Source organism: Halobaculum sp. XH14, from assembly GCF_032116555.1.
In the GTDB taxonomy this organism is placed as follows: domain Archaea; phylum Halobacteriota; class Halobacteria; order Halobacteriales; family Haloferacaceae; genus Halorarum; species Halorarum halobium.
Window position 1 is genome coordinate 1113882 of the sequence record NZ_CP134949.1, and the last position, 54245, is coordinate 1168126.

A 54245-nucleotide genomic window follows, 5' to 3' on the forward strand; every position below is an offset into this window, starting at 1 on the left:
AGCAAGCGCGGCGCGTACGCCACGATGGCGACGCTGCTCGACGAGACGACGCGCCTGCTCGCGCCGTTCGCGCCGTATCTCACCGAGCGGATGTATCAGCACCTCGATGGGGGGAAGACGACGGTCCACCAGCTGGACTCCCCCGAGGCGGACGAGACGCTGCGGGACCCCGACCTGGAACGCGACATGGCGGTCCTCCGCGACGTGGAGGAGGCGGCCGCGAACGCCCGCCAGCGCGCCGAGCGCAAACTGCGCTGGCCGGTCACCCGCGTCGTCGTCGAGAGCGCCGACGGCGACGTCCGCGGGTCGGTCGAGACGCTCCGCGACCTGCTCGCCGAGCGCGTGAACGCCCGGACGGTCGACGTGACCGACTCCTACGGCGAACTCGTCGAGGTCGCCGAGCCCGAGATGTCGAAACTCGGCCCCGCGTTCGGCGGCGACGCCCAGGGGATCATGGACGCCATCAGTGGCAGCGTCCGCGCGGACCTCGAGGCGGGCGACGGCCTCTCGGTCGCGGTCGAGGGCGAGACGTACGAGCTCGACCCCGAGATGGTCAGCTTCCACTCGCAGGCACCCGAGGGCGTGGTGAGCGCCGAGTTCGACGGAGGGACCGTCTACGTCGACACGGAGCTCACGGAGGCCATCGAGTCGGAGGGGTACGCCCGCGACGTCGTGCGACGGATCCAGGAGATGCGCAAGGACCTCGACCTCGACGTCGACGAGCCGATCCGCGTCTCGCTCGACGTCGCCGACGACCGCGTCGCCGGCTTCGTGGACGAGCACCGCGAGTACGTCGCCGAGGAGACGCGGACCGCGGAGTTCGTGGACGGCGTCGCGGAGCGACGCGAAACGGCCGTCGCCGGGGAGTTCGACCTCGTCGAGGAGTGGACCGTCGAGGGCGTCGCCGTCACCATCGGCGTCGCCCGCGTCGCCGCCGAGCAGCAGGCGGACTGACCGCCGGCTCTCCCCGGCGACCGTCCCACCCCCCGTCAGTACCGGACTCTGGGTCGTCCCCTCCCTTGCAACGGTCGACCGCCGAGTCAGGAGCGCAGCGAGACGACGAGGAACGAGAGCGACGTCAGGACCGCGGTCGTGACCCACACGGCATCGATCTCGGAACGGAGGAGGTGGGAGACGAACAGTCCGCCGAGCAGGGAGCCGAACGGGGCGACGACGATCGGCAGACACACCGCGACGACGGGGTCGACCTCGGAGAGGCTCAGTCGCTCGGAACCGGGAACGGTGGTCATGGCCGCCGATGTGCTCGCCGCCATGAAATCGGTTCCGGACCGTCCCTGCCGTCTCACTCCGCGGACGCGGACGGCGACCCGACGAGGTAGCAGTACCACGAACCGCCGCGGCTCACCTCGCCGCTGGCGATCACCTCGAACCCCTCGTCCGCCAGCACCGCCTCCCAGTAGCCGATCACGTCGTCCGTCCGCTCGTGGGTCACGTGAGGCTCCAGCAGGCCGATCTGGCCGCCGTCGGCTAGCACTCGCCGGGCCTCCCGGAGCGACGCCACGGCGTCCGGGCGCGGGAGGTCGTGCAGGAGCAGACACGCGGTCACGACGTCCTGAGAGCCGCTCCGGACCGGGAGCCGCGTCGCGTCGCCCGCGACGGCCGCCGCGTTCAACCCCACAGTCGCCGCGTTCCGCCGGGCGTACCGCGCCCCGTTGCCGAGGATGATCCGCGCGTCGAACGTGTCGAGCGCCGTGACCCGGGTGTCGTTCACGGGCTCGGCGTCCGACCCGACGTCGTCCCCGGCGAGCGCCACGAGCGAGCGCCCCGTCCCGCAGCCGACGTCGAGCCATCGGTCGGCCCCGTCGAGGTCGAGCGCGTGTCGGAGCGGCACGTACGGCCAGCGCTCGGACTGCCACGGTGCCGGGACGAGCAGCCGCTTCAGCGCCGACTGGCCGTACCAGAGCCCCGCGAACACCAGCGCGAGTCCGGCCACGTAGGCCGGGCCGGTGGCGACGACGGTGCCCAGCGCCAGGCCGGCAACCGCGACGGTCACACCGATGCCGATGCGGCGGAAGCGACGCCGCCAGTGGTACACGCCGAACTAGTAGCGGAACACGGCTGACCGTCCCGTGCGTCCACCTTCGTTCCGTCGGTCACGGCCGGGTACCGGCGAGTTCCCGCTCACTCGTCCGCGTCCCGTGCCCAGTCGAGCGAGCGCTCGACCGCCTCGCCCCACCGCTCGTACCGGCTCCCCGTCGTCGCGCCGTCCTCGGGGTCGAACGTCCGGTCAACCCGCCGGTTCGCCCGGAGCGCGTCGAGGTCGTCCCAGTAGCCGACGGCGAGGCCGGCCGCGTAGGCCGCGCCGAGCGCGGTCGTCTCCCGCACGGCCGCGCGGACGACGTCCGCGCCGAGCACGTCCGCCTGCACCTCACAGAGGAAGTCGTTGTCCACCGCGCCGCCGTCGACCCGGAGCGCGTCGAGGTCGACGCCGGCGTCGGCCGCCATCGCGTCGGTCACGTCGCGGGTCAGGAACGCGATGGATTCGAGCGTCGCCCTGACGACGTGCTCCCGGCGGGTGCCGCGCGTGAGCCCCATAATCGTGCCGCGGGCGCGCTGGTCCCAGTGGGGCGCGCCGAGCCCCGCGAACGCCGGCACGACGTAGACGCCGTCGGGCGAGTCGACCGACCGCGCGAGCCGTTCCGTCTCGGCGGCGTCACCGACGAGCGAGACGTCCTCGAGCCACTCGACGGCCGCGCCGGTGACGAACATCGACCCCTCCAGCGCGTACTGGACCGGCTCGCCGGAACGCTGGAACGCGACCGTCGTGAGCAGGCCGTGCTCGCTCTCGATCGCCTCCGAACCGGTGTTCAACAGGACGAAGCTCCCGGTGCCGTAGGTGTTCTTCGCGTCGCCCGGGTCGAAGCAGGCCTGGCCGAACAGCGCCGCCTGCTGGTCGCCGAGCGCGCCGGCGACCGGGACCGACGCGCCGAGGAACCCGTCCGGGTCCGTGTGCCCGTAGCGGTCGGCGTCGCTGGAGGGTCGTACTTCGGGGAGACAGCCGCCGGGCACGTCGAACCGCGCGAGCAGGTCGTCGTCCCAGTCGCACTCGTGGACGTCGTACAGCATCGTCCGCGAGGCGTTAGTCACGTCGGTCACGTGCGCGCCGCCGCCGGTGAGGTTGTAGACGAGCCACGAGTCCACGGTCCCGAACAGTACCTCGCCCGCGGCGGCGCGGGCGCGGAGGGTCCCCTCGTCGTTCGTGTCGTCGCCGCCTCCGCCTGCATCGCCACCGTCACCCTCCGCCCCATCGCCGCTTGCGTTGTCGAGGAGCCACTCCAGTTTCGTCGCCGAGAAGTAGGCGTCGGGGTTCAGCCCCGTCTTCGCCCGGATCTCCGCCCCCGTCCCGTCGGCGTCCAGTTCCTCGACGCGCTCGGTGGTGCGGCGGTCCTGCCAGACGATCGCCCGGTGGACCGGCTCCCCCGTCGCCGCGTCCCACAGCACCGTCGTCTCGCGCTGGTTCGTCACCCCGATTGCGGCGAGGTCGGCGGCGTCGATGCCGGCCTCCTCGAGCGCTCCGGCGACGACGAGCTTCGTGTTCGCCCAGAGCTCCGTCGCGTCGTGTTCGACCCAGCCGGGTTCGGGGTAGTGCTGCTCGTGGGTCTCGTAGGCGGTCGCGCGGGCCCGACCGGCGTGGTCGAACACGACGAACCGGGTCCCGGTCGTCCCCTGGTCGATCGCGCCGACGTATTCCTCGGACATTGGTTCCCGGCCGCGTCCGCCGAGCGGCGGCGTCCTCGCGCGTCGGCTCCGGCGGCTCGCGGTTTCCAGTACTGGCGACGGCCGGCGAGTTAAGTGTTGGTCGGGGGCGACCGGGACGCCGACACCGACAAGTCGCCGGCCCCGAACGAACCGGTATGGAGACGGACGTGCTCGTCGTGGGCGGCGGGGCGACCGGCGTCGGCGTCGCGCGGGACCTGGCGATGCGCGGCGTCGACGTGACGCTCGCCGAGCGCGGCGGCCTCTCGGCCGGAACGACCGGGCGCTCACACGGGGTGCTCCACTCGGGCGCGCGCTACGCCGAGTCGGACCCCGACGGCGCGGCCGAGTGCATCGAGGAGAACCGGGTTCTGCGGCGGATCGCGGCCGACTGCGTCGCCGAAACGGGCGGGCTGTTCGTCTCGCTCGCCGGCGACGACGACGGCTACTTCGACCGGAAGCTTGACGCCTGCCGGGAGGTCGGAATCGACGCCGGCGAGATCGACGCGCTCCGGGCGCGGCTGAGCGTGGGCGGGCTCGCGGGGGACCTGGAGCGGGCGATGCAGGTCCCAGACGGCGTCGTCTACCCCTCCCGGCTCGTCGCCGCGACGGCCGACGACGCCAGAGGACACGGCGCGGACGTTCGGACGAACGCGCCCATCGAAGCCGTCCACGTGGCGGACGGGACCGCCACGGGCGCGACGGTCGGGGGGACGCGCATCGACGCCGAGGCGGTGGTGAACGCGACCGGCGCGTGGGCGGGCGAGTGTGCCGCGCTCGCCGGGGTCGATCTGCGAATGCGGCCGACCCGTGGTGTGATGGTCGCGGTCGAGTACCCGACGCTCGGCCCCGTGCTGAACCGCTGTCGGGATCCCGCCGACGGCGACATCGTCGTTCCCCACCGGGATCGTGCGGTACTCGGCACGACGAGCGTCGCCGTCGAGGACCCGGACGAGTTCCCCCAGGGAGCGTGGGAAGTCGACCGCGTGATCGAGGAGTGTGCGGCGATGCTCCCGGGGCTCGCGGACGCACCCGTCCTCGACACCTACTGGGGGGTCAGACCGCTGTACGAACCCGCGGCGGCGGGCGAGGACGAGCGCGGCATCTCGCGGGACTTCGCGCTCCTCGACCACGCGGACGAGGGCGTCGACCGCTTCTACTCCATCGTGGGCGGGAAGCTCACCACCCACCGCGCGATGGCGGAGGCGACGGCCGACCGCGTCTGTGCGGACCTCGACGTGGCGGAACCGTGCCGCACGGCCGAGGAACCACTCGCCGCGGCCGGCGACCCCGACCGCCTCGACGACCTCGTGGCCGAGTTCGACGCTCGCTCGCCCGCCGACGCCGACGTGGTCGGCTCCGACTGACCGCGACTCGGACGACCTGACTGGCCAGGAGGACGGCCGACACCCCATGGCTGCACGAGCGGGTGTCCGGGGAGCGAGGACTAACCGACTTCCCACAGGGTGGGAATGGAAGGGGCCGCGGCTCTCGTGGTGCCCCGACGACGCAAGCACCGCAGGAACGAGGCGAAGCCGAGTGACGAGGAGCGCAGCGAGGCGCGGCCCACGAAGCCGCGGGGGCTTCCAAGCCGTTGTTCGTGGGCAGGACTATCCTCGTGGCGCCGAACACCGATCAGCACCGACGACGCTTTCCCCCGCGCACCCGACGCACCACCAACCGAATGCCCGCCACAGCCGACGACCTCGACGAGTTCGAGGACCGCATCGACCCGGAGGACCCCACGGGGCCGGCCGTCCCGCCGCTGGCGCTCGACATCGACGGCACGCTCACCACGTCGGCCCACACCGTCGACCCGCGCGTGTTCGAGGTGCTCCCCGAGTGGCCCGCGCCGGTCGTCGTCGCGACCGGGAAGGCGTTTCCCTACCCCGTCGCGCTCTGTCACTTCGTGGGCATTCCCGAGCGCGTGATCGCCGAGAACGGCGGCGTCGTCTGCGTGGACGGGCAGGTCAGCTACGAGGGCGACCCGGAGCCGGTCCGCCGCGCGACGGCGGCGTTCCGGGAGCGCGGCGGCGACCTCGGCTGGGACGGGGCCGACACGGTGAACCGCTGGCGGGAGACGGAGGTCGCCGCGCGACGGAGCGCCGACGAGACGATGCTGCGAGAGCTCGCCGAGGAGTTCGACCTGAACTTCATCGACTCCCAGTACGCCTACCACCTCACCTCCCGCGGCGTGAGCAAGGGGCGGGCGCTGGAGGCCGCCTGCGAGACCCTCGAACTCGACCCCGAATCGTTCGTCGCGGTCGGCGACAGCGAGAACGACGTCGAACTGTTCGGCGCGGTCGGCGAGAGCTACGCGGTTGCGAACGCGGACGAGGCCGCGAAGGGGGCCGCGGACCGCGTCCTGGAGGACGGGTTCATGGACGGGACGATGAGCGTGCTGAACGGGCTGCTCGACCGGGTCTGATTCGCCGGGCGGTTCCCTTTTCGGCCGGGCCTGACGGGCGAGGCGGCCTCGCCGCTCACTCGGCCGCGGTCGCGTCGTCGATCCAGGCCGCAAACGAGTCCGCAACGGCGTCCGGCTCGAACCGTTCGATGCAGGGCGTCTCGTGGGGGTGGAGGTCGGCGACGCGCGCCGCCGCCTCGGCGACCCGCTCGTCGCTCGTCTTCACCAGCAGCACCGCCTCCCGTTCGTCGACGGTGACCTCGCCGTCCCACCGGTAGGTCGACTCGCAGGGGACGCGGTTGACGCAGGCCGCGAGGCGCTCCTCGACAAGCGTTCGCGCGATGTCGGGTGCCGCCTCCGGCGGCGCGGTGACGTACAGCGTCGGCATCGCACTCGCCCGCGGTCAGGCGCCGCCCTTCTCGAACGGGACGAACGAGCCGTTGATGTCCCACTCGTGGATGCAGTAGACGTCGCCCTCGCCGTCGTCGACGCGCCAGGCGTCCGCGTCGTCGCTCCAGCGCTCGACCCGGCCGCAGCGCTCGCACTCCCGTCGGTCCGGCCGCCGAATCCGCGTGGACATGTCGGTGGGAGGGACGTCGCGGGACATAAGCCCACCGTCGGTGGCAGGGGTCGCGGCCGCGCGCCGGCAGAGCCAAGTGCTGGTTGGGCCACCGTGGCGACGTGATCAAAGTCGTCGAGTTCGTCGTCCGCGCCGAGGGTGACAGCCACGGGGAGTTCGCCGAGTACTGGCTCGAGGAGCACAGCCCCGTCGCGTCGGAACTGCCGGGGCTCGAACGCTACGTCACGTCGCTCCCGATAGACCCCGAGCGGGCCGACTACGACGGCGTGCTGGAACTGTACTTCGAGGACCTGGCGGCCTACAAGGAGGCGTTCGATTCGGCGGCCGGCGAGCGGACGATGGCCGACGCCGCGGAGTTCCTCGAGGTCGGCGCCGGCCCGCGAATGATCGTCGAGGAGACGGTGCAGGTCGACGAACGCTGAGGGGCTACCCGCTTCCGACGTCGGCACCGCCGGACGCGTCGTCGAGACCGGCGAGGTCGTCGAGATCGGCGCGGACGATCAGTTCGTCCCGCTCGACGCCGGAGAACGAGGTCTCCCGTTCGCCGACGACCGAGAAGCCGCGCGCGTCGTAGAACGCCCTGCCGACCTCGTTGTCGGCGAGCACGACGGCCGAGATCCGGTCGCGGTCGCCGACGAACCGCCGGGCGAGTTCGCCGAGCATCGCCGACCCGACGCCGGTGCCCCAGCGGTCGGGGGCGCGTAGATCCGGTCGAGCACGACGTTCCCGACGGAGCCGCTGTACCGGGCCTGCCCGAACCCGACCACCGCCGGTTCACGGTCGCCCCGGCCGCGGTCCTCCCCGGCGTCCCCGGCCGATTCGACGGCGACGACCACCTCCGTCTCGTCGTCGCCGATCCGATCGCCGACGCCCGCCGGGTCGTACCACTCGTCCACCGTCGCCTCGATGGCGTCGTCGGGAAGGAACTCGCCGTAGGCGGCGTGCCAGGCCGCCCGAGCGACCTCGGCGATCCGTCCGGCCTCCCCGCCACGAGCGTCCCTGACGCGCATACCGGCTACTGTGCCGGGACGAACAAAACCCCGCCGAACCGAGCGCTTTTCGCCCGCGGGACCCGTCTTTCTCCATGGGTTTTCACACGTACGACGTGGACCGGGCGGACGCGCTGGAGGACCCGGACCGCTTTCGGTACTGTTCGGCCGAGGAACTGCGCGCGGCGCTGGCGGTCGACACGGACGCGACGGTCGCGGATCTGGGTAGCGGTACGGGCTTTTATACCGACGTCGTCGCGCCCCACGTCGCCCGCTGTTACGCGGTGGACGTACAGGCGGCGATGCACGACCTGCACCGCGAGAAGCCGGTTCCAGCCAGCGTCGAGTTCGTCACCGCCGGGGTGGCGGACCTCCCGTTCGCGGACGACGCGCTCGACGCCGCGTTCTCCACGATGACGTACCATGAGTACGCGAGCGACGCGGCGCTGGCGGAGCTCTCCCGGGTCGTTCGTCCCGGCGGGCGCGTCGTCACCGTCGACTGGACCGCGACCGGGACCGGCGAGTCGGGGCCGCCGACCGACGAGCGGTTCGCGCTCGGTGCTGCCGTCTCGGCGTTCGAGTCGGCCGGGTTCACCGTGGAGCGCGCGCAGACGCGGGTCGAGACGTTCCTGCTAGTCGCGCGGCGCTGAGTTCGATTTGAGTGAGTTCTCCAGGTTGTTCTCTTCCCTGTTACCGGTGTTTCGGTTCGACTGGCCGGTATCTGGGCCCCTCGAATGCGCTCGTGGCTATCGGTGTGTGTCTCTTCGTCCGTCGCTTCGACTGCCTCGAAAGCCCTCGTGGCCCCTTTCAGTCCCACCCGACGGCTCCGCACCGCACGGCAGCCACACGCCTCCCCAGCCGATTCGCTCGTTTCACTCGCTCATCCCTCGCGCGATTCGGCCGCCCACAGGGGGCGACCGCCGCGCGCCACACCTGCTGCAGTCGCACGGTCACCAACTCACTCCTGTCCGTCCCAGAACCGCTCCAGGCCGAAGCGGAGCATGTCCGGACTGACAGGCTGGAACTCCTCGCGGGCGGGTTCGGGGAAGTACTCCCGCACCGAGTTCCACGAGTCGCGGGCGTAGCGGGCGTCGACCAGCACGCGGACGCCGACCTCCTCGGGGCCGCGGATGACGCGCCCGATTGCCTGCCGGGCCTTCCGAACTGCCGGTACCGTGAGCGCGGTTTCGAACCCGTCGCCGAACTCGCGGTCGTACGCCGTCTTGACGGCCTTCGTCCGCGGCGACGCGGTGTTGATGATGGGGACGCCACAGACGACGGCCGCCGAGAGCCGGTCGCCGCGGTAGTCGACGCCCTCGGTGAGCGTCCCGCGGATGCTCGTGACGAGCGTCTTCGCCTCGCCGCCGAAGAACTCCGCCTTCAGGTCCTCGGTCGCGCTGTCGGCGCTCGACTCGTCCACGAGCACCGGCGCGTCGGTCCGCTCGTCCAGCACGCCCGCCATCCACTCGGCCTCGCCGTAGCTCGGCATCCCGACGAGCACGTTGCCGGGCGTCGTCCGGACCACCTCCGCGACGGCGTCGGCGTGGGCCTCTCGCGTCTCGTTCTCCTCGTCGGTGGTCCCGCGGTTGCCGTAGGTGAACTTCGGCGCGTCGACGGCGAGCGACTCGCGGTTCGAGGCGGGGAACGAGAGCCCGTACGTCCGCTCCTCGACCGGCCGTCCCTCCGACTCGAGGTAGTTCAACCCGGTCACCTCCCGGAACACGGACAGCGGCGCGAGCGTCGCCGACATGAGCACGCCGCCGCCGAAGTCGGCGAGGCGGTCGCCGATGGCGTCCGCCGGCACGCAGTTGTGGAGCGCGAGCCGGGCGTTGTACGCCCGCCGCCAGGAGTCGGGCGGCTCCGTCTCGTCCCAGGTCCGCTCCAGTTCGAGTTCCCGAAAGTACGACTCGTGATCGAGCCGGTACCAGGCGTTCAGCAGCCGTCCGACCGCGGGCGCGGCGCGCTGAGTCTCCTCCTCCTCGGCCTCGTCGAGCACGCGCTTGACCACGGCGCCGACGTGCTCCGCGCGGGCCCAGACCTTCTCGCCGTACCCCGCGTCGCTCGCCCACTCGGACAGTTCGTCCTCGGCGGGCACCTCGGGGTCCCGGAGCGGGAGTTCCGCGTCACGGAGCTCCGTGAGATCCGCGCGCCAGCCCGGGTGGTCACGTTCGAGGTGGGCGGTCACCCGGCGGTCCACCTCCTCGCGGAGGTCACGGACGAAGTCCCGGACGAGCTCGAGTTCGCTCAGGCTCACCTCCGCGTCCGAGAGTTCCCCGCGCACGAGGTCCGCGTCGGTCGTCCCCTGCGTTCGCTTCCCCTCGTTCTCGAAGGCGACCGGCTGGATGACGCGGGTGAGTTCGTTCTCGGCGTCCCGGAGCGTCGCGTCGCCGACGCCGTCTGAGACGAGGTCACGGACCCGCGGTTCGAGCATGTGCGCCTCGTCGCAGACGACGAACGTCGAGTCGTCGAGCAGCGACCCGGTGAACGTGGCGGCCGTCACCGGGTCGAACGCGTGGTAGTAGTTGCCGACGACGACTTCGACCTCCGGGATGAGCGCCCCCATCATCGAGTGCGGGCAGGTGCCGTGGCCCGCGGACAGCCGCACGAGTTCGTCGGCGTCGATGAGCCCCGCGTCAGCGAAGTCGAACGGCACCGCCTCGGCCGGGTCGCCGTCCTCGGGGAGGTCCTCCAGGAACTGCGCGTAGAACGGGCAGAACTCGGTTCCCTCGCCCGTCGCGCCGCCGCCGTGTTCGGGCAACTGGGGGAGGTACGGCGTCGGCTCGCCGGCTGTTTCGAGGTAGGAGACGCCCGCCTCCCCCGAGTCTGCGATGCCGGTCTGGGCGCGTCTCGCCTGCTGGACGAGCGCGCCGGCCGTGGCGTCGCCGCCGTCGCCGGCCAGCGCGCGGGTGCGCTCGCGCAGCCCCTCACAGCGGTCGTACACGTTCGAGTCGTCGATGCCCGCGCGGTTCTCCCGCGAGTACGGGCAGACGTCCGCCTTCCCGACGAGCGTCATCGCCGAGACGGGTCGCCAGTCCTCGGGGAGCCCGGCGTTGATCGTTTCGAGGTCCTGTTCGAACTGCCGGAGCTGCTGCTTGACGCTGGTGAGCACGAGCACGCGCTCGAAGTCGGAGTCCGGGTCGCGGACGAGGTGGATGCCGGCGGTGAGCGCGAGCATCGTCTTCCCGGTTCCGCAGGCGCCCTCCAGCGCCAGGTATCCTGAATCGCGCGCTGACCGGACGGCAGCCTCCACGCCGTCCTCCTGTTCGGGGTACGGGTCGGCGTGCCCGAACACCGCCCGCCAGTCCTCGGCCTCGGTCACAGTGTGGGTCGCGTTCGACACGGCTTCAGTCCGTCGATGGCCCCGTCTTCGGTGATAAACCTGGGCCGGACGACGGAACTGATCGCGACCCCGGCCGGACGTCTCCCATCGCTTGCCGCGGTGCTGCTCTCCTCGTGGATGGGACTCTGCTCCGGCCTACGGGCCGGGGTACGGTTCCGGTGCGGACGTGTTCGCCCCGCTCCGGGGCGGGCGCGAGGCGTCGGCCGCGGCCGTTCCGTTCGGAGCCGACGCGTTCGCCGCGGCTTCCAGCGCCGCCCGGATGTCGACGGTCCGCTCGTCGCCCTCGGCCGTCCGTCGGAGGATCGCCTCGACCTGTGCCGGCGTCAGGGAGCCGTCGTCCCGCATGCTGGCGACCGCGCCCGCGACCATCGGTGCGGCGGCCGAGGTGCCGGAGAACCGGCCGGCGACGTGGGTGTCCGCGCTCCCCGGTGCGCTCACGTCCGCGCCCCCGGAGCTGTACGAGGCGACCGTTCCGCTGTCGTCGACTGCCCCGACCGTGATGACGCCCTCCGTGTTGGCGGGCGCGACCGTGCTGCCGGCCGCGCCGGCGACCGCGAGCGACCGTTCGGTGGCGAACAGGTCGACCGGCTCGTCGCCGGGCTCGCGGGCGTAGATCGCGACGTAGTAGTTGCCGGTCGGGAGGGTCTCGTCGATGGCCTCGGCGTTCCCGCTCTCCCGCGTGGACTTGGCGACGACCGGGTCGTCACGCCCCGGGAGGTCCCGGTAGAGGTAGAGATCGTAGTCGGCAGAGCCGTCCCAGTAGAGCCGCAGGGTCACCTCGCCCGAGACCGACCCCTCGCCGAGCCGGTTGCCCTGAACGTCCCCGTCGAACTCGATCCAGCCCTCGGCCTCGGGCGTCCCGCGCCAGTGTCGCTTCGCGTAGTTGCCCGCCGAGGTGACGAAGACGGTGCCGTCGTCGGCCGCCCGCTCGGCCGCGCCGGCGATCCGCTCCTTGCCGCCCGCGGTCGCGGGGAAGTAGCTCCCCGAGTCGACGATGACGTCCACGTCGTTGGCGAGGAGCCAGTCGACCGCACGCGCGTACTCCCCCGGGGTCGGCTGGCTCCCGACGCCGACGAGGTACAGCCCCGCCCCCTCGGTCCGGTCCGCGACGATCTCCGCGACGGCGGTGTCGTGGGACGTCGACGCCGGCCCGTCGAACGCCAGGGACGGGCCCGCGATCCGGCCGTGTGCGGAGACGCGTCCGGACAGCGCCGGATGGCCGCTGTCGAATCCGCTCCCGATGACGCCGACGCGGACCGCCGCCGGCTCGGGATCGGCCGCCGAGTCGATCGGCGCGTCGCCGACCGACGCGCCGCCGAGCGTCGCGTCCCCGCCGGTCGTGGGCGAGACGCTGCCCTCGTAGCCGCCGAACTCCGCGATGTCCGTCGCGCCGACCATCCCGGTCGTGAGGCTCGCAAGCACCACCAGCACGACGACGACGGCGATCGAACGGCTCACGGACGCACCGTCCCGTTCGTGTCCCCGCCGCCGATACCCATCACTGGCTCCGGAGGTGTCCGACCGCGAGCACCGCTGCCAGCACGAGCAGTCCGCCCGCGAGGAACGCGACGCCGGGCGGGAGGACGCCGAGCGCGACCTCGGCCGAGCCGCCGACGGCGTCGCCGATTCGGGGGGCGGTCTCGGGGCCGCCGAGGTCGGCCACGCCGCCGCCGAACGCCCACTGGACGAGCAGGCTCGCGCCGCCGAGCAGGGCCAGCACGCCCAGCAGCCCCCGAAGCGAGTCGAGGAACGAGGTCCGGTCCTCGTCGCCGCCGACCGCGACGACGAGCCGTTCGTTCGTGGGGCGATAGATGGTCATCTCTCGGCCCTTCACCGAGTAGCGCGTCCCGGCAGTCGTGACCAGTCCGGCCTCCTGCAGGTTCTCGAGGTGGTGGCGGACGTTCTGGACGGAGGTGTCGGCCGTCTCCGCGAGCTTCGATGCGGTTCTGGGCTCGTCGTGGAGGGCGGTGAGCAACGAGCGGGCCGTCTCGGAGGAGAGCGAACCGATGAGGGCGTCGGCGTCGTCGTCGTCGAGCCAGCAGACGCGGACGTCCCCGTCCTCGTCCGTGACCTCCTCGGGGGACTCCTGGCGGCCTGCGTCGCTCCCCGGCACCGTCTCGGTGGCGGTCGAGTCGCCACTCGGCGTGTCCACGTCGGACGGGAGCAGTCCTGACATGCGTCGACCTTTCACACACGTAGACTAAATGGTTCTGGCAGTTTTCACGAGGATTCGTTCGGAAAAAATTGGCCTCCCGACGGTCGGTCAGTTTCGGGTGCCTGCGTCGGCACCCGGCGGCCACGGTCGGCCGGCGACGCACCCGCTCGATTTACGGCGCGGGCCGACGAAGCGTCGGCCGAGATGATCACGTCCGCCCGAATGGCGATGGTGGACCGCAACGCCGCGGCGCTCGGCGTCCCCCGCAAGCAACTGATGGAGTCGAGCGGGAACGCCGTCGCCAGGGCCGTCCGCGAGCGGGTCGACCCCGGCGCGAGCGTCACGATCGTCTGTGGCCGCGGGAACAACGGCGGCGACGGCCTCGCCGCGGCGCGGTTCCTCGAGGAGTACGACCTCCGGGTGGCACTGCTCGGCAGGCCGGAGACGATCTCGACGGAGATCGCCCGCGAAAACTGGGACGCCCTCGCGGCGGCGGAGATTCCGGCGGAACCGTGCACGGACTCGCGGGAGTTCTCCCTCGCCGGCGCCGCCGCCGGGGACGGCACTGACTCCCGGGACGGCGACGCACCCGACCTGGTCGTCGACGCGATGCTCGGCACGGGCGTCTCGGGTGCGCCCCGCGAACCCGAGGCGACGGCGATCCGCGCGATCGACGACGCCGACGCGACCGTGGTCTCGGTCGACGTTCCCTCGGGGGTCGACGCCGACACCGGTGAGGCCGCCGGCGTCGCGGTCGACCCCGACGCGGTCGTCACGTTCCACGACGAGAAGCCCGGACTCGCCGACCTCGCCGCCGACCTGGTCGTCGCCGACATCGGCATTCCCGCGGGGGCCGAGCTGTTCGTCGGTCCCGGCGACCTCGCGTCGGTCGACCGCGACCCGCAGTCGCACAAGGGCGACCACGGCGAGGTGCTCGTCGTCGGCGGCGGCCCGTACGCCGGCGCGCCGGCCCTCTCTGCGCGGGCGGCGCTCCGGGCCGGCGCGGACCTCGTCCGGGTGGCCTGTCCGGAGTCGGTCGCCCGGGAGGTGCAGGGGTTCGACGAGAACCTCATCGTCCGCCCGTTCCGGGGCGAGCACCTCGGGCCCGAGCACGTCGATCGGATTTCGGGACTCGCTGCCGACCACGACGCGGTCGTCCTCGGCCCGGGACTCGGCGACGCGGACGAGACGCTCGACGCGACCGCGGAGTTCCTCGCCGACTTCGACGGCACCGCCGTCGTCGACGCCGACGCGCTCCAAATCGTCCCCGAAATCGACACCGACGCCTCGCTCGTCTGTACGCCCCACCAGGGCGAACTCCGGGCGATGGGCGGCGAGACGGCCGACGATTGGCGCGAGCGTGCCGACCTGGTGACCGAGTTCGCCGCGGACCTCGGCCACGTGCTGCTCGTGAAGGGCGCCTACGACGTGATCTCGGACGGTCGGACGACCAGGGTCGGCCGGACGGGGAACCCGGGGATGACCGTCGGCGGCACCGGCGACGTGCTGGCGGGCGTGACCGGCGCGCTCGTCCCCGCCCAGGAGCCGGTTCACGCCGCCGCGGCCGCGGCGTACGCGAACGGCCGCGCGGGCGACGCGGCCGTCGAGGAGCACGGCTACGGGCTGGTGGCGACGGACCTCGTCGATCGGATTCCGGACGCGCTGCGGGACGAGGGGGACGAGTGAATGACGGACGACGATCTCACACACACGACCGAGGAGGGAGACGTGCAGATGGTCGACGTGGGCGACAAGCCCGACACGGCCCGACGGGCCGTCGCGCGTGGCGTCATCCGACTCCGCCCGTCGACGGTGGACGCCGTCCGGGACGACGAGGTGGCGAAGGGCGACGTGCTCGCCACCGCGCGCGTCGGCGCGATCCAGGCGGTGAAACACACCTGGGAGACGATCCCGATGTGTCACGGCATCCCGATCACGAACGTCGAGACTGCGTTCGACCTCCACGGAGACCGCGTCGAACTGGAGGTCGCCGTCGAGACGACGGGCAAGACCGGCTGCGAGATGGAGGCGCTGGAGGGGGTCACGACCGGGCTGAACGTCGTCTGGGACATGGTGAAGGCGGCCGAGAAGGACGAGTCGGGGAACTACCCGGGAACCCGGATCTCGGACGTCGAAGTCGTCTCGAAGGAGAAGCGGCCGCCGGAGTGAGCCGGTCCGGGTCGCCGCCGCGGAGTCGGGGGATACCTTTTACCCTCGGCCGCGATACTCCCGGATATGATTTCACTCGACGAGGCCGTGACCGCACGGCTCGAATCCCACGGCGCGCGCTTCGAGGTGCTCATCGACCCCGACGCGGCACTCGCGATCAAGCGCGGGGAGTTCGACGGCGATCTGGAGGACGTCATCGCCGCCGAGGACGTGTTCGACAACGCCTCGCGTGGCGACCGACCCGCCGAGGAGGACGTCGAGGAGGTGTTCGGCACGACCGACGCGCTCGAAATCATCCCGGAGGTCGTCAGGCGGGGGGACATCCAGATCACCGCCGAGCAGCGGCGCGAGATGACCGAGCAGAAGCGCAAGGCGCTCATCAACACCATCGTCCGGAACGCCGTGAACCCGCAGATGGACGACGCGCCCCACCCGCCCGAGCGCGTCGAGCGGGCGCTGGAGGAGGCCGGGTTCAAGATCGACCCGATGGAGCCCGTCGAGAGCCAGGTCGACGAGGCGCTCGACATGCTGCGCCCGGTCATCCCAATCCGGTTCGACGAGGTGACCGTCGCGGCACAGCTTCCCCCCGAGTACGCCGGGAGCGGCCAGGCGAAGGTCCGCGAGTTCGGCGACCTCGAACGCGAGGAGTGGCAGTCGGACGGCTCCTGGGTCGGCGTCGTGACGTTCCCCGCGGGGCTCCAGAACGAGTTCTACGACCTCGTGAACGAGGTGTCGAGCGGCGAGGCCGAGACGCGCATCATCAGGGACGAGGACGACCTGAACACGAGGTGACCGGCACGAGGCGGGTCGAGGCGCACGTGTCCGTGCCGCGGGTCCAGCGGAGCGGCCCGTCCCGCACCCCGCGGCAGGCGCGTCACGCCGGCATCGCTTCGCGGACGTAGCCGACGCCGTTCTTCAGCGCGTACTTCGCCACGGGAAGCCCTCGCGGGAGGGTGTAGAGGTCGCCGAGCGTCTCGGGCTCGCGCACCTCGCCCGCCCGGAGGGATTCGACGGCGGCGACGAGCACGTCGTCGGACTCCTCGAACAGCCGGCAGCGGACGGCACCCCACGTGTGGAGGTCGCCGATGGGAACGGTCTTCATCGCGGCGACGCCGCCGGCGTCGAGCCTCTCGCTGAGCTGCTGGACGGTGATCCCGGCCGTTCGCTCGCCGTGGAGAAACTCCCAGAACCCCATCGGCTGCCCGCGGTACTCGCGGAGGTCGCCGTGGTGGTAGCTCAGGACGCCGTGTTGCAGTTCCGAGAGGATCGGGCCGACGAGGAATCCGAACCCGAACCTGACCGCGACGTCCGCGCGGGGAGCGAGACGCTCGACCGTCTCCGCCGGAATCTCCCGTTTCCAGCCGTCGACGACGGTCGGCTCGACCCTGAACGTCCGGGCATCGTCGATGTCCACGACGGCGTCGACCCGAACCGGATCGGTCTGGGGAACCGGCCGGCCGAACAGCCACGTCAGGACGGCGATCGCCGTCCACTCGCGGAGCTCGATGGCCCGTTCGAGCGTCTCACGCGCGCTCCGGCCGTCGTCGCCCTCGTCGTACACCACCGCCGTGAGTTCGACGTCGGCCTCGGCGAGCAGCCGGGCGAGCGCGCGGGCCTCCCAGCGCGAGACCGTCTCACCGGGGAGCAGCAGGCAGACCCGCATCGGCCGGCTCATGCCGGCTCCAGCCGGGTTTCCGCGAGCGACTCCATCGTCTCGACGGACAACGCGTCGTCGGGAACGTCCGCGAGGAACTCCAGATAGCCCTCGAGCACCTCCCACTGGTGTTCGTTGCTCAGGTCGTACAGGTGACACCAGAGGTGGAGCGGCGTGCCCGACTCGATCGACCGCCCTGTCGCGCGTCGGAGATACCGCCCGTGGGCGAGCTTTCTGGCGGCCAGCGGGAACGCCCGATAGCCCGGGAACACGTCGGCCCCGCCCGCGGGGAGGGTTCTCGCCGTCAGGGACGGATACGTCGTGCAGTACGTCTCCAGCACCCCGTCCTCGACCCGCGGCTCCCACTCGGGGTGCGGCCCGAGGGTGAGCTGTTTGAACCGGTGGGCGACCGTCGGCGACTCCTTCACCTTCGCGTACCGCGCGACCCGGACGCCGTTCCGCCGAAGCACCTCGTTGTCGGGCCGATAGTGGCGTGGCGGCACGAACGAGGAGAACGACTCGCCGAGTTCGGCGTGCAGCTCGGCCGACCGGCGGAGTTCCGTCTCGACCAGGTCGTCGCTGACCCGGTCACAGAGGACGTGTGAGAACGTGTGGGTCGACAGTTCGTGACCGCCGTCCGCGTCCAGCACCGCCTCGGCCATGTCGGGCCCGTAGAACAGGCCGTCAGCCTCGCCGTCCGTCCCGGGATCCGCGTCGAACCAGCCCGTCGGGTACGCTCCCGCGTGGCTCCCGTCACACGACTCGAGCAGCAGGTGGCCGACGATGTCGAACGTGATGGGGACGCCGCACTCGTCGGCCTTGCTCAGGAGTTTCCGGAGGTACTGTCGCTCGCGCCGCCCGTCGTCCGACAGGTGCGACCGCTTGGGCAGGTCGTGGACGCCCCAGCCGAGTTCGATTTCGATGCTGATCGTCACCGTGCCAGCCATTTGACTCCAGAAGCACGCCGCCAGTGAATGTTAGTCGTACCGTACCGCCCCGACGCGCTCCGCTCCCGGTGCCCGTGAACCCGAACTGACACCGCCGAACGACACCCGGACTACGGCGGATTCGCCGGGTTCTGCACGCTCCCGCCGACTCGTTCCCGCGTCTCCCCGCCGGGGTCGAACGCCGGGGCTCGCCGGCCGGCACCATGATTAAACCGCCAGGTCCCGTAGCACCGATCAATGATCGATCGAACCGAACGCGAGGTGGCGGGCCCCCGCCCCTGAGACGGTGGTAGCGGTGTCTCCGTGGCCGTCGATCGTCGAACCGAAGAGCGGCCGGTGGCGTCGGCACCAGCCGTCGCTGACCGCCCACACCGGCGCGGAGGGTCCGACGACCCGATGAGGGCGCTCGTTACGAAACGCGTCGAGCGGGGGCGAGCCGACCTCTCGGAGATCAGCGACCTGACGAGGGCCGCCGGCCACGAGGTCGTCGGGCGCCTCACACAGACGCGCGAGGAGGACGCCGCGTTCCACTTCGGCGAGGGGAAGGCGGACGAACTCGCCGCGCTGGTGCGTGAAACCGACGCGGAGTGTGTGGTCATCGACAACGAGGTCGGCCCGTATCAGACGTTCAACCTCGGCGGGAAACTGCCCGAGGGGGTCGAGATCATCGACCGGTTCACGCTCATCCTCGAGATCTTCGGCCAGCGCGCCCAGACCCGAAAGGCGCAACTGCAGGTCGAACTGGCCGAACTCCGCTACGAACTCCCGCGCGCCGAGGTGAAAGCGAGCCTCGCACAGCGCGACGAGCGGCCGGGGTTCATGGGACTCGGCGAGTACGACCAGTCGCGCGAGCGGGACATCAAGTCACAGATCGCCCGCATCAAGGACGAACTCGACGACATCGCCCACAAGGAGGAGGAGCGCCGCGAGCGCCGCCGCGAGTCCGGCTTCGACCTGGTCGCGCTCGCCGGCTACACGAACGCCGGCAAGTCGACGCTGCTCCGCCAGCTCGCCGCGGATCTGGACGTCGACGAGAACGTCGAGACGCACCCGGACCTCCACGAGACGGCCGAGTCCGAGGACGACCTGTTCACGACGCTCGGGACGACGACCCGGCGCGCGGAGACCGAGAAGCGGGACGTGCTGCTCACCGACACGGTCGGGTTCATCTCGGACCTGCCCCACTGGCTCGTCGAGTCGTTCCAGTCGACGCTCGATTCGGTGTACTACGCGGACCTCGTCCTGCTTGTCGTCGACGCGAGCGAGCCGATCCGGGAGATGCGCGAGAAGCTCGTCACGTGTCACGACACGCTGTACGAGCGCAACGAGGCGCCGCTCGTCACCGTGTTCAACAAGGTCGACGAGCTCGACCCCGGCGAACTGGCCGAGAAGCGCGAGGCGCTCTCCGCGCTCGCGCCGAACCCGGTCGCCGTCTCCGGGCTGACCGGCGAGAACGTCGAGGCGCTCTGTGCCCGGATCGAGGCCGACCTTCCCGACTGGCGCCAGGAGCGGCTGCTGCTCCCGATGTCCGACGAGACGATGAGCCTCGTCTCGTGGGTCCACGACAACGGTCACGTCGAGCGCGAGGAGTACGACGAGGAGGGCGAGACGGTCACGCTGGCGTTCGAAGCGCCGCCGTCGGTGGTCGAACGCGCACGGGCACGGGCCGCCGACATCGAGGCCGGCCTCGAAGCCGGCTCCGCCTGATTGCCCGGAACGGGGCGATCGCTCGAAACGGGCCCACGGTCCGACCGGGTCCTCCGTCCGACTGACCAGACGGAGGTCCGACCGTCGAAACAGAGCCGACCGTCCGGTCCCGCCGAACCGGCCGGTTTCCCGGGGTTAATCGCCCGCTTACTAACTATCGGGTTGTCCTGGGTCCGCCCGCATGACGGGTGGAACGGTGTATCACGTGGTGTGCAGGGAGTGCCGGACGGAATCGCTTCGACGGTCGGAGACGGACGCCGAGGACGTGGCGACCGCTCACGCGGCCGATACCGATCACAGCGTCGCGGTCCAGCAGGTTCGCTGAGAACGGCGACTGGATCAAGTCAGCGCAGGGACTCGACGACGCGCAGGAGGTCCGCCTTCTCCTGGACGCCGACGAGCCGCTCGGCCTCCTCGCCGTCGGCGTAGAACTGGAGCGCGGGGATGCCCCGCACCCCTGCCTCCTGTGAGAGCTGCTGGTGCTGGTCGACGTCGACCTTGAGGACGAGGAGGTCCTCGACCTCGGCGGCGAGTTCCTCGACGGTCGGCTCCAGCATCTTGCACGGGCCACACCAGTCGGCCCAGTAGTCGACGAGGACGATGCCCTCGCTCGTGAGTTCCTCGAACTGTTCGCGGCTCTCGACGTGAACGGGCTCCCCGGCGGGAGTCTGACTGCTCATGACTACGAGTAGGGGGTGGCACCGTAAAACGGTTCCACCCGCGTGTCCGGGATGTGCACTAGCGACTACCGGTAGTGGCTGAACCACATGTTAGTCATCCGCTGGGTGGGAGACGGCACGGCTCCAGGGTCGATTCTGGTAGTGCCTGAAACCCCTAAGGCCGGTTGCTTCGATCGCCTCGAACGCCCCCGCGGCTCTCGTGCTCGCGCGCCTCGCTGTGCTCCTCGTCGGTCGGCCTACGGCCTCCCTCCTGTGGTGCTTGCGTCGTCGTGCGTCCCCGGGAGCCGGGGCTTTCGAGGTGGTCGTCACGATAGCCGTGATAGAACCGAAGGCGACACATCGGGATATAGCCAGCCGGGGGCTTTCGAGGCGGTCGAAACGCCGACCGAGACGACGAACGAACCGACGAGCGAACTGACGCGGAATCCGAACGACACGGCGAAGTACCGATCACGTCCGAAAATCCGCCCGAATCGCGAGCGTATCTACGCCTCGTACGAGAGCAGCACGCCGTCGTCGACCCGCTCGACCGCCACCAGTTCGAGTTCCGGGAACCCGTCCACGAACCCCTCGCCGTCCGCCAGCGTCGGCGCGTCCCGCCCGCCGACGACCATCGACCCCACGTACACCGTGAGTTCGTCGACCAGCCCCTCGTCGAACAGCGAGAAGATGAGTTCGCCGCCGCCCTCGACCATGAGCCGGTCGACGCCCGCCGACTCGAGTTCCGCGAACGCCCCGGCGAGCGCGACGCGCTCCACGCCCGCCGCGACGACCGTCGCGCCGGCCGATTCGAGCGCCTCGACGTCCTCGTCTGCCGCGGCGTCGCTCACCAGCACGTACGTCGTCGCCTCGTCGTCGAGGATGCGCGCGTCGGTCGGGGTCCGTGCCCGGGAGTCGGCGACGACGCGGGCCGGGTTGCCATCGCGTCCGTTCCGGATGCGCTGGACCCGGCGGTCGTCCTCGTCGAGCGTGAGGTGCGGGTCGTCCGCGAGCACCGTGCCGACGCCGACCAGCACCGCGTCGGCGGCCGCGCGGACCCGGTCGACGCGGTCGAAGTCCGCAGGGCCGCTGATCTCGACCTGCTCGCGCCGCCGGGACGAGAGCTTGCCGTCGACCGAGACGGCGGCGTTGACGTGAACGAACACGGCCTCAGCCGCGGGTGCCGACCTGCTCGCGCTGTTCCAGTTCGATCTCGACGTGGACCGAGTCGGGAAAGTCCATGTGGCCGACCTCGCGGGCGATGTGGTCGTTCCCGTGGATCTCGATGCGGCGCGAGAACAGCTCGTAGCTCCACTCGCCCAGCACCGATCCGGGGGCGAGCGTGTCGTACAGGGGGACGCGGACGTGTTCGGACGGCTCGGTGTGGGGGCCTTTGCACTCGGCGCCCTTCCGTTCGAGCATGTCGCGGAGCCCGTCGACGGTGTCGTCGAGGGCCGCCCGGTCCCCGCTCTGGAAGCGGAGTTTTGTGACGAAGGTCATGTGTGAGCTGGGGGTTGCCCTGACCTGCGCACGCGAGCCCTAAAAGCACATCTACCCGTCGAACGCGCGGGAGCCGCTGGCATGGGCCGTCGGTTCGACCGACGTCCGTTCGACCGACGCTCGTCCGGCCAGACGGCCGACCGGCGCGCGTCCGCCTCGACGGCGTGGACCGGGACGCTCGGGACCGAACGGCCGCGTTCGGGGTTCCCGGTCCGACATTCTCTTAACACGGGGTTACTTACCTATCGGTAATGCCGGTCGAAGCGACCAGTGCTGGAGCCATCCTCTTCCGCGAAACCCGCGGCCACCGGGAGTACCTGCTCCTGAAGAGCCGACCCGGGGACTGGGAGTTCCCGAAGGGCGGGGTCGAGGGGGAAGAGGAGCTCCAGCAGACGGCGATACGCGAAGTACAAGAGGAGGCCGGGATCGGTGATTTCAGACTCATCGACGGCTTCCGTGAGCAGTACGACTACGTGTTCGAGGCGGGCGGGAACACCATCCACAAGACGGTGCACCTGTTCATCGCGCACTCGTTCGAGGCGTCCGCGGAGCTCTCCACCGAACACCGCGACCTCCAGTGGCGCGACTACGAGCAGGCACTCAACACGATCACCCAGGACGGCCCCCGCGACATCCTCCGCGAGGCCCACGACTACCTCAACGCCCTCCAGGAGGAGGCCGACGAGGAGTACCTCCTCCAGCGCTCGGAGAACTGAGGCCGGCCCCGAGCCCTCCGGGTTTCGACGGGCCAGCGACGGCGTCGCCCCCGCCGACCGCGCCACCGAAACCGATTTCCACCGGACCGGCGTCCCCCCGGACGTGTTCCCCGGCGCCGGCGACAGCGAGTTCGCGTTCGAACTGCTCGTGAGCCGGTGGGCCGAACTCGCCTGGCATCCGACGGACGGCGAGCGGCCGGTCCTCGTCGCCCGGCAGCTGGGGACGAAACGGAGGCGCTGGGACACCGTCGTCCTCGAGGTCGACCCCGAGGCGTTCGCCGAGCGACGGCTGTTCGGCGAGCGGGGCCTCGACATGGACCTCATCCGGGTCGTCCGGGACGCGCCCGCCGAGTTCGAGTGGTACCGCGACGCGCTCCCGCACCCGGGGTTCCCGTGGCGCTACGTCCGCGCTGCCGTCCACCGCGCGGCGGGCCGTGACCTGATCGAGAAGCGGCGCGGCCCGCACGACCGGGTCGAACTCCGTCGGCTCCGCGAGTACCCCGACTGGGTCGAGCGCGTGGCGGTCGTCGAGAACAAGCCCGACCTCGATGCGAGCGCCGCGAGCGCGCTCGCGGATCAGCTTCGACACGACCTCGACGCGGATCTGGCCGACGAGGTGTGGGTCGCGACCGGCGCGACGGGAAAGCGCGTCTCGCCCGCGCTGCTGGAGGACATGCCCGTCGAGGTCGGCGTGCTCGAGTTCGACTTCGCCGACGGCGTCGACGCGGACGCCGCGGAGGTGCTCTGGCACCCGACGCGGCTGGACGCCGACGGCGACGCGGACAAGCGCCTCGAACTGACCGAGCGCGCGTACGGCAAGGGCTGGCGGTCGTTCCGCGAGACGATGCGGCCCGACTGCCGGCACTTCGAACTCCGACGCGAGGGGCGCGCGATGGTGCCCTACTGCGCGGCGAAGGGCCGAGTGCCGACCGGCGCGGAGTGTTCCGGAAACTGCCCGGAGTTCTCGCCCGAACCCCCGCAGTGGCGGACGAACGGCTGGCCGGTCGAGGGCGGTCCGGGGAAGGGAATCAGGGCGCTGCTGTCCCGACGGCGGGAGCGCGAGCGGGAGCGAGCGGGGGAACCGGGAACGGCTGAGAGAACGGGGAACTGACTACTCGCTGACCTCGACGTCCACCGCGTCCCGTCCGACGGCCAGCCGGAACGTCGGGACGGTGCGGTACTCGACCTCGACGACGTTCTTCCGACGGAGGCTCTGGAGCGCGCGGCGCACGTCGCCGACGTCGGGGTCGACGTCGAACCGCTCCCTGAGCTTCCCGAGCACCGACACGACCGACTCGGAGCGCTCGTCCGGGCCGGCCAGCACCGCGAACACCTGGCTGTGCAACTCGGGGACGCGGATGCGGTCCGGGACGCCGCCCTCCTCGCCGTCGTCCTCCACGCCGGGGTCGACGCCGGTCAGTTCGGCGGCCTCGCTCGTCGCCCGGATGAGGCTGTCGTCGTCGCGGTAGTAGTGATCCGAGAGGTGGTTCTCGAGGTAACTGTGGACGTCGCTGCCGCTCTCTAACCCCCACCGCTCGCCCAGTTCGGAGTTCTTCGTCGGCTGGAGTCGCACCACGTCGGCCAACCGCTCCAGCTCCTCGTCGGTGAGGCTCATCGGCCGGGCGTATCAGCCGGGAGTATTTCGGCCTACCGGTTTGCGCGACGGGGACGGCCGCGCCGCGCTCTCCTCGCTTCAGCCGCGGTACGCGGCACGGCGAGACACGCACCCGAACGTATTCACGTCGGATCGCCGCCATCACAAACCGTTTATCGCGGGTGTCCGGGCGTGGGGCCATGGACGTCGACCTTCACGACTCGCTCGACGGGCAGGTCGCCCTGGTCACGGGGGCGACGCGGGGCATCGGGGCGGCGATCGCGGAGCGGCTGGTGGACCTCGGGGCGGTCGTCTACGCCGGCGGCCGCGACCCCGACGACGTGACGGGGGAGGAACTCAGACCGGTGCGGCTCGACGTGACCGAGGAGTCCCAGATCGTCGACGCGGTCGAGCGCATCGGCGACGAGGCGGGTCGCCTCGACGTGCTCGTCAACAACGCCGGCATCGGGGGGCCGGCAGGACCGGTGGGGGCGGCCTCGACCGACGGTATCGACGCGGTGCTGGAGACGAACCTCCGCGGGCCGATGCTGGTCAGCAAGCACGCGCTCCCGCTGCTCCTCGAACGCGACGGGTCCCGGGTCGTCAACGTGTCGAGCCGCGGGGGGCAGCTCTCCGGAGAGAGCGACGCGGCGCGGGGTCCCTACTCCCTCTCGAAGACGGGACTGAACGGGCTGACCGTGCAGCTCCACGGCGCGTACGCCGACCGTGGCCTGCTCGCCAACTCCGCGTCGCCGGGGTGGGTCAGCACCGGCCTCGGCGGGGAGTCCGCGCCCCGTTCACCCGCGGAGGGGGCGGACACGGCCGTCTGGCTCTGCCGGTTCGTCGCCGGCGCGCCGGCGGGGAAGTTCTGGCACGACCGCGAGGTCATCGACTGGTGACCGAACTGCCGCGCTGAACGTCCGGGTTCCCGAGCCAGCGCGGGGTAGCGGCGCTCGCAGTCGGGGGAACAGTTACGGCCCGGCGAGCCGACGACTCGCGCATGCCAGACTCGGAGACGGTGGCGCTCGAGATCGAGGACGACGTGGCGACGATCACGATCGACCGGCCGGACGCGCTGAACTCGCTCAACGTGGCGACGCTGGAGGCGCTCGACGTCGCCATCGACGAGGCCGAGGCGGCTGACGCTCGCGTGCTGGTGCTCACGGGCGCCGGCGAGGACGCGTTCGTCGCGGGCGCCGACATCAGCTACATGAAGGACCTCTCGACGCCGGAGGCCCAGGCGTACGCCGAACTCGGCCACGGCGTCGCCTCGAAGCTGGAGACGTTCCCGGCGCCGACCATCGCCGCGGTCAACGGCTATGCGTTCGGCGGGGGCTGTGAGCTCGCCATCGCCTGCGACCTGCGGGTCGCCTCCGAGCGGGCGGTCATCGGCCAGACCGAGATCGACCTGGGAATCATCCCGGGCTGGGGCGGCAGCCAGCGGCTCCCCCGCCTCGTCGGCGACGAGACGGCACGTCGGCTCATCTTCTTCGGCGAGCGCGTCGACGCGACCGACGCGCGGGAGTACGGGCTCGTCGGCGAGGTCGTCGCGCACGACCAGCTCGACGAGCGCGTGGCCGACGTCGCCGAGGACCTCGCCGCGAAGCCGAAGTTCGCGCTCCGGGCGGCCAAGGAGGCGATCAACGCCGTCCACGAGGAGCCGCAGGGCGCGGGGCTCACCTACGAGCGGCGCGTCTGGGCCGGCCTGTTCGGCACCCACGACCAGCGCGAGGGGATGGCGGCGTTCGTCGAGAAGCGGGACCCCGAGTTCGAGTAGCCGGGCTTCCCACGGCCCGGCGTGTGGGCTCCGTGCCACCAGTTGGGCACCACGATTAGGTCCGTACGGCGCGTACACGTCCCATGGACCGCATCAAACTCTCCCGCGTGGAATCGCACCTCGAGGACCTCCAGTACCCCGTGACCCGCGCGGAGGCGGCCGACCGCTTCGCCGACACGACGCTCACCTACGCGGACGGCGAGGAGAACCTCGGTGACCTCCTCCTCGACTGTCCGAGCGCGTCGTTCGCGGACGCGGACGAACTCCTCTCGGACCTGTACGGCGTCCTGCCGGTCGAAGCGGTCGGCGAGCCGGGCCAGTCCGAGGGCGAGGGCTGACGCGGCGCTTCGCCGGGATGGGGCCGGGGGCTGGCGACCGACCGGTTCGGAAACCCAATCCCCGGCCCTTAAGTACGAAGACGGCCGAACGGGCGGGCATGGAGTTCTGCGACGAGTGCGGATCGATGATGAAAACTGAGGGGGACAGGTGGGTCTGTAGCTGCGGCTTCGAGAAGCTTCGCGACGAGGCCAAGGAGGCGGCGATGACGACGACCCAGGGACAGGAGGAGGGCGAGATCGTCGACATGTCCGACGTCGACGCCGCAGAGATCGGCCCGACCGTCGAGCAGAAGTGCCCCGAGTGCGACGAGGTCCGGTCGGTGCGCTACGAGATGAAGCAGATCCGCTCGGCCGACGAGTCCGAGACGCGCTTTTTCACCTGTACCGAGTGCGGGCACAAGTGGCGCGAGGACGACCACTGAGCCGACCACCGACGGGTCGGGACATCCCTTCCGCCGCGGATCGAACCCGGAAGCGGCACCGACGGGGAGACGCCCGCTCACTTCCGTTGCAGTTCGGTGCCGTCGCGGGGGCAGTACCGGACCTCGGGGTCGCCCGTTCGGAACCCGCACTGGGGGCACCTCGGACGGTGCCCCGGTCCGCGTCGTCGCTGCGCCCGCGGAAGAGGAACGGGACGAAGGGGACGAGCAGGAAGACGAGCAGGGTGTCCAGGTAGACCCAGGCGGCGACGCTGACGGCGACCGGGAGCGCGACGCCGACCAAGGCGGTGAGAGCGCGAGGAGACCACGCTACCCTCCGTCGTCCGCTCCGCCTTCCCCGACCGTCTCGTTCCCATCCGATTCGATCACCTTCTTCCCCGTCTCCATCGGCACCACCCGCCGCTCGGCGTCGGCCCACTCGCGCTCCAGTTCCCGGCCCTCGAACAGCCGGTCGAGGAACACCGCGAGGCCGGCGACCTCCGAGTGGGGCTGGTTCGTCACGCCGACGTTGAACTCCGCCGCCTCGTAGAAGTCGAACGGCACCTTCTCGCCCCCGACCACGACCAGCAGCGGCCCGTCGGCGTGGGCGTCCCTGATCCCGCTTTCCACGTCCTGCAGTCGCTCGCCGTACATCGTGAGGTGGACGACCGTCCCGTCCCAGCCAGTCGTGAACGCCCGCTGGTCGTCCCGGAGTTCGACGTCGAACGGCCCGCCGAAGCGACCCGTGATGTCGCGGATGGTCTCGGCCGACTGCCCGGCGTTGTCGGGGAGGACGACCCGGTCCGCGCCCAGCGCCCGCGCGGTCAGGCCGACGTGGGTCGTCATCCGGTCGTCCCGCCCCGGCCGGTGGCCGTACCGGAGGACGACCGTCTCGTGTGACTCCTGCATGGCCGTCATCGGGTGCCCCGGGGGTGAGGGCGTTTCGCTTCGCGGACGCTGGCGGCTCCGGGGGACCACTCCGGTTCGAACTCGACGCGGACTGCCCGCACGCCGCCGGTGGCGCTTTGGTCCGAGCCGTCGAAGCGGACCCATGTCCGAAGATCCGGAGGCGCTCGCGGGCGTCGCCGACGTCGACCTCGGCGGGCGGACTGCGCTGGTCACCGGTGCGACCTCCGGCGTCGGCCGGGAGACCGCGCTCGCGCTCGCCCGCCTCGGAGCCGACGTGTTCGTCCACGGCCGGGACCGCCGTGCGGGCCACGAGACGGTCGAACTGATCGAGGGCGGCGCGGGAGGCGACCCGGGCGGCGACGGTGCCGAGATCGGCGGGGGCGATGCGACGTTCCTCCAGGGCGACTTCGCGGACCCGGACGCCGTGGACGCGATCGCGGACGCGGTCCGTGGGGAGGTGGACTCGCTCGACCTGCTCGTCCACAACGCCGGCACGCACTTCGATTCGGGCGAACTCGTCGATGCGGGGGCCGAACGCGCCGAGAAGACGTTCGTCGTGAACCACCTCGGGCCGTTCCGGCTCACGCACGGCCTGCGTGACGTCCTCGAACCCGGCGGCCGCGTGGTGGTCGTCGCCTCCGCGGTCCACGGTCGCGCCGACGGCGAGTTCGCCGTCCGGTCGGTCGACGGCTACGACGGACTCGCGGCCTACGCGCGCTCGAAACTCGGGAACGTGCTCTTCGCCCGCGGGCTCGCCACGCGGCTCGACGGGCGGGCCGTCGTCTCGTGTCACCCCGGGTTCGTCCCCGGCAGCGGCCTCTGGCGGGAGGCGTCGCTCCCGGTCAGACTCGCCGTCGGCGGCCTCGACAGCCTGCCCGAGTGGCTCACGCCGGACAGGGTGGACGACGCCGCGGAGGCGGCCGTGACCCCGGTGTTTCTGGCGGCTTCGCCGGCCGTCGCGGACGCCGACGGCGGCTACTACGTCGACTGCGCGCTCACCGATCCGGCGCCGGTCGCGCGCGACGCGAACCGGCGGAAGCGGCTCTGGGACCTCAGCGAGGAGTTGATCGGGCTTGACTGGTAACACCGGCCGACCTGGCGCGGTGAGGATTCCGAACGCCCTGCCGACCGGTTCGGCCGCCGGCCCGCGACCGGAAGACACTTTCCGGCTTCGGACGCTTCCCCGACAATGGACCTCTCCGAGCAGTCGGTACTCGTCACGGGAGGCGCGGGACTCATCGGCTCACATCTCGCGGCGAAACTCGCGCCGGACAACGACGTGCGCGTCGCCGACGACCTCTCGAAGGGGGAGCGCGAGCGCGTGCCCGACGGGGCGACGTTCCACCGTGCGGACCTCACCGACCCCGAGGACGTCGCCGAGGTCGTGACCGGGGACCTCGACGCCGTGTTCCACCTCGCGGCCTACACCGACACGAACTTCGAGGACGACCGGACGCTGTTCGAGGAGAACACCGCGATGACGTACAACGTCCTCGAACGGATGCGAGAGGTCGGCGTCGACCGCTTCGCGTTCACCTCCTCCTCGACCGTGTACGGCGAGGCCCCCCGGCCGACGCCGGAGGACTACGCGCCGCTCGAACCGATCAGCATCTACGGCTCCTCGAAGCTGGCCGACGAGGCGCTCATCTCCACCTACGCGAAGAGCTACGGCGTCCAGTCGTGGACCTTCCGCTTCGCGAACATCGTCGGTCCCCGCCAGCGCGGCAACGTGATTCCGGACTTCATCCAGAAGCTCCGGGCCGACCCCGAGACGCTCGAAATCCTCGGGAACGGCCGACAGGAGAAGTCGTACCTCCACGTCACCGACTGCGTCGACGCCATCACCCACGTCGTCGAGCACGCCGACCGCGACCTGAACACGTACAACCTCGGCTCGCGGACGACCACCTCGGTCGTCCGCATCGCCGACATCGTCGCCGACGAGATGGGCCTCGACCCCGAGTACGAGTTCACCGGCGGCGACCGCGGCTGGACGGGCGACGTGCCCAAGATGCGCCTCTCGGTCGAGAAGCTCTCGGCGCTGGGCTGGGAGCCGCCGAACTCCAGCGACGACGCGGTCCGCCGTGCGACCCGCGACCTCGTCGCGGAACTCGTCTGAATCGGACGCGAACACGAGACCACGGCTTCGCTCGTGTGAGAGCATCCACGTCAACCGGCTCGTCCGGCCACGTCGCTCGCGTGTCGGACCCCCCGCGTTCCTGTGAGCCGATTCGGCAAAACGTTCACGGGGCTGAAGGGTCGTACCTCCCTTCCATGAGCCTCGTCAGCGCCCTCAAGGACGCGCTCGCGAGCGGCGACGGGGGGGCCGACGCCGTCCGGTACCGCTGTGGGGAGTGCGGGACCGGCTTCGACCGCGCGCGAACCCGGATGGTTCGGACGCGGTGTCCCGACTGCGGCTCGGCCGACCTCCGCGTCGTCGAGGAGCCCTGAGCGGCGGCCGGCCCGAACCGATGCCGTCGGATGGACACGACTATTGCCGAGCGCCGGCTACCGCGACGCGTGCAGGTCGTGGGGTACGAAACGCCGGCGGGCGCGCTGTTTCTCAGCGACCGCGACGCGACCACCGCCGGTCGGGCGGGCGGGAACGACACGACCGACGGCGCGGGCGCGGCCGATGCGGACCGGCCCGATGCGGACCGGGACGATTCGGACGACGGCTCGATCGATCGCGTCGCGCTCGACCCGGGGACGGAGCTCTCGTGGTCGCTGGGGGAGCGCCACTGTGCCGGCACGCTCCACGAGGGCGGCCACGTCCCCTGCGGGGCGGAGTCGGCACCGTACTGTCGGGACCACCGGTCGACGTGGGTGTGTGCCCGCTGTACGGGAACGTGCCTGAAGGACGAGATGGACTGTTTCGACGATCACGCCGTCTACCTGGCCGCGTTCGCGCCCGACGTGTTCAAGGTCGGCGTGACGAAGGAGTGGCGGCTGGAGACGCGCTTGCGGGAGCAGGGTGCCGACCGGGCCGCACACCTCCGGACGGTCGAGAACGGCCGGATCGCCCGCGAGATCGAATCCGGGCTGGCCGAGGAGATCCCCGACCGGGTCCGCGTCCCGACCAAGATCGACGGCCTCGCTGACGAGGTCGACCCGGCCGCCTGGGAGGCGGTCCTCGACGGGTTCGACCCGATCGAGACGTACTCGTTCGAGTACGGCTTCTCGCTTCCCGAGCGTCCGGTCCCCGAGACGCTGGCCTCGGGAACGGTCGTCGGGACGAAGGGCCGGGTGCTGGTGCTCGAAAACGCAGGGAGCACCTACGCCGTCGACATGCGTGACCTCGTGGGCTACGAACTCGAGGTCGGCGAGTCGGACCGACAGCTCCAGTCCAGTCTCGGCGCGTTCGGCTGAGTCCCGACCGACGGGTTTCGGCTGCGACCGACGGGCTCCGGCTACGACAGACGGGTTCCGGCTACGACCGGCCGGGTCGGTTCCACGACAATTTAGGACGCTACGGCTCGGAGCGGGGGTATGCACCTCGACCACGTCGGCGTCGCCACCGACGACGCCGCCGCGCTTGCCGGGCTGTTCACCGACCTCCTCGACGCCGGCGTCGCCCACGAGGAGGAGTTCGACGGGATGGGCGTCGTCTTCATCGAAACCGACGGCTCGTACCTCGAACTGCTCGAACCGCTCGAGGCCGAGGGCGCCATCGCGCGATACCTCGACCGCAACGGCCCGGGCATCCACCACCTGGCGTTCGAGACCGACGACGTCGCGGCCGCGCTGGACCGCGCGCGCGACCTCGACCTCGATCTCATTGACGAGGAGCCGCGGCCAGGGGCGTGGGGCCACGAGGTCGCGTTCCTCCATCCGGCGTCCACGGGGGGCGTGCTCGTCGAGTTCGTCGAGCACTGAGCCGGCGGAGGTGGCGGTCGGCCGCCGGATCGTCCGTTTCCACGCGATCCCGACCGGGACCGAGGCGGAAGAGTAGTAAGGCCCCCGACCACGAGCCTGGGTATGCGCGACTGGCTCGCCCATCGTGTCGCCGCCTCGCCGGACGCCGAGGCGCTCGTGTCGGCCGCGACCGGGCGGACCTGGAGCTTCGAGCAGCTCGACGCGGCCGCGGACGAGATGGTCGGTCGGCTCGCGGGCCTGGGGGCCGAACCGGGCGATCACCTCGCGGTCGTGATGGAGCCCCGGACCGAGTACGTCACGCTGGTCCACGCCGCGATGCGGCTCGGGTTGCGACTCGTCCCCGTCGGCCACCGGCTGACCGCCGCGGAACTCCGGCCGCGACTGGACACGGCGGCGGCGACGATGGTCGTCTGTAGCGCCGACACCGAGCCGGCGGTCGTCGGGGCGACCGACGGGGAGGACGAAGCCGAGGGCTCCACGGCCGGGAGCGACCGCGCGGTCCCGGTCGTCTCGCTGGACGAATCCGAAACCGACGGCGTCGTCCGGCTCAGGGACGCGACGTCGGAGCCGGCGCCGGGGGCCGCCTGGTCCATGGACGATCCGCTGTTGATGCTGTTCACGTCGGGGACGACGGGCGAGCCGAAGCTGGTCGTGCTCACGGCGGGCAACGTGTTCGCGTCGGCCGTCGCCTCGGCGTTCCGGCTCGGCGTCTCCCCGGACGACCGCTACATGGCCGCGCTCTCGTTTCACCACACCGGCGGCCTCATGCCGCTCTACCGGGCCGTCCTCTCCGGCACGAGCGTCGTCCTCCGGACCGAGTTCGACGCCGGCGGCGTCGCCGACGACGTCCGCGAGTACGACGTGACCGGCATCTCGCTCGTGCCGACGATGCTCCGACGGATGCTGGACGCGCGCGGGACGCTGGCGGACTCGCTCCGGTGTGTCCTGCTCGGCGGCGCGCCCGCCTCCGCCGACCTCGTCGGTCGCTGCCGACACTACTCGGTCCCGGTCCACCCGACGTACGGGATGACCGAGACGGCATCCGGGATCACCGTCGCCAGACCGGCCGAGACGACCGACCGCCCCGAGACGGTCGGCCGGCCGCTGTTTCGGACGGACCTCACGGTCGTCGACGGCGACGGCGAGGAGCTCCCGCCGGGCGAAGTCGGCGAGTTCGTCGTCGACGGGCCCACCGTCTCGCCGGGCTACTACGGCGACCCCGACGCGACCGCCTCCTCGTTCGAGGACGGCGCGCTCCACACCGGCGACGCCGGCTACCGCGACGAGGATGGCTACTGCTACGTGTTGAACCGGCTGGACGACCGCATCATCACCGGCGGCGAGAACGTCGACCCCGGCGAGGTCGTCGCCGCGCTCCGGGAGCACCCGGCCGTGCAGGACGCGGCGGTCGTCGGCCTGCCGGACGAGGAGTGGGGCGAACGCGTCGCGGCGGCCGTGGTGTCGGCCGACCCGGACCTCGACGCCGACACGGTGCGGGCGTTCTGCCGGAAACGGCTCGCCGACTTCAAGCGGCCCCGGACCGTGGCGCTGGTCCCGGAACTCCGGCGGACCGACACGGGGACCGTCGACCGGTCGGCGGTCGCCGACCTGCTCGCCGACGCCGTCGGGACGACCGACGCGGCCGACGGGGACGGCGACGGCGGCGACGCGGACGCCGACGAGCATCGGGACAGGGATGGGGACGGCGACAGCGACGAACGTGGCGACACCGACGAGTGACCCGATAAACCCCGTTCCCCCGGTTCGCCGTTCCACGAGGGTTATGGTTCGGGCGGCCGACGTTCGGCCATGAGCGCAGACCTCGACCTGCTCGATGAAACCGTCGTGCCCGCCGACGCCCGCGAGGTGAAACGCGAGGCCGCCGCGTTCGCGGCCGAGCACATCGAACCCGTCGCTGAGGACTACTTCCGCGAGGGGACCTACCCGTGGGACGTGCTGGAGGCGGGCCAGAACGCCGGTCTCGTGGGTCAGGACATCCCCGAGGAGTACGGCGGGCGGGGCTTCTCCCTGTCCGAGATGCTCGCGGTCGCGGAGGAGTTCTACCGAGCGGACGCCGGCATCGGCCTGACGCTGATGCTCGCCTCGTTCGGCAACGAACTCGTCTACGAGTACGGCAGCGAACGGCAGCGGGAGGAGTACGTCCGCCCGGTCGCCGAGGGCGAACAGATCTCCGGACTCGCGGTCTCGGAGCCCCAGACCGGTTCGGACCTCGCCGGCATGACCACCAGCGCCGAGGAGGTCGAGGGCGGCTACGAACTCACCGGCGAGAAGTACTGGGTCGGCAACGCCGTCGAGGGCGACTGGCTCACCCTCTACGCGAAGACCGGGGACAGGGAGGACCGCTACGGCAACTACTCGCTGTTCATCGTCGAGACCGACCGCGACGGCTACGAGGCCGAGCACATCCCCGAGAAGATGGGGATGCGCGCCTCCAAGCAGGGCCACATCGTCCTCGAGGACTGCTTCGTCCCCGAGGAGAACCTGATCGGCGCGGAGGGGGGCGGCTTCTACGCGCTGGCGGACTTTTTCAATCACGGCCGGATCGTCGTCGGCGGGCACGGCCTCGGCCTCGCCGCGGCGGCCATCGAGGAGGCTTGGTCGTTCGTTCACGACCGCGAAGCGTTCGCCCGGAAAATTTCGGAGTTCCAGTCGGTCCAGCACGACCTCGCGGACATGCGGACCGAGTTCGAGGCCGCGCGGTCGCTCAACTACCGCGCCGCCGAGAAGGTGGAAACGGGCGAGGACGCCGGCCTCTGGGCCGCGATGGCGAAGCTGAAGTCGACCGAAACCGCCGTCGACTGCGCCGAGCGCGGAATGCAACTCCACGGCGGCCGGTCCGTGCTCACGGATCGCCGCATCGCCCGCGTCTACCGGGACGTCCGCATCCCGGTCATCTACGAGGGCGCGAACGAGGTCCAGCGCAACCTGGTGTACCGCCAGTCGTAGGCGGTCGGCGGCCTCACGACGACTCCCGTCGTCCGGGCCGGGACGGCAGGCGTGAGGTGATCGAACTGATAACTGCAGGGCTCCACGGGAGGCGATCGGGGCACGCGCCACGTGAAATCCGCCGAACCGGAACCGGGCGACAGAAGCTTCAAGTCGGGCTTCCAATCGGGTCACCACCGACGCTGGTGTCCGCCACGAGGGAGCGAACCGAAACCCGTTCCCGAACCGCTCCGGAAAAATCAACCGTGATATAGGGGACGTTTATATTAAAGCGTAGAGCACACGCTGCGCGTTCATGGCAATCGACCTGGCTGCACTGGATGCGAAAGAACTGGTCCTCGTGATCGTCGCCCTGCTGGGGCTGATACCCGTACTCACGCAGCGAACGGAGGGTTCGCGCCTGTTCGCGTTCGGCTACGTGTTCCTCTTTTTTGGAGCCGTGTTCACGAACCTCGAACACCTCGTCCTTCCGGGGATTCTCGGGCTGCTGGAACACGTCGTCGGGATGGCGTTCGCGGGCGTCCTGTTCCTGTACGCGGCGTACAGCCGCCGTCAGCTCATCCTGAACGGGGGCGAACTCGGCGAGGTCGAGGACGACGCGGAAGCCGGGGCCGGCGAGTCCGGGGAGGCGGTCTGAATGGTCTCGCTGACGGCGCTGTTCGACCTGATCGGGTTCCTCGGGTTCGGCGGCGGGGTCATCATCGCGGCCCTGAACTACCGTGACGCGGAGGTCGAGTCCGGCTTCTGGGCGAACTACCTGCTCGCCACCGCGTTCGGAACCGTCTGGACGGGCGTCGTCCTCGCGGAGCATCTGGGCGTCCAGTTGCCCGTCCTCGACACGCTGAGCGTCTCGCTGCTCACCGGCACCGTGGTCGCGTTCGCGGTCGGGACCTCGGGGACGCTGGCGGTCGTGAACGACTCGAAGGACGCGCGCAGCCAGGCGATCACCGAACAGGAGCGCGCCGAGGAGGCGAGGCGGGAGGCCGAGACCGCGCGCCAGGAGGCCGAACGGACGAAGGAGCAGACCGAGGCGCTGAATAGCCACCTCGAGGAGAAGGCCGAGTCGTTCAGCGAGACGATGCGGGCCGCCGCAGACGGACAGCTCACGGTGCGGCTCGACCCCGAGAGCCGGAGCGAGGCGCTCTCGGAGATCGGGCAGTCGTTCAACCTGATGATGGACGACATCGAGTCGGTCATCGCGCAGGCCGAGGACGTGGCAGAGCGCGTCGACGAGGCCAGCGGGGAGGTCGCCACCGGGGCCGAACAGATCCAGAACGTGAGCCAGTCGGTCAGCGAGGACATCGAGGAGGTGTCCGACGAGACGGAACGGCAGGGCGAGCGCCTGCGCGAGGCCGCCAGCGAGATGAGCCAGCTCTCGGCGACGATCGAGGAGGTCGCCTCCTCGGCGGACGAGGTCGCCGACGTCTCGCGTCGCGCCGCCGAGCGCGGCGAGGAGGGCGGCGAGCACGCCACGGCCGCCATCACGGAGATGGACAGCGTCGAACGCCGGTCCGACCAGGCCGTCCAGCAGGTCGAGGCGCTCGAGAGCGAGGTCGACGAGATCAGCGACATCGTCGAGGTGATCACCGGGATCGCCGAGGAGACGAACCTGCTCGCGCTGAACGCCTCGATCGAGGCCGCCCGCGCGGACGCCTCGGGCGACGGGTTCGCGGTCGTCGCCGATGAGATCAAGTCGCTCGCCGGCGAGGCGAGCGTCGCGGCCGCGGACATCGAGGCGCTGGTCGAGGACATCCAGTCGGCCACCGAGGACGCGGCGACGAACATGCGCGAGACCGGGACGCAGGTGAACGATGGCCGCAAGACGGTCGACGAGGCGCTGGAGGCGCTGGAGGCCGTCGGCGAGGGCATCGACCGGGCGAACGACGGGGTCCAGGAGATCAACCGCGCCACCGACCAGCAGGCGGCCTCGACCGAGGAGGCGGTCACGATGGTCGAGGAGGCCGCCGAGGCGGGCGGCGAGGCGGCCAGGACGGCCGACGAGGTGGCCGCCGCCGCGGAGGAGGCGGCGTCCTCGACCGCCCAGATCTCCGACCGTGCGACCAGACTCTCGACGTTCGCCGAGGACCTCACCGAGGCGCTCGACGGCTTCGAGGTCGACGCGGCGGCCGACGGTCCCACGCCGCGGGACCCCGCTGACGCCGGGCAGCAGGCCGCGGCCGACGGCGGGCGGATGACCGACGGCGGCCGGACGGTCGAGAACGAGTAGACGGTCGATCGAACGCAGCCGGTCGAGAGCGAACGGGTGACCGGCGGCACGACGCCCTCACCCGCGTCACTCCGTTCCGTTTTTCACCATCCTCTTCCCGGCGAATCGCCACGGGGACGGACGTCACTCCGCGCTGGTCGCCACGCCGGTCCGCTCGCCGTTCGCCTCGGGGGAGACCGACCGCTCTAGCCCCAGCAGCGCGAGAACCAGCAGGAGACAGACGGCGACGAGGATCGCCCACCAGAGCCCCGAGTAGCCGTGATCGAAGAACACGCCGCCGAGGAACGCGCCAAGCCCCATGCCGACCCGCTTTGCGATCTCCAGCACCGAGAGATGGGTCCCGCGCTCGTCGGCCGTCCCGAGCGAGGACATCAGCGAGGAGGCGAGCGGCGAGTGGAGGATCTCCCCGACGGTCCGGACGACGAGGTGGCCGCCGACGAGCGCGACGCCGACGGCCACGGGCGCGAGCCCCACGTCGCCGGCCCAGGCGAACAGCATCGAGAGCCCCCAGAGCCCGGCCGAGAGCGCCAGCCCGCGGGTCCGACGCCAGCCGGAGATCGCGTCAACGAGCGGGATCTGCAACAGCGCGATCGTCAGGGGGTTCAGAACGAACAGCGTGCCCAGCTGTGCGGAACTCAGCCCGAGTCCCTCCTTCGCCACGACCGGGATCGTCGTCCGCATCTGGGCGTACATCGCCGCGAACCCGACGTTGATCGCCGCGAGCGCGAGCACCCGGCGGCGGGTCGCGCCGGCCCACCACCGCGAGAGCGCCGAGTCGGCGGTCGACGCGGTGGTCTCCCCGGCGGTGGCTCCGGAGCCGGCATCGTCGGTCCTCGTCCCGTGGAGGCGGGGCACGAACAGCAGCAGGACGAGCGCGACGATCGCCGACGTGACGCCGTCGAACAGGAACACCGCGACGCTGGCGACCGAGTAGACCAGCCCGCCCACGACCAGCCCCGCGCCGAAGCCGAGGTTGTTCGTGAACTTCAACAGCGCGTAGCCGCGGTCGCGGTCCGCGTCGGCGGTCAGGTCGGCGGTCATCGCCGACGCCGCCGGGGTGTACAAGCCAACGACCAGCCCGGCGGCCACGCAGACGACGACGAAGCCGACGCCGAGCCGCGACACGCCGGCGACGGCGGCGACCGACGGCGGGACGGCGGCCGCGACCGTCGGGACGAACGCGAACGCCGCGAGCGCGAGGGCCGTCAGCGCCATCGACGCGACCATCACGGGTTTCCGTCCGACGCCGTCCGCGAGAAAGCCCCCGACCCCGGTGCCGACCGCCGTGGCGACGCTCTTCGCGCCGAACCCGAACCCGACGACCGAGAGAGCGATGCCGACCTCCAGGTGGAAGTGGACGGTGGCGAACGGGTAGACGAGCCCGGAGCCGAACACGTTGATGAGCTGGCCGAGCGCGACGACGTAGACGGCGCGGTCGAAGCCGCGGACGGCGTCGATCGACGGGCGCTTCACGCCGGCGGGTTCGTGGAGGGGTCACGTGAACGCCCCGCTTCCGGAACGGGCTGCTGCCGTCGGTTCGCCGCCGCCGCCCCGGTGGCTCGCCCGATCTGACGTCGTAGCTCCCGATCGGCTCGCTACCCCCGGAGCGCTTCCACCGGGCGCTCGCGGGCGGCCTTCCAGGCCGGGTAGAGGCCGCCGAGCACGCTCGCCACCACGCCGAAGGCGACGCCGGCGGCGACGTACTGGAGCCCCTGAGTCGAGTACGCGAACGGGTCCCCGAGCAGCGCGTCGTTGATGAGCGCGACCGCGCCGAGCGCGACCGCCGCGCCCAGCAGCGAGCCGCCGATCCCCAGCAACGCCGCCTCGGCGAGCATGATCCGCAGGATGTCGCGCTTCTCGTAGCCGACCGCGCGGAGCACGCCGATCTCCTCGCGCCGCTCGATGGCCGACATGAGCATGACGTTGGCGATGCTGACGCCGGCGACGACCAGCGAGATCGCGCCGATGCCGACGAGGAACAGGTTGATCTGGTTGAGCGCCCGGTCGATCTGCTGGGCGATCTGCCCCCGGTCGAGCACCTGGACCATCTCGCGCCGCCCGTTGAACGCCTCGCGGATGTCCTCGGCGGTCGCGTTCGCCTCCCTGACGTCGTTCGTCCGGACGACGACCTGCGAGTACGTGTCGCCGTCGAACTGTTCGGGCGGCAGGACGACGGCGTCGTTCGGCGCCGCGACGGCGGCCTGCCCCTCGTCCTCCAGCACGGCCGCGACGCGGTAGCTCGACCGGACGGTCGTGGACTCGCCGTCCCGGACGACGGTCCGTTCGAGCGTCAGCTTGCTCCCCGGTGCGAGCTCGTAGTCGTCGGCGAACGACCGGCCGACGAGCGCGCCGTTGCGCCAGTTTCCGGGGATCGCCCCCTCGTCGACGACGTACAGCGAGCCGGGATCGGCGACGCCGTACACCGTGACGCTCTCGCCCACCTCCCCGCGCTCGACGAGCCGGGCCGATTCCTGTCTGAGCGGGACGATCTCGGTCGTGCCGACCACGCGGTCGACCGTCGCCACGTCCGCCTGCGTCAGCGCACCCTCGGGGTTGTCCTCGCCCGGGAACACCTGTAGGTCCGACCCGATGCCGCCGAGCGCGTCGAGCTGGGCCTCCTGAAACGCGACGCCGCCCGCGCCGATGCCGCCGATGGCGACGACGCCGATGACGATGGCGGCGACGGCGAGCGCCGACCGGGTCCGCGCCCGCGAGAGGTTCCGGCGGGCGATGAGGAACGTGGGGAACGCACCCCAGAGTCGCCGGCGGAGGCTCACCGGCGATCACCCGCGGTCGCCCCGGGGTCCTCGACGATCTCGCCGTCGATGAGGTTCACCGTCCGGTCGGCGAAGGCGGCGACGTAGTCGTCGTGGGTGACGGTGACGACGGCGACGTCCTCGCCGGTGACGCGCTCGAACTCGGCGAGGATCTGGTCGCCGGTGTCGCGGTCCAGGTTCCCGGTCGGCTCGTCGGCGAGCACGAGGTCCGGGTCGTTCACGAGCGAGCGAGCGATGGCGACGCGCTGTTTCTGTCCGCCCGAGAGCTCGTCGGGGTAGTGGTCCGCGCGGTCGCCGAGGCCGACGCGTTCGAGCAGGTCCCGGGCCCGCTCCCGGGTCTTCACCGGCGTGTGTTCGAGCAGGCGCGGCACCTCGACGTTCTCCAGCGCGGTGAGCGTCGGGATGAGATAGAAGCTCTGGAACACGAAGCCGATGACCTCCTTCCGGTTGCGCGTCCGCTCCCGGTCCGAGAACGTTGCCACGTCCCGGCCGCGCAGGCGCACCTCGCCGCTCGTCGGCACGTCGAGGAGGCCGAGGACGTTCAACAGCGTCGACTTCCCGCTCCCGGACGGGCCGACGATGGCGACGAACTCGCCGGGCTCGATCCGGAAGTCGATCCCCTTCAGCGCCCGGACCGTCTCGCCGCCCGTGACGTACTCCTTGACGACGTCGGTTCCCTCGATGATCGGGTCGGTCCCCGCAGCCGTCGCGTCCCCGCCGCCGGCGACCGCGGAGTCAGCGTCTGGTCCCGACATCTACCGTCGCCGGACCAGGAAGCCGACGGCCACGACCACGAGGAGTGCGCCGACGATCAGCGGGAGCGTCGGGAGGCCGTCGCCCGAGGACTGGGGCGCCGGCGTCGCCTGCCCGGCCTCCCCCGCGGGCACCTCGGTCACGAACGAGCGTTCGACGCCGTCGACGACGTACTCGACGCGGATCGGGATCGACTCGGCCCCGTCCGCGAGGTCGGCGTTCAGCGTGAACGAGACGAAGTCGCTGCCCTCGACGGTGCCGACGAAGTAGTCGGGCTGTGGCTGTGCCGGCGAGACGCCCGAGCCGCCGACGACGCTCACGATGACGCTCTCGACCGCGTCGGAGCCGACGTTCGCCGCGCTCCCGGAGAGCGTGAGCGTCCCCTCCTCGCGGACGACGTTGACGCCGCTGAGCCGGACCCGTCCGGGGTTTTGCGGCTCGGTGAAGTCGCCGGCGAAGCTCCGGGTGACCGTCCGCCGCTCGCCGTCCTGCGTGTACCGCAACGTCACGTCGACGGGGTAGCGTCCGGCGGCGTCGACGGTCGCCGGGAAGGAGAACTGTGCGACGTCCTCGGCGGCGAGGATGGCCTGCACGCGCGCCCTCGAGGAGAACGTGACGTTCTCGGCCGGCGACGAGACCGTGAGATCGAGCTGGCGGACCGACTCGTTCAGCCCGTTGGCGACGGTGACGTTCACCGGCCGCTTCGCGCCGGCGACGGCCTCCTCGACGTTCAGTTCGAGCTGCGGGTGGGGATCGCGTACGGTCACGTCGACCGGCTGGACCATCCGGCGACGGGTGCCATCGCCCTCCAGTAGCGTGAGGTGGACGTACACCGTGTGCTCGCCGGTCTCGTTGATCGTCGGGCTGACGGTGAACAGCCGGGACTGTCCCGGCTCCAGCCGCCGGGAGACGTCCAGTTCCTCGATCTCGTCGGAGTCACGGTCCGCCCCCTCGCGGATCAGCAGGTCCGTGACGACGTACCCCTCGGTGCTGTCCTCGGCGTTCGACACCGAGACGTTCACCGGGAACGACTGTTCGGGCACCACGTCGTCGGTGCCGACGCCCGCGGTCACCGAGACGAAGCCGTCGGCCGCGACGGGGACCGCGACCCCGGCGAGCACGACGAGGAGGGCGAGAAGGAACGGTGGGGCTGAACGAGGAAGCATTCGTGGTAGCCGAGTGCCCCAGGAAGGGCAAATAGCTACCGGGACTGACTGACCGTTCAGCCAGCGATCCGGCCGGGACGACACCGCTGTCGTCCCGGCAGGGCCAGTTCCGTGCTGGCGTCGCCTACCCCTGCCCGCCGCCCGCTCGTCCGTCCTCCGCGGCCGAACCCCCCTCCGCGACCCGGTCGTCGTCGGATCCGTCGTCCGCCCCGTCCTCGTCCGCGAGCTCGGCTTCCAGCGACTCCATCGTCCGCCGGCCGCCGACCCACAGCAGCGGGAACGCCACCGCCATGAGCACGAGCAGCGCGAACGAGTACGCCGTCGACCCGACGAACGGGAGCCCCGGCGCGACCGAGGGGAGCACCGCGAGCGCGAACAGCGCGAGGAGGGTGGAGACGGCGGCCGCGAGGTAGACGAGGCCCTTCGTCCGGTCGTCCATGGCGACACCTTCGCCGGGGCCGGGAAAAAGCCGGCGGGGTGGGATTTCCCCGCCCGTCTTGCGGCCGGCACGCACCGCGGCGGTGAGATTATTGCCCGACGGGGTCACGTGCGAGCCATGTCCGACCCCTTCGTCGTCGTCGGCGGGGACGCGGCGGGACTGAGCGCCGCGAGCAAGTGCGCCCGCGAGTCCGACCGCGACGTCGTCGTGTTCGAGCGCGGCCGCTGGGTGTCCTACGCGCACTGCGGGACGCCCTACTACGTCAAGGCCGAGGTGGACGACCTCCTCTCGCTGACCTCGCTCTCGCCCGATGAGATCGACGAGCGCGGCATCGACCTCCGGCGGGACCACGAGGTGACCGGCATCGACGTCGACGCGGGAACCGTGACGGTTCGGTCCCGGAGCAGGGAGTTCGAACAGCCGTACGGCGACCTCCTGATCGCGACGGGCGCGACCGCGGACGCGCCGTTCGAGGGGACCGATCTCGAGGGGGCGTTCACGCTCCACCACATGGACTCCGCGGCCGCCATGCGCGCGTTCCTCGAGGAGCCCGGAACCGTCGACCCCGCCTCGGTCGGCGACGGGTTCGCCGACGAGGCGCTCGTCGCCCGCCACGCCGAGCGCGACCCGCCCGAGCGCGCGGTCATCGTCGGCGGCGGCTACGTCGGCGTCGAACTCGCGGAGGCGTTCTCGGCCTGGGACCTCGACGTCCACCTCTTCCAGCGCGGCGAGCGGCTCCTGAAGCCGTTCGGCGATGCGGTCGGCGAGACGGTCGCCGACGAACTCCGGGAGCGCGGCGTCACGCTCCATCTCGACACGCCGGTCGAGCGGCTCCGCGGGACCGACGACGGTGAACTGGCGGCCGTCGTCTGCGGGAACGAGGAGCTGGAGACGCCCCTCGCGGCCGTCGGCGTCGGCGTCCGGCCGGCCTCCGACCTCGCGGCCGAGGCGGGCATCGACCTCGGCGCGTCCGGGGCGGTCGCCGTCGACGAGTACGGCGAGACCGCCGCAGAGAGCGTGTACGCCGCGGGCGACTGCGCCGAGGACGCACACGCCGTCACCGGCGATCAGGCCTGGGTGCCGCTCGGGCTCACGGCGAACCGTGCGGGCAGGGCCGTCGGCGCGACCGTGGCCGGCGACCCGACGCCGGTCGGGACCGTCGCGGGCACGGCGGTCGTGAAGGCGTTCGAGCAGGAGTGCGGTCGGGCCGGCATCCTCGACCACGATGACGCCCGCGAGACGGGCTTCGAGCCGGTGAGCGAGACGATCACCGCCGGCTCCCGGTCGGGCTACTACCCCGGCAACGCGGACACGACGGTGACGCTGTGTGCCGACCGGGGGTCGGGGAGACTCCTCGGCGGGAGCGTCGTCGGCACCGACCGCGCGGCCGTTCGCATCGACACCGTCTCGACCGCGCTGGAGGCGGGGATGACCGTCGGGGAGGTCGAACGGCTGGACCTCGCGTACGCGCCGCCGTTCTCGCCGGTCTGGGACCCCGTGCTCGTCGCCGCGAAGGTGCTGAACGGGACGCTGGACGAGGAATGACGGTCGAGCCGGCCTGCCGCGGACCGACGAGCGGGCGTGCCGCCGCGTCCGCAAGTGGGCCCGACGACGGCCGGGACCGGTAGCGACAAAGGTCCACGCGGTCACCGGTCGGATATGCGACTGGAGGACTACTGGGGTGTCGGACCCAAGACCGCCGAGACGCTCCGGGCGGCCCTCGGCGAGGAGCGCGCCATCGCCGCCATCGACGCGGCAGACGTCGCGGCGCTGGCCGACGCCGGGGTGTCGCGCGGGCGGGCGACGCGGGTGCTTCGTCGGGCGAACGGCGAAGCCGGCATGGACCTGTTCGGCACGGCCGACGCCCGGAAGGTGTACGACGGCCTGCTCTCGCTGGCCGCTGAGTTCGCGGTCACCGAGCACGCCGCCGACCGGGTCCGCGTGCTCACGCCGCTCACGGACCCCGAGGAGCGACGCGAGCGGCTGACCGACGTGCTGGAGGCGCGCGACACCTGGACCGCGCTTGACGACGAGGAACGGGCGGCCGTGCTCGACGCCTTCCGCGAGTTCGACGAGGCGGGCGGCACCGACCCGGCCGCCGTGGAGGCGACGCTGGCGCTCCGCGAGGCCGGGCTGCGGGGCGGCACGTTCGCCGCGCTGGAGGGCATCGACGACGGGGAACTCCGCGAGGCCGGCCGGGCGCTCGCGGCGTTCGGCGGCGACCGCGGCGACGGCGAGGGGGACGCGCGCGTCGCGGACGGCGCCGACGAGAAACTTGACCGCCTCCGCGAGCAGCGCGACGCGGCACGGGACCTGGAGAACTCCGCGTTCGACGTGATCGACACGGTCAGGGAGCGGGGGGTGCGCGACGCGGACGCGTTCCGGTCGGCCGTCGTCGAACACTTCGCCTCGGAGACGGACCTGACGCGGGGCCGGGTCGAGTCCGCCGCGCCGGAGGGCGCGGTCGACTCGGCAGACTACGTGAGCGGGACGCTGCGCGGGCTGGTGTCCGACCTCGAGGACGACGTGGCGGCCCGGGCGGACGAGGTCCGCTCCGAACTCGAAGCGGCCGTCGAGGAGGCCGGCGAGGACGTCGACGCCGCGGTCCGGGCCGTGAGCGACATCGCGTTCCTGCTCTCGCTGGCACGCTTCGCGGAGGAACACGACATGGCGGAACCGGAACTCGGCGGCGACGGCGTCGCGGTGGCGAACGCCCGGAACCTCCTCCTCGACGGCGACGTCCAGCCGGTGACCTACGCCGTCGGCGACCACGACCTCGACATCGACGCGCCGAGCGGCGACCGCGTGACGGTGCTCACCGGCGCGAACTCGGGCGGGAAGACGACGCTGCTGGAGACGCTCTGTCAGGTGACCGTGCTCGCCTCGATGGGGCTGCCCGTGCCGGCCGAGGCGGCCGAGATCGGCTCGTTCGACACGGTCGTGTTCCACCGTCGGCACGCGTCGTTCAACGCGGGCGTGCTGGAGGCGACGCTGAAGTCCATCGTCCCGCCGCTCTCGGACGAGGGGCGGACGCTGATGCTCGTCGACGAGTTCGAGGCGATCACCGAGCCGGGTCGGGCGGCCGACCTGCTGAACGGGCTGGTGGAACTGACGGTCGACCACGACGCGCTCGGCGCGTACGTCACCCACCTCGCGGAGGACCTGAGCCCGCTGCCCGACGTCGCCCGCGTCGACGGCATCTTCGCCGAGGGGCTGACGAGCGACCTGCAGCTGCGGGTCGACTACCAGCCGCGCTTCGGTACCGTCGGCCGGTCGACGCCGGAGTTCATCGTCTCGCGGCTGGTGGCGAACGCGACGGACCGGTCGGAGAAGGCCGGCTTCCAGAAGCTGGCCTCGGCCGTCGGCGAGGAGGCCGTCCAGCGGACGCTCTCGGACGCCGCCTGGGGCGGGTGAGCCGAACTCGGATCCGTCCGGGAGCGGGTCCCGTCCCGTGTCAGAACCCATTTATCCGCGTCCCCCGACGTTCGCGCACATGAGCTATCTCCCGTGGGCCGTTCTCGCGCTCCTGTCCTACTCGATGGTCGCGCCGCTGATGCGGGTCGCCACCAGCGGCGCGAACCCGGTCCCGAGCAACGTCGCCGCGCTCGTCGCCAACACCGTCCTCGTGGTCGCCACGCTGGGCGTCATCGCCGTAAGCGGCGAGGGCGTCGTGGCGCACCTGGACGACCCGAAGATCCGGTACGTGCTCGCGGCGGGCGCGTGTCTCGCGGTCGGCATCCTCGCCTACTACCGCTCGCTCTCGATGGGCCCCGTCTCCATCGTCGCGCCGGTGTTCGCCATGTTCTTCGTCACCTCCTCGGTCGTCGGAGTGCTCGCCCTGGAGGAGCCGGTCACCGCGCGGAAGGTCGCCGGCGTCGGCTTCGCGATCGTCGCGGTCGTGCTCGTCGCGGGCGAGTAACTGCGGGCTCCGGTGCTCGCGGTCACGCCCCTCCGCGGCGAAACTGCTTTTTCGCGTCGCCACCGGGGGTAGCGTATGGTACTGACCGAATCCGACTCAGAACTCGCCCGCGGCGACGCGGCGCCGGCGTTCGACCTGCCGGGCGTCGACGGCCGAACGCACTCGCTCGAGGAGTTCTCGGGCGAGGACGCCCTGCTCGTCGTGTTCACCTGCAACCACTGTCCGTACGCGCAGGCGAAGTTCGACCTGCTGAACGACGTCGCCGCCGAGTACGACGACTGCGCGGTCGTCGGCATCAACCCGAACGACGCCGAGGCGTACCCGGAGGACTCCTTCGAGGCGATGGCGGAGTTCGTCGAGGACGGCCGGGTCGCCTACGACGTCTACCTCCGCGACGAGACGCAGGAAGTCGCCCGCGCGTACGGCGCGGTCTGCACGCCCGACCCGTTCCTGTTTCGGCGCGAGGCGGACGGCGACTCGGACGGAGGCGACTCCGCCGCCGGAGCCGACGGCCGGTTCGAACTCGCCTACCACGGCCGCCTCGACGACGCGCTCAACCCCGACGACGAGCCCGAGCACGTGTACATCCGCGACGCCATCGACGCCGTCCTCGCGGGGGAGCCGGTCCCCCACGACGACCTCCCCAGCCAGGGTTGTTCGATCAAGTGGCTGGAGTGACGTCGCCGCGGCGACCAGCAGGCGGACAACCGTCCCTTCTTTCACCCCGCCCCGCACAGCACCGCCGATGGGAGACGACTCGACCGGAGCAGACTCGACCGACTACGACCACGCGGACCCCGACCACGCGGGCGGGCTCCACCACGTCGAACTGTACGCCTCGGACCTCGACGCGTCGCTCCCGTTCTGGGACTGGCTGCTCGGCGAACTCGGCTACGAACCCAAGAAGGACTGGGAGAGCGGGCGCTCCTGGATCAACGGGCCGACGTACGTCGTCCTCGTGCGGGCCGGCGAGACGGACCACCCGTTCGACCGGCGGGCCGCGGGGTTGAACCACCTCGCGTTCCACGCAGGGTCGCGCGCGCAGGTGGACGACCTCACCGACGGCGTCCGGGAGCGCGACGACGCGAGCGTGCTGTACGAGGACCGGCACCCCTACGCGGGCGGCTACTACGCGCTCTACTGTGAGGACCCGGAGGGCGTGAAAGTCGAGATCGTCGGCCCGGAATGAGTTCAGGCGTCGGCCGCGTCCGACCCCGCGGACTCGGCCGCGAGCGTCGAGAGCGCCTCCCGCGCGTTCTCGACCGCCTTCTCGCGCTTGGCCGGATACGCCTCGACTTTCGCGCGGAGCGTCAGCCCCGGCCCGAGGCGGACGTCGCCGCCGAAGGCCGCCTGCTTGTCCAGCCTGAGGAACAGCGAGTTGTTGTCGTCGACGCGCTCGTCGAGTTCGTCGATGACCCGGTCGACGTCCGGGAGTTCCGAGAGCACCGAGAGGACGTGGCGCACGTCGTCCGCGTTCTCGACGCGCGCGGAGCGGACGACGATGCGGTCGCCGTGGTGGCCCTCGTTCACGACGCGATCCACCTCGAACTCGTCGGGGAGGAACGTCCGGAGCGCCTGCTCGACGCGCTTCTCGTCCTCCGTCGCGTAACAGAACGTCCGGAGGTCGACGTAGTGGAAGGGGACGCTCGCCATGCTCGGGGGTCGGTTCGCGGGGGTAAAAGCGTTGGATTCTCCGACGCGGGTCGACCGGACGGCCGCGGGTCAGCTGAACGGCCCGTCGGTCCAGAGCAGGTGCCCGCCCAGCCCGCCGGCCAGCAGCGTCGGGAACATGAACAGCCAGGCGGTGAACGCCCGGCCGCCGGTCCCGTACACCAGGAAGAACAGCAACTGGCTCGCCGACCAGCCGGCGAGCAACTGCGGGGCCAGCGTGAGCAGAAGGTAGACGGCGAAGGACGCCGGAAGCGCGACGACGAACGCCCACACCATGCTTCGCATCTCCAGCCGGAGCGTCCCGACGAGCACGCCGACCGAAAGCAGCAGCACAGCGGGCAGCCATTCGGGCGTCGGAAGCGCGTCCGGATACACCGCCTGCTGGTAGTTGACGAACGTGAGCGCCCCGCCCGCGGTGCCGGCGAGGACGGCGAGTCCCAGCCGCTCGGGCAGGGTCGCCGGCCGTCGCAGCCGAGTCATCCTCCGTCACCCCCGACCGGTGCGGTGATCTCGGTTTCCAGGAACGCGCCGTCGAGCCGGAGCGTGAGCGTGCCCCGGAGCGTCGTCCCCGCGAGCGCGTCCGCCCCCTGCCCGTGGAACGCCTCCTTGAGTTCGAGCGTGGCGGTGATCGTCCCCGTGCCGCCGGCCGGCAGGGTCGCGCCGTCGACGGTGGTGCGCCGCGGCTCGTTGACCGCCTCGCCGTCGGGCCCGAGCGCGTAGACGCCGGACGTGCTCGACCCGTCTGGCACCACGAGCGGTCGCGGGGCCGGGTTCGAGAGCTCCAGGTCGACCGCGACCGTCGACTCGTCGACCGTTCCGACGTCGGTCACCGTCGCGGAGACGTCGTCCACCCGCTGGGCGGCGACGTGGTCGGCGAGCAGCGGGACGGCGAGTGCGACGCCGAGCGCCAGAACGACACCCAGCAGGAGGGCGGCGTGGGTCCGTCGCATTCGAGTCGTCAACGTCGTGTCGGTCGAATAAACGTTCCCATCCCGGGGGTGGAGCGTGACGGGCCGACCGGGCGTGGGCCGCGTCCCCGTGCCCGCCCCCGTCCCCGCCCGCCCGACGGGCGTCGCCATCGTCACGGGGCCGCCGCTGGCCCGTCCTCGTCGACCGTCGGAAAATCGGCGGGAACGGCGCGTTACTCCTCGTCGTCCTCGGCGTCGGCCTCGGCCGCGGAGAGCTGGTCGGCGGGGACGCCCTGCTCCTGGCCCTCCTCGAACGAGACCGTGTAGGTCGCGTCGCCGAACATCGTCTCCATGACCTGCGTGACCGTGCCGGTCTCGCCGTCGAACTCGCTGTGCTCGTCCTCGAGGACGACGGTGTCGTCCTTCTCGAACTCACTCATGGAGCCGAGTTCGACGCGGTCGCACAAAAGGGCGCTGAAACCGTGCCGGGGCGCACCGGCCGCACGCTCGGGGGTCCGTCGCCTCCGTCAGTCCGCCGCCGACGGTCGCCGGTGGAACGGCTGGCCCGCGATGGCCCGCCGCAGTTCCGGCAGCGAGTCGCGCCCGTGCTCGGACATCGCCGACACGACCGCGAACACCTCCTGGCGGCTCACCTTCACGCCGCGGCCGTCGACCGCCTTCTCGGGCGACGCGCCGAGTTCGCGGAGCGTGCCGACCGCGAGCAGGAACGGGATCGCCCACGCGTCGAGCGTGTTGCCGTCGACGAGCGGGAGGTGTTCGAGGTACGACTCCGCGTCGTCGAGGAACGTCCGGGCGAACGCCGTCGTCCGGCCGACGACCGCCGCGGTGCCGTCGCGGTGTTCGTGGGCCGTGAGGTCCTCCTGGGGGACGTTCTCGGAGTCGAGCCACTCCGCGGGGAGGTAGACGTTGTTCTCCTCCTCGAAGTCGTCGTGGACGTCCTTCGCGATGTTGACGAGCTGGAGCAGCAGGCCGAACTCCTCGGCCGTCTCGTGGAGGCGGCGGGCGCGCTCCTCGGCGATGTCGCCCCTGGTGAGCAGGTTCGTGATGAGGTTGCCCACGGTGCCGGCTGCGTAGTAGCAGTACTCCTCGAGTTCGCCGCGCGTGCCGATGCGGAGGCCGCCCTCGTCGGCGTAGCGGTCGACGAACTCCGCCATCCCGCCGACGAGTTCGCGCACCGGCGGGACGATGGCGCTGCGGACGTCCGCCGGGAGTTCCTCGAACGTGGCGAACACGCGCTCGGTCTCGGCGACGACCTCCCAGTCGGCCGAGCGCCCGTCGGCCGGCGGCAGGTGCTCGTCCACCGCCGCGCGGAAGTCGGCGGCGGCGGTGTCGTCCTGGGGGTCGAGCGCCGCGTCGTAGGTTCGGAGGAGGGCGGACTGTTCGTCGGGGTCGATGCGGTCGGTGTCCTCGACGGTGTCGGCGATCCGGCAGAGGAGATAGCCGAGACAGATGTAGGAGGACATGGGCTCCTCGAGCACGTCCACGGTGAGCGCGAAAGTTCGCGAGACGCCCTGCACGGAATCGTGACACCAGCCGAGGTCGGCGTCGGGGGCGGTAGTGGTCGGGCGGTCTGCGTCGGACATTCGGGTATCGGCCCTAGGGTTGGGGGGATAAAAAGTGGTGTGGGGTCGCTCGCGGGTCCGGAACACCATTAAGCCCCGAACGCGCCACCACACCGTATGGACTTCGGCCTGACGACCGAACAGACCCAGATCCGCGACATGGTCGCGGAGTTCGTGGACGAGGAGATCGCCCCTCGAGCGGCCGAGATCGACGAGACCGACGAGTTCCCCGCCGACCTGGTCGAGGAGATGGCGGAGTTGGGACTGATGGGGATGCCGTTCCCGGAGGAGTACGGCGGCGCCGGCCTCGACTACCACAGCTACGCGATCGGGCTGGAGGAGATCTCCCGCGGCTCGGGCGGCCTGGGCACTGTCGTCGCGGCCCACACCTCCCTCGCGGGCAACATGCTCCACGAGTTCGGCGACGAGCCACAGAAGGACGAGTACCTCACGCCGCTGGCCGAGGGGACCGACGTCGGCGCGTTCGCGCTCTCGGAGGCCGAAGCCGGCTCCGACGTGCCCGCGATGTCGACCACCGCCGAGCGGGACGGCGACGAGTACGTGGTGAACGGCGGGAAGCTCTGGATCTCGAACGGCTCGGTCGCGGACACCGTGACGCTGTTCGCCAAGACCGACCCGGAGGCCGGGAACAAGGGCATCTCCTCGTTCGTCGTCCGTCCCGAGGAGGACGACGGGTTCATCGTCGAGGGCACCGAGCACAAGCTCGGCGACAAGGGCTGTCCGACCGCGGAGCTCCGATTCGACGACATGCGACTCCCCGCGGATCGGCTCATCGGCGAGGAGGGAAGGGGGTTCGTCCACGCGCTGAAGACGCTCAACGGCGGTCGCATCACCATCGCGGCCCGCGGCGTCGGCATCGCCCGCGCGGCCCTGGACGACGCCCGCGACTACAGCGGCGAGCGCGAGCAGTTCGGCGGCCCCATCTCGGACTTCCAGGCGATCCAGCACAAGCTCGCGGACATGGACACGAAAGTTCAGGCGGCGAAGCTGCTGATGCACAGGGCCGCCGACCTGAAGATGCGCGACGAGGACTACATCAAGGAGGCCGCGCAGGCGAAGCTGTACGCCAGCGAGGTGAGCCGCGAAGTCGCCAACGAGGCCATCCAGATCCACGGCGGTTACGGCTACACGAAGGACTTCGACGTCGAGCGCTACTACCGCGACGCGAAGCTAAACGAGATCTACGAGGGGACGAGCGAGGTGCTGCGCAACACCATCGCACAGCAGGTGTTAGAGGAGTAACCGGCGTACGCAGTGGAACGGCGGGAACGGGGTCCGATTCGTGAACGAGACTCGCGCTCAGTCGTCGGCCGTCCGCACCTCGGCCGGCACGACCGTCTCGACGCCGCCCGAGAGTTCCCGCTGCGGGAACGGGATGGAGATGCCCTCCTCGTCGAAGCGTTCCTTCACGCGCTTGACGTACTCGGCGCGGGTCTTCACGAAGTCGGCCCGCGAGGGGTTCTCGATCCAGACGCGCGAGCGCAGCGAGACGAACGAGTCAGCGAGCTCGCTCAGCCGGACCGACGGCTCGGGGTCGGCGAGGATGCCCGGGTGGTGCTCGGCCTCCTCGACGATGATCTCGGTCGCCCGCTCGATGTCGTCGTCGTAGCCGATTCCGAAGTCGACCTTCAGCCGGAGCGTCTCCTTGGCGACGGGGTTCTTGATCACGTCGGAGGTCAGCACCGCGTTCGGGACGGTAAGTAGCTCGTTGTCGAACGTCCGGATGCGGGTGACGCGGAAGGAGATGTCCTCGACGATGCCCGAGTTGGAGCCGCCCCACTCGATCCAGTCGCCGATGCGGAACGGCCGGTCGGTGTAGATGAACACGCCCGCGACGAAGTTCCTGATCACGTCCTGTAACGCGAGCCCGATCGCGAGCGTCGCCGCGGCGGCGATGGTCGCGAGCGACTGGAGGAAGTTGCCGTAGCCGGCGAAGCCGAACGCCACCGAGATGCCGGTGAAGATGACGATCGCGGTCACCAGCTTCCGGAGCGGCCGACGGGCGTGAGGCTGGAGCCCGCGCCGGTCGAGCATCCGGTCGACGAGCGGGATGACGAACAGCCGCCCGACGAGCCAGAACGCGACCAGGACGACGAGGAACGTCAGCGCGGCGGCCAGCGGCTGGGCGAGGGTCGCGGGCATGAACTGCGCGAGGAACTCCGCGACGGGGACGGAGGGGTCCGAGGCCTGCGCGGGACCGACGGTCGTCTGGAACAGGGCCCCGCTCATCGCGTGAACACTCCCGTGTTCCCGCGCGTCTCGACGATATCCGCGTCGGCCAGGTCGGCGAGTTCGACGGCGAGCTCCTCGGTGCTGCTCCCGCCGCGGGCGGCGCGCAGGAACTTCACCTTCACGAGCTCGCTGTCGTCGAGCTGGTCCGCGAGCTCGTCGGCGACGGAGGCCACCCCCTTCTTGCCGACCCAGACCGTGACGTCGAGGTCGTGGGCCCGTTTCCGCAGGTCGTGGTCGGTCATGGAACGTCCTACCGACGGCGCGGGTTTGAAACTTTACCTTACGGGTGGCGAGCGAGGGTCGGCCGTGTCGTCGACCCTACCGGTACGGGTAGCGGGCCGTCTCGCCGCAGTCACAGCGGACGACGACGTGGCTGCCCTCCTGGAGTCGGACGCGGGCGTTGCGCCCGGGGACGAGGAACGCGTCACAGCGCTCGCAGGTGAACCGCTCGAACGACCGGGGGACGCCGCAGCGATGCCGCTCGGCGAGCCGCCGCGCGAGGCGGACGTACTCCCGCGCGCGGTCGGGTTCGCCGGCTTTGACGGCGTCGCGTGCGAGGGCTTCGAGCCGTTCGATGCGCTCCTCGGCGATTTTCTGCATTGTCTGTTCTCGTGTTTCGTGGGTAGGCGGCGGACGGCGGATAGCGGTTTCGGAGCGATTCTCTTGACGAGTCGTTTCATTATCGGTTGTCTGAATCTCCGCTCAACACGCCTCGAAAGTCCTCGCGGCTCTCCGCTCGGTCGGTGGTTCCGTCGTCACGAACCCGGACCGAGCCAACCTGCGACGAACCGAGTCGAGGGCCGCAGGGGCATTCGAAACGGTCGGAGCACCGAACGAGGCGACAGGACGAACCGGCTGGATTGACACGCGAACCGAACGAGCCGTCACCAAGCACCGACCTCCGAACGAAAGCGACTCCGACAGAGCAAAGACCCGTTCGGAAGAACGCCGCCCCATCCAACGGTGAGGGTCCTCGACTACCTCGAACTCGAATCCCGACTCGCCCGCGCCGGCATCGGCACGGCCCACGACCAGCAGGTCGAGGCGCTCGGTCGCGCGGCCGGGGCGGGCGCGGACGTCGAGGTCATCGAACGGCCCTGGTCCGGCGGCTCCCTCCCGCGCGGACTCGCCGACGGCGTCCGCGGACGGGGCCTCTTCCGCGAGTACGACGTCGCCCACTGCAACCTCATCGGCCCCGGGAGCGTCGCCGTCGCGCGCCACGCGAAACGGAACGGAATCCCCCTCGTGCTCCACTGCCACGTCACCAGCGAGGACTTCCGGGAGAGCTTCCGCGGGTCGAACGCCGTCGCGCCGGCGCTCCGGCGCTACCTGCGGTGGTTCTACTCACGGGCGGACCTCGTCCTCACGCCCTCCGAGTACACGAAACGCCAGCTCGACGCCTACCCCGTCTCGGCGCCGATCCGGGCGATGAGCAACGGCGTCGACCACGACTCGGTCGCCGGCCACGCCGACTACCGCGCGGAGTACCGGGACCGCTACGACCTCGAGGGGACCGTCGTCTTCGCGGTCGGCAACGTGTTCGAGCGGAAGGGGCTCACCGACTTCTGCGAGGTGGCGAAGGCGGTCGACCTGGAGTTCGCGTGGTTCGGCACGTACGACACTGGGCCCCAGGCGTCCACGACGGTCAGGCAGTGGGTGAAGCAGCCCCCGGGGAACGTCACGTTCACCGGCTGGGTCGAGGACAAGTCGGGAATGTTCGGCGCGGGCGACGTGTTCTTCTTCCCGACGAAGGAGGAGAACCAGGGCATCGTCGTCCTGGAGGCGATGGCGTGCGGGAAGGCCGTCGTCCTGCGCGACATCCCGGTGTTCCGCGAGTACTTCACCGACGGCGAGGACTGCCTGCTTTGCTCCGGGCGCGAGGAGTTCGTCGCGGCGCTCGACCGCCTCGACGACGACCCGGAGCTACGCGAGCGACTCGGCGAGAACGCACGCGAAACCGCGGCCCAGCACAGCCTCGACCGCGTCGGCGAGGAACTCGTCTCGACGTACCGGGACCTGCTGGCCTGACGGAACGTCGGGACCGGGCGAAACTGGGCGTCCGGAAGACGCAAGGCATTACCGGGCGGTCGGAGAACCCGCGTGACGATGCAGACGGTCGCCGCCTTCAC

Annotated in this window: 62 protein-coding genes (2 of these 62 cut by a window edge); 33 read left to right on the top strand and 29 right to left on the bottom strand. The window is 71.2% G+C overall.

Annotated elements, in window-relative coordinates:
• A protein-coding gene (ileS, locus tag RJT50_RS05595) for an isoleucine--tRNA ligase (RefSeq protein ID WP_313694863.1) crosses the window boundary here: on the top strand, positions 1–954 show its 3' portion. It extends 2241 nt beyond the left edge of the window; the window shows 954 of its 3195 coding nt (coding positions 2242–3195); the start codon falls outside the window, past its left edge; its stop codon occupies positions 952–954.
• An 86-nt stretch (positions 955–1040) separates the two neighbouring features.
• Here ileS and RJT50_RS05600 read toward each other — a convergent pair whose 3' ends face one another.
• The 3 genes from RJT50_RS05600 to glpK form a co-directional block, all read right to left on the bottom strand.
• A complete protein-coding gene (locus tag RJT50_RS05600) occupies positions 1041–1250 on the bottom strand; it encodes a hypothetical protein (protein WP_313694864.1) in 210 nt (69 codons plus the stop codon).
• 53 nt (positions 1251–1303) lie between these two features.
• Positions 1304–2056 carry a class I SAM-dependent methyltransferase gene (locus RJT50_RS05605; protein ID WP_313694865.1) on the bottom strand — a complete coding sequence of 251 codons (753 nt, stop codon included), beginning with the start codon at positions 2054–2056 and terminating at the stop codon, positions 1304–1306.
• Positions 2057–2142: 86 nt separating this feature from the next.
• On the bottom strand, positions 2143–3720 hold the full coding sequence (gene glpK, locus RJT50_RS05610; protein ID WP_313694866.1) for a glycerol kinase GlpK: 1578 nt from the start codon (positions 3718–3720) through the stop codon (positions 2143–2145).
• Positions 3721–3875: 155 nt separating this feature from the next.
• On the opposite strand from glpK, the gene RJT50_RS05615 reads away from it, so the two are divergent.
• Positions 3876–5084, top strand: coding sequence for an FAD-dependent oxidoreductase (locus tag RJT50_RS05615; RefSeq protein ID WP_313694869.1), 1209 nt, complete (start codon positions 3876–3878; stop codon positions 5082–5084).
• Between the two features lie 317 nt (positions 5085–5401).
• Positions 5402–6145, top strand: a complete 744-nt coding sequence (locus RJT50_RS05620) for an HAD hydrolase family protein (RefSeq protein WP_313694871.1) — start codon at positions 5402–5404, stop codon at positions 6143–6145.
• 55 nt (positions 6146–6200) lie between these two features.
• On the opposite strand, the gene cutA is transcribed toward RJT50_RS05620, so the two are convergent.
• Together cutA and RJT50_RS05630 are read right to left on the bottom strand one after the other, a co-directional pair.
• Positions 6201–6512, bottom strand: coding sequence for a divalent-cation tolerance protein CutA (cutA, locus tag RJT50_RS05625; protein WP_313694872.1), 312 nt, complete (start codon positions 6510–6512; stop codon positions 6201–6203).
• A 15-nt stretch (positions 6513–6527) separates the two neighbouring features.
• On the bottom strand, positions 6528–6704 hold the full coding sequence (locus RJT50_RS05630) for an HEWD family protein (RefSeq protein ID WP_313694874.1): 177 nt from the start codon (positions 6702–6704) through the stop codon (positions 6528–6530).
• A 101-nt stretch (positions 6705–6805) separates the two neighbouring features.
• On the opposite strand from RJT50_RS05630, the gene RJT50_RS05635 reads away from it, so the two are divergent.
• Entirely contained in the window at positions 6806–7126 is a 321-nt protein-coding gene (locus tag RJT50_RS05635) for an EthD family reductase (RefSeq protein ID WP_313694876.1), read from the top strand.
• 4 nt (positions 7127–7130) lie between these two features.
• On the opposite strand, the gene RJT50_RS05640 is transcribed toward RJT50_RS05635, so the two are convergent.
• Positions 7131–7367 carry a GNAT family N-acetyltransferase gene (locus RJT50_RS05640; RefSeq protein WP_313694878.1) on the bottom strand — a complete coding sequence of 79 codons (237 nt, stop codon included), beginning with the start codon at positions 7365–7367 and terminating at the stop codon, positions 7131–7133.
• Positions 7368–7788: 421 nt separating this feature from the next.
• Between RJT50_RS05640 and RJT50_RS05645 the strand changes: the two genes are divergently transcribed.
• Complete coding sequence (locus RJT50_RS05645) at positions 7789–8343, top strand: class I SAM-dependent methyltransferase (RefSeq protein WP_313694880.1); 555 nt, start codon at positions 7789–7791, stop codon at positions 8341–8343.
• A 308-nt stretch (positions 8344–8651) separates the two neighbouring features.
• On the opposite strand, the gene RJT50_RS05650 is transcribed toward RJT50_RS05645, so the two are convergent.
• From RJT50_RS05650 to RJT50_RS05660, 3 genes are all read right to left on the bottom strand, one after another.
• Positions 8652–11012, bottom strand: a complete 2361-nt coding sequence (locus tag RJT50_RS05650) for an ATP-dependent DNA helicase (RefSeq protein WP_313694882.1) — start codon at positions 11010–11012, stop codon at positions 8652–8654.
• Between the two features lie 156 nt (positions 11013–11168).
• Positions 11169–12491 carry a S8 family serine peptidase gene (locus RJT50_RS05655; RefSeq protein WP_313694883.1) on the bottom strand — a complete coding sequence of 441 codons (1323 nt, stop codon included), beginning with the start codon at positions 12489–12491 and terminating at the stop codon, positions 11169–11171.
• A 40-nt stretch (positions 12492–12531) separates the two neighbouring features.
• Complete coding sequence (locus tag RJT50_RS05660) at positions 12532–13209, bottom strand: ArsR/SmtB family transcription factor (RefSeq protein WP_313694886.1); 678 nt, start codon at positions 13207–13209, stop codon at positions 12532–12534.
• Between the two features lie 183 nt (positions 13210–13392).
• Between RJT50_RS05660 and RJT50_RS05665 the strand changes: the two genes are divergently transcribed.
• The 3 genes from RJT50_RS05665 (at position 13393) to RJT50_RS05675 (ending at position 16149) form a co-directional block, all read left to right on the top strand.
• On the top strand, positions 13393–14874 hold the full coding sequence (locus RJT50_RS05665) for an NAD(P)H-hydrate dehydratase (RefSeq protein ID WP_313694888.1): 1482 nt from the start codon (positions 13393–13395) through the stop codon (positions 14872–14874).
• Positions 14875–15357, top strand: coding sequence for a cyclic pyranopterin monophosphate synthase MoaC (gene moaC / locus RJT50_RS05670; protein ID WP_313694889.1), 483 nt, complete (start codon positions 14875–14877; stop codon positions 15355–15357).
• Between the two features lie 66 nt (positions 15358–15423).
• Positions 15424–16149 (top strand): ribosome assembly factor SBDS, encoded by a 726-nt coding sequence (locus RJT50_RS05675; protein ID WP_313694890.1) that lies wholly within the window; start codon positions 15424–15426, stop codon positions 16147–16149.
• Between the two features lie 82 nt (positions 16150–16231).
• On the opposite strand, the gene RJT50_RS05680 is transcribed toward RJT50_RS05675, so the two are convergent.
• Positions 16232–17032 carry a formyltransferase family protein gene (locus RJT50_RS05680; protein WP_313694892.1) on the bottom strand — a complete coding sequence of 267 codons (801 nt, stop codon included), beginning with the start codon at positions 17030–17032 and terminating at the stop codon, positions 16232–16234.
• Positions 17029–17958 carry a polysaccharide deacetylase family protein gene (locus RJT50_RS05685; protein ID WP_313694895.1) on the bottom strand — a complete coding sequence of 310 codons (930 nt, stop codon included), beginning with the start codon at positions 17956–17958 and terminating at the stop codon, positions 17029–17031. Before RJT50_RS05685 ends, RJT50_RS05680 begins: the two co-directional genes overlap by 4 nt.
• 396 nt (positions 17959–18354) lie before the next feature.
• Between RJT50_RS05685 and hflX the strand changes: the two genes are divergently transcribed.
• Both hflX and RJT50_RS05695 read left to right on the top strand, forming a co-directional pair.
• The gene (gene hflX, locus RJT50_RS05690) at positions 18355–19665 is read left to right on the top strand and encodes a GTPase HflX (protein WP_313694898.1); all 1311 of its coding nucleotides are present in this window, start codon (positions 18355–18357) and stop codon (positions 19663–19665) included.
• A gap of 181 nt (positions 19666–19846) precedes the next feature.
• A complete protein-coding gene (locus RJT50_RS05695; protein ID WP_313694899.1) occupies positions 19847–19990 on the top strand; it encodes a hypothetical protein in 144 nt (47 codons plus the stop codon).
• A gap of 19 nt (positions 19991–20009) precedes the next feature.
• On the opposite strand, the gene trxA is transcribed toward RJT50_RS05695, so the two are convergent.
• From trxA to RJT50_RS05710, 3 genes are all read right to left on the bottom strand, one after another.
• A complete protein-coding gene (gene trxA, locus RJT50_RS05700; RefSeq protein WP_313694900.1) occupies positions 20010–20345 on the bottom strand; it encodes a thioredoxin in 336 nt (111 codons plus the stop codon).
• 485 nt (positions 20346–20830) lie between these two features.
• A complete protein-coding gene (locus tag RJT50_RS05705; protein WP_313694901.1) occupies positions 20831–21490 on the bottom strand; it encodes a 2,5-diamino-6-(ribosylamino)-4(3H)-pyrimidinone 5'-phosphate reductase in 660 nt (219 codons plus the stop codon).
• A gap of 4 nt (positions 21491–21494) precedes the next feature.
• The gene (locus RJT50_RS05710; RefSeq protein ID WP_313694902.1) at positions 21495–21824 is read right to left on the bottom strand and encodes a 30S ribosomal protein S10; all 330 of its coding nucleotides are present in this window, start codon (positions 21822–21824) and stop codon (positions 21495–21497) included.
• A 251-nt stretch (positions 21825–22075) separates the two neighbouring features.
• Here RJT50_RS05710 and RJT50_RS05715 point away from each other — a divergent pair, with 251 nt between their 5' ends.
• Both RJT50_RS05715 and RJT50_RS05720 read left to right on the top strand, forming a co-directional pair.
• The gene (locus tag RJT50_RS05715) at positions 22076–22540 is read left to right on the top strand and encodes a bis(5'-nucleosyl)-tetraphosphatase (RefSeq protein WP_313694903.1); all 465 of its coding nucleotides are present in this window, start codon (positions 22076–22078) and stop codon (positions 22538–22540) included.
• A 103-nt stretch (positions 22541–22643) separates the two neighbouring features.
• On the top strand, positions 22644–23651 hold the full coding sequence (locus RJT50_RS05720) for a DUF5787 family protein (protein WP_313694904.1): 1008 nt from the start codon (positions 22644–22646) through the stop codon (positions 23649–23651).
• Here the strand turns inward: RJT50_RS05720 and RJT50_RS05725 are convergent, their stop codons facing one another.
• A complete protein-coding gene (locus RJT50_RS05725) occupies positions 23652–24155 on the bottom strand; it encodes a DUF5797 family protein (RefSeq protein ID WP_313694907.1) in 504 nt (167 codons plus the stop codon).
• 179 nt (positions 24156–24334) lie between these two features.
• Here RJT50_RS05725 and RJT50_RS05730 point away from each other — a divergent pair, with 179 nt between their 5' ends.
• The 4 genes from RJT50_RS05730 to RJT50_RS05745 all read left to right on the top strand — a co-directional run bounded on the left by RJT50_RS05730 (position 24335) and on the right by RJT50_RS05745 (position 26671).
• The gene (locus RJT50_RS05730; protein WP_313694909.1) at positions 24335–25033 is read left to right on the top strand and encodes an SDR family NAD(P)-dependent oxidoreductase; all 699 of its coding nucleotides are present in this window, start codon (positions 24335–24337) and stop codon (positions 25031–25033) included.
• A gap of 101 nt (positions 25034–25134) precedes the next feature.
• The gene (locus tag RJT50_RS05735) at positions 25135–25911 is read left to right on the top strand and encodes an enoyl-CoA hydratase/isomerase family protein (protein WP_313694911.1); all 777 of its coding nucleotides are present in this window, start codon (positions 25135–25137) and stop codon (positions 25909–25911) included.
• An 83-nt stretch (positions 25912–25994) separates the two neighbouring features.
• A complete protein-coding gene (locus tag RJT50_RS05740; protein WP_313694913.1) occupies positions 25995–26249 on the top strand; it encodes a DUF5789 family protein in 255 nt (84 codons plus the stop codon).
• A 98-nt stretch (positions 26250–26347) separates the two neighbouring features.
• Positions 26348–26671 (top strand): transcription factor S, encoded by a 324-nt coding sequence (locus RJT50_RS05745; RefSeq protein ID WP_313694914.1) that lies wholly within the window; start codon positions 26348–26350, stop codon positions 26669–26671.
• Between the two features lie 327 nt (positions 26672–26998).
• Here the strand turns inward: RJT50_RS05745 and RJT50_RS05750 are convergent, their stop codons facing one another.
• Positions 26999–27577: a tRNA (cytidine(56)-2'-O)-methyltransferase gene (locus RJT50_RS05750; protein WP_313694915.1), complete on the bottom strand. Its 579-nt coding sequence runs from the start codon at positions 27575–27577 to the stop codon at positions 26999–27001.
• A gap of 142 nt (positions 27578–27719) precedes the next feature.
• On the opposite strand from RJT50_RS05750, the gene RJT50_RS05755 reads away from it, so the two are divergent.
• The 9 genes from RJT50_RS05755 (at position 27720) to RJT50_RS05795 (ending at position 36647) form a co-directional block, all read left to right on the top strand.
• On the top strand, positions 27720–28661 hold the full coding sequence (locus RJT50_RS05755) for an SDR family NAD(P)-dependent oxidoreductase (protein WP_313694916.1): 942 nt from the start codon (positions 27720–27722) through the stop codon (positions 28659–28661).
• A gap of 105 nt (positions 28662–28766) precedes the next feature.
• Positions 28767–29696 (top strand): NAD-dependent epimerase/dehydratase family protein, encoded by a 930-nt coding sequence (locus RJT50_RS05760; protein ID WP_313694918.1) that lies wholly within the window; start codon positions 28767–28769, stop codon positions 29694–29696.
• A 155-nt stretch (positions 29697–29851) separates the two neighbouring features.
• Positions 29852–30028, top strand: coding sequence for an FmdB family zinc ribbon protein (locus tag RJT50_RS05765; protein WP_313694920.1), 177 nt, complete (start codon positions 29852–29854; stop codon positions 30026–30028).
• Between the two features lie 69 nt (positions 30029–30097).
• Entirely contained in the window at positions 30098–30946 is an 849-nt protein-coding gene (locus RJT50_RS05770; protein WP_425499721.1) for a DUF2797 domain-containing protein, read from the top strand.
• A 120-nt stretch (positions 30947–31066) separates the two neighbouring features.
• A complete protein-coding gene (gene mce, locus RJT50_RS05775) occupies positions 31067–31453 on the top strand; it encodes a methylmalonyl-CoA epimerase (RefSeq protein WP_313694925.1) in 387 nt (128 codons plus the stop codon).
• Between the two features lie 102 nt (positions 31454–31555).
• A complete protein-coding gene (gene menE / locus RJT50_RS05780; protein ID WP_313694927.1) occupies positions 31556–33193 on the top strand; it encodes an o-succinylbenzoate--CoA ligase in 1638 nt (545 codons plus the stop codon).
• A gap of 69 nt (positions 33194–33262) precedes the next feature.
• Positions 33263–34420 carry an acyl-CoA dehydrogenase family protein gene (locus tag RJT50_RS05785; protein ID WP_313694928.1) on the top strand — a complete coding sequence of 386 codons (1158 nt, stop codon included), beginning with the start codon at positions 33263–33265 and terminating at the stop codon, positions 34418–34420.
• Between the two features lie 295 nt (positions 34421–34715).
• Entirely contained in the window at positions 34716–35057 is a 342-nt protein-coding gene (locus tag RJT50_RS05790; protein WP_313694929.1) for a hypothetical protein, read from the top strand.
• Positions 35058–36647 (top strand): methyl-accepting chemotaxis protein, encoded by a 1590-nt coding sequence (locus tag RJT50_RS05795; protein WP_313694931.1) that lies wholly within the window; start codon positions 35058–35060, stop codon positions 36645–36647.
• Between the two features lie 123 nt (positions 36648–36770).
• Here RJT50_RS05795 and RJT50_RS05800 read toward each other — a convergent pair whose 3' ends face one another.
• The 5 genes from RJT50_RS05800 to RJT50_RS05820 form a co-directional block, all read right to left on the bottom strand.
• On the bottom strand, positions 36771–38120 hold the full coding sequence (locus RJT50_RS05800) for an MFS transporter (protein WP_313694934.1): 1350 nt from the start codon (positions 38118–38120) through the stop codon (positions 36771–36773).
• Between the two features lie 122 nt (positions 38121–38242).
• Entirely contained in the window at positions 38243–39424 is a 1182-nt protein-coding gene (locus RJT50_RS05805; protein ID WP_313694936.1) for an ABC transporter permease, read from the bottom strand.
• Positions 39421–40179 carry an ABC transporter ATP-binding protein gene (locus RJT50_RS05810; protein ID WP_313694937.1) on the bottom strand — a complete coding sequence of 253 codons (759 nt, stop codon included), beginning with the start codon at positions 40177–40179 and terminating at the stop codon, positions 39421–39423. Before RJT50_RS05810 ends, RJT50_RS05805 begins: the two co-directional genes overlap by 4 nt.
• A complete protein-coding gene (locus RJT50_RS05815) occupies positions 40180–41343 on the bottom strand; it encodes a COG1361 family protein (protein ID WP_313694938.1) in 1164 nt (387 codons plus the stop codon).
• Between the two features lie 124 nt (positions 41344–41467).
• Positions 41468–41782 (bottom strand): hypothetical protein, encoded by a 315-nt coding sequence (locus tag RJT50_RS05820; RefSeq protein WP_313694939.1) that lies wholly within the window; start codon positions 41780–41782, stop codon positions 41468–41470.
• Between the two features lie 117 nt (positions 41783–41899).
• Between RJT50_RS05820 and RJT50_RS05825 the strand changes: the two genes are divergently transcribed.
• The 5 genes from RJT50_RS05825 to RJT50_RS05845 all read left to right on the top strand — a co-directional run bounded on the left by RJT50_RS05825 (position 41900) and on the right by RJT50_RS05845 (position 46890).
• A complete protein-coding gene (locus RJT50_RS05825) occupies positions 41900–43327 on the top strand; it encodes an FAD-dependent oxidoreductase (RefSeq protein WP_313694941.1) in 1428 nt (475 codons plus the stop codon).
• Positions 43328–43441: 114 nt separating this feature from the next.
• Complete coding sequence (locus RJT50_RS05830; protein WP_313694944.1) at positions 43442–45196, top strand: MutS-related protein; 1755 nt, start codon at positions 43442–43444, stop codon at positions 45194–45196.
• Between the two features lie 79 nt (positions 45197–45275).
• Positions 45276–45701, top strand: coding sequence for an EamA family transporter (locus RJT50_RS05835; protein WP_313694946.1), 426 nt, complete (start codon positions 45276–45278; stop codon positions 45699–45701).
• A 75-nt stretch (positions 45702–45776) separates the two neighbouring features.
• Positions 45777–46379, top strand: a complete 603-nt coding sequence (locus RJT50_RS05840; RefSeq protein ID WP_313694948.1) for a thioredoxin family protein — start codon at positions 45777–45779, stop codon at positions 46377–46379.
• A gap of 67 nt (positions 46380–46446) precedes the next feature.
• Positions 46447–46890: a VOC family protein gene (locus RJT50_RS05845; protein WP_313694950.1), complete on the top strand. Its 444-nt coding sequence runs from the start codon at positions 46447–46449 to the stop codon at positions 46888–46890.
• Positions 46891–46892: 2 nt separating this feature from the next.
• On the opposite strand, the gene RJT50_RS05850 is transcribed toward RJT50_RS05845, so the two are convergent.
• The 5 genes from RJT50_RS05850 to RJT50_RS05870 form a co-directional block, all read right to left on the bottom strand.
• Positions 46893–47354 (bottom strand): RNA-binding protein, encoded by a 462-nt coding sequence (locus tag RJT50_RS05850; protein WP_313694952.1) that lies wholly within the window; start codon positions 47352–47354, stop codon positions 46893–46895.
• 69 nt (positions 47355–47423) lie between these two features.
• Positions 47424–47852 (bottom strand): hypothetical protein, encoded by a 429-nt coding sequence (locus RJT50_RS05855; RefSeq protein ID WP_313694953.1) that lies wholly within the window; start codon positions 47850–47852, stop codon positions 47424–47426.
• Complete coding sequence (locus tag RJT50_RS05860; protein ID WP_313694955.1) at positions 47849–48322, bottom strand: hypothetical protein; 474 nt, start codon at positions 48320–48322, stop codon at positions 47849–47851. The genes RJT50_RS05855 and RJT50_RS05860 overlap by 4 nt, the downstream gene beginning before the upstream one ends.
• Positions 48323–48513: 191 nt before the next feature.
• Complete coding sequence (locus tag RJT50_RS05865) at positions 48514–48720, bottom strand: DUF1918 domain-containing protein (protein ID WP_313694957.1); 207 nt, start codon at positions 48718–48720, stop codon at positions 48514–48516.
• A gap of 87 nt (positions 48721–48807) precedes the next feature.
• Positions 48808–49884: a phytoene/squalene synthase family protein gene (locus RJT50_RS05870; RefSeq protein ID WP_313694959.1), complete on the bottom strand. Its 1077-nt coding sequence runs from the start codon at positions 49882–49884 to the stop codon at positions 48808–48810.
• A 96-nt stretch (positions 49885–49980) separates the two neighbouring features.
• Here RJT50_RS05870 and RJT50_RS05875 point away from each other — a divergent pair, with 96 nt between their 5' ends.
• A complete protein-coding gene (locus RJT50_RS05875; protein WP_313694962.1) occupies positions 49981–51126 on the top strand; it encodes an acyl-CoA dehydrogenase in 1146 nt (381 codons plus the stop codon).
• A 57-nt stretch (positions 51127–51183) separates the two neighbouring features.
• Here the strand turns inward: RJT50_RS05875 and RJT50_RS05880 are convergent, their stop codons facing one another.
• The 3 genes from RJT50_RS05880 to RJT50_RS05890 form a co-directional block, all read right to left on the bottom strand.
• On the bottom strand, positions 51184–52113 hold the full coding sequence (locus RJT50_RS05880; protein WP_425499709.1) for a mechanosensitive ion channel family protein: 930 nt from the start codon (positions 52111–52113) through the stop codon (positions 51184–51186).
• Positions 52110–52358: a YhbY family RNA-binding protein gene (locus RJT50_RS05885; RefSeq protein WP_313694964.1), complete on the bottom strand. Its 249-nt coding sequence runs from the start codon at positions 52356–52358 to the stop codon at positions 52110–52112. The genes RJT50_RS05880 and RJT50_RS05885 overlap by 4 nt, the downstream gene beginning before the upstream one ends.
• Before the next feature lie 76 nt (positions 52359–52434).
• Positions 52435–52716 carry a ribonuclease P protein component 4 gene (locus RJT50_RS05890; RefSeq protein WP_313694966.1) on the bottom strand — a complete coding sequence of 94 codons (282 nt, stop codon included), beginning with the start codon at positions 52714–52716 and terminating at the stop codon, positions 52435–52437.
• A gap of 363 nt (positions 52717–53079) precedes the next feature.
• Here RJT50_RS05890 and RJT50_RS05895 point away from each other — a divergent pair, with 363 nt between their 5' ends.
• Positions 53080–54144 carry a glycosyltransferase family 4 protein gene (locus tag RJT50_RS05895; RefSeq protein ID WP_313694968.1) on the top strand — a complete coding sequence of 355 codons (1065 nt, stop codon included), beginning with the start codon at positions 53080–53082 and terminating at the stop codon, positions 54142–54144.
• Positions 54145–54222: 78 nt separating this feature from the next.
• A protein-coding gene (locus RJT50_RS05900; protein ID WP_313694971.1) for a glycosyltransferase crosses the window boundary here: on the top strand, positions 54223–54245 show its 5' end (the start). It continues 1078 nt past the right edge of the window; only the first 23 of its 1101 coding nucleotides appear in the window; its start codon is at positions 54223–54225; the stop codon falls past the right edge of the window.

Excerpts from the sequence above, each read along its gene's own strand:
- RJT50_RS05730 (WP_313694909.1), top strand. The coding sequence starts at position 24,335 with ATGGACGTCGACCTTCACGACTCGCTCGACGGGCAGGTCGCCCTGGTC.
- RJT50_RS05840 (WP_313694948.1), top strand. The coding sequence starts at position 45,777 with ATGGTACTGACCGAATCCGACTCAGAACTCGCCCGCGGCGACGCGGCG.
- RJT50_RS05765 (WP_313694920.1), top strand. The coding sequence starts at position 29,852 with ATGAGCCTCGTCAGCGCCCTCAAGGACGCGCTCGCGAGCGGCGACGGG.
- RJT50_RS05830 (WP_313694944.1), top strand. The coding sequence starts at position 43,442 with ATGCGACTGGAGGACTACTGGGGTGTCGGACCCAAGACCGCCGAGACG.
- RJT50_RS05855 (WP_313694953.1), bottom strand. The coding sequence starts at position 47,852 with ATGACTCGGCTGCGACGGCCGGCGACCCTGCCCGAGCGGCTGGGACTC.
- RJT50_RS05880 (WP_425499709.1), bottom strand. The coding sequence starts at position 52,113 with ATGAGCGGGGCCCTGTTCCAGACGACCGTCGGTCCCGCGCAGGCCTCG.
- RJT50_RS05620 (WP_313694871.1), top strand. The coding sequence starts at position 5,402 with ATGCCCGCCACAGCCGACGACCTCGACGAGTTCGAGGACCGCATCGAC.
- RJT50_RS05760 (WP_313694918.1), top strand. The coding sequence starts at position 28,767 with ATGGACCTCTCCGAGCAGTCGGTACTCGTCACGGGAGGCGCGGGACTC.
- RJT50_RS05890 (WP_313694966.1), bottom strand. The coding sequence starts at position 52,716 with ATGCAGAAAATCGCCGAGGAGCGCATCGAACGGCTCGAAGCCCTCGCA.
- hflX (WP_313694898.1), top strand. The coding sequence starts at position 18,355 with ATGAGGGCGCTCGTTACGAAACGCGTCGAGCGGGGGCGAGCCGACCTC.
- RJT50_RS05735 (WP_313694911.1), top strand. The coding sequence starts at position 25,135 with ATGCCAGACTCGGAGACGGTGGCGCTCGAGATCGAGGACGACGTGGCG.
- RJT50_RS05810 (WP_313694937.1), bottom strand. The coding sequence starts at position 40,179 with ATGTCGGGACCAGACGCTGACTCCGCGGTCGCCGGCGGCGGGGACGCG.
- RJT50_RS05600 (WP_313694864.1), bottom strand. The coding sequence starts at position 1,250 with ATGACCACCGTTCCCGGTTCCGAGCGACTGAGCCTCTCCGAGGTCGAC.
- RJT50_RS05660 (WP_313694886.1), bottom strand. The coding sequence starts at position 13,209 with ATGTCAGGACTGCTCCCGTCCGACGTGGACACGCCGAGTGGCGACTCG.
- RJT50_RS05885 (WP_313694964.1), bottom strand. The coding sequence starts at position 52,358 with ATGACCGACCACGACCTGCGGAAACGGGCCCACGACCTCGACGTCACG.
- mce (WP_313694925.1), top strand. The coding sequence starts at position 31,067 with ATGCACCTCGACCACGTCGGCGTCGCCACCGACGACGCCGCCGCGCTT.
- RJT50_RS05725 (WP_313694907.1), bottom strand. The coding sequence starts at position 24,155 with ATGAGCCTCACCGACGAGGAGCTGGAGCGGTTGGCCGACGTGGTGCGA.
- RJT50_RS05715 (WP_313694903.1), top strand. The coding sequence starts at position 22,076 with ATGCCGGTCGAAGCGACCAGTGCTGGAGCCATCCTCTTCCGCGAAACC.
- RJT50_RS05875 (WP_313694962.1), top strand. The coding sequence starts at position 49,981 with ATGGACTTCGGCCTGACGACCGAACAGACCCAGATCCGCGACATGGTC.
- glpK (WP_313694866.1), bottom strand. The coding sequence starts at position 3,720 with ATGTCCGAGGAATACGTCGGCGCGATCGACCAGGGGACGACCGGGACC.
- RJT50_RS05665 (WP_313694888.1), top strand. The coding sequence starts at position 13,393 with ATGATCACGTCCGCCCGAATGGCGATGGTGGACCGCAACGCCGCGGCG.
- RJT50_RS05755 (WP_313694916.1), top strand. The coding sequence starts at position 27,720 with ATGTCCGAAGATCCGGAGGCGCTCGCGGGCGTCGCCGACGTCGACCTC.
- RJT50_RS05835 (WP_313694946.1), top strand. The coding sequence starts at position 45,276 with ATGAGCTATCTCCCGTGGGCCGTTCTCGCGCTCCTGTCCTACTCGATG.
- RJT50_RS05870 (WP_313694959.1), bottom strand. The coding sequence starts at position 49,884 with ATGTCCGACGCAGACCGCCCGACCACTACCGCCCCCGACGCCGACCTC.
- RJT50_RS05615 (WP_313694869.1), top strand. The coding sequence starts at position 3,876 with ATGGAGACGGACGTGCTCGTCGTGGGCGGCGGGGCGACCGGCGTCGGC.
- RJT50_RS05745 (WP_313694914.1), top strand. The coding sequence starts at position 26,348 with ATGGAGTTCTGCGACGAGTGCGGATCGATGATGAAAACTGAGGGGGAC.
- cutA (WP_313694872.1), bottom strand. The coding sequence starts at position 6,512 with ATGCCGACGCTGTACGTCACCGCGCCGCCGGAGGCGGCACCCGACATC.
- RJT50_RS05695 (WP_313694899.1), top strand. The coding sequence starts at position 19,847 with ATGACGGGTGGAACGGTGTATCACGTGGTGTGCAGGGAGTGCCGGACG.
- RJT50_RS05785 (WP_313694928.1), top strand. The coding sequence starts at position 33,263 with ATGAGCGCAGACCTCGACCTGCTCGATGAAACCGTCGTGCCCGCCGAC.
- RJT50_RS05790 (WP_313694929.1), top strand. The coding sequence starts at position 34,716 with ATGGCAATCGACCTGGCTGCACTGGATGCGAAAGAACTGGTCCTCGTG.
- RJT50_RS05815 (WP_313694938.1), bottom strand. The coding sequence starts at position 41,343 with ATGCTTCCTCGTTCAGCCCCACCGTTCCTTCTCGCCCTCCTCGTCGTG.
- RJT50_RS05820 (WP_313694939.1), bottom strand. The coding sequence starts at position 41,782 with ATGGACGACCGGACGAAGGGCCTCGTCTACCTCGCGGCCGCCGTCTCC.
- RJT50_RS05710 (WP_313694902.1), bottom strand. The coding sequence starts at position 21,824 with ATGACCTTCGTCACAAAACTCCGCTTCCAGAGCGGGGACCGGGCGGCC.
- RJT50_RS05640 (WP_313694878.1), bottom strand. The coding sequence starts at position 7,367 with ATGCTCGGCGAACTCGCCCGGCGGTTCGTCGGCGACCGCGACCGGATC.
- menE (WP_313694927.1), top strand. The coding sequence starts at position 31,556 with ATGCGCGACTGGCTCGCCCATCGTGTCGCCGCCTCGCCGGACGCCGAG.
- RJT50_RS05680 (WP_313694892.1), bottom strand. The coding sequence starts at position 17,032 with ATGAGCCGGCCGATGCGGGTCTGCCTGCTGCTCCCCGGTGAGACGGTC.
- RJT50_RS05850 (WP_313694952.1), bottom strand. The coding sequence starts at position 47,354 with ATGGCGAGCGTCCCCTTCCACTACGTCGACCTCCGGACGTTCTGTTAC.
- RJT50_RS05685 (WP_313694895.1), bottom strand. The coding sequence starts at position 17,958 with ATGGCTGGCACGGTGACGATCAGCATCGAAATCGAACTCGGCTGGGGC.
- RJT50_RS05750 (WP_313694915.1), bottom strand. The coding sequence starts at position 27,577 with ATGCAGGAGTCACACGAGACGGTCGTCCTCCGGTACGGCCACCGGCCG.
- moaC (WP_313694889.1), top strand. The coding sequence starts at position 14,875 with ATGACGGACGACGATCTCACACACACGACCGAGGAGGGAGACGTGCAG.
- RJT50_RS05825 (WP_313694941.1), top strand. The coding sequence starts at position 41,900 with ATGTCCGACCCCTTCGTCGTCGTCGGCGGGGACGCGGCGGGACTGAGC.
- RJT50_RS05865 (WP_313694957.1), bottom strand. The coding sequence starts at position 48,720 with ATGAGTGAGTTCGAGAAGGACGACACCGTCGTCCTCGAGGACGAGCAC.
- RJT50_RS05860 (WP_313694955.1), bottom strand. The coding sequence starts at position 48,322 with ATGCGACGGACCCACGCCGCCCTCCTGCTGGGTGTCGTTCTGGCGCTC.
- trxA (WP_313694900.1), bottom strand. The coding sequence starts at position 20,345 with ATGAGCAGTCAGACTCCCGCCGGGGAGCCCGTTCACGTCGAGAGCCGC.
- RJT50_RS05645 (WP_313694880.1), top strand. The coding sequence starts at position 7,789 with ATGGGTTTTCACACGTACGACGTGGACCGGGCGGACGCGCTGGAGGAC.
- RJT50_RS05675 (WP_313694890.1), top strand. The coding sequence starts at position 15,424 with ATGATTTCACTCGACGAGGCCGTGACCGCACGGCTCGAATCCCACGGC.
- RJT50_RS05740 (WP_313694913.1), top strand. The coding sequence starts at position 25,995 with ATGGACCGCATCAAACTCTCCCGCGTGGAATCGCACCTCGAGGACCTC.
- RJT50_RS05795 (WP_313694931.1), top strand. The coding sequence starts at position 35,058 with ATGGTCTCGCTGACGGCGCTGTTCGACCTGATCGGGTTCCTCGGGTTC.
- RJT50_RS05630 (WP_313694874.1), bottom strand. The coding sequence starts at position 6,704 with ATGTCCACGCGGATTCGGCGGCCGGACCGACGGGAGTGCGAGCGCTGC.
- RJT50_RS05845 (WP_313694950.1), top strand. The coding sequence starts at position 46,447 with ATGGGAGACGACTCGACCGGAGCAGACTCGACCGACTACGACCACGCG.